Source organism: Ferruginibacter yonginensis (assembly GCF_042651465.1).
Taxonomy (GTDB): Bacteria; Bacteroidota; Bacteroidia; order Chitinophagales; family Chitinophagaceae; genus Ferruginibacter; species Ferruginibacter yonginensis.
On the sequence record NZ_JBHSCZ010000001.1, the window covers coordinates 1313569 to 1371239 of the forward strand.

The window sequence follows — 57671 nt, forward strand, 5'->3', positions numbered from 1 at the left end:
TAAACCATAATTTTCTGTTAAGCACAATTCAGGGTTTAACACATGCCATTCAAATTCATCTCTAAAATGCCTAATAGCTGCTGCAACAGGCCAAGCAGCTGCATCACCTAACGGACAAATTGTATTACCTTCAATTTTACGTTGAATATCCCACAACAAATCAATATCCTTCATTTCGCCTTTACCTGTATCAATTTTTTTCAAAATCTTTTCCATCCAACCTGTACCTTCTCGGCACGGACTGCATTGACCACAGCTTTCATGGCGATAAAAACGAGCTAATGTGTAGGTGTTTTTTACAATACACTGGTCTTCATCTAACACAATAAAACCGCCACTACCCAACATTGAACCTGTTGCAAAACCACCATCGCTCAAGCTTTCATAGTTCATTAATCGCTTTTCGCCTTTAGCAGTAGTTAATAATAAATTTGCAGGTAAAATAGGTACAGATGAGCCACCTGGTATACAAGCTTTCAAACGCTTACCGTTGGGTATACCGCCACAGTATTCGTCGCTGTAAATAAATTCTTCAACAGAAATGGTCATATCAATTTCATAAATACCCGGTTTATTGATGTTACCGCAAGCAGAAATTAATTTTGTACCTGTACTTCTGCCCACACCAATACTTGCATATGCTTCGCCACCTTCATTAATAATTGGCACAACCGCAGCAATGGTTTCAACATTGTTCACCACCGTTGGTCGTTCCCATAAACCTTTTACCGCAGGAAAAGGAGGTTTAATACGAGGGTTCCCTCTTTTACCTTCTAAACTTTCAATCAATGCTGTTTCTTCACCACAGATGTAAGCACCTGCACCACGTTGTACATATATTTCACAGTCGTAACCACTTCCTTGTATATTTTTACCTAGCCAACCATTTTGTTTGGCTTCATCAATAGCTGTTTCTAATATATTAGTGATCCATGCATATTCGCCTCTGATGTAGATGTAACTTACATTACTACCTAAAGCAAATGAAGACACAATCATTCCTTCAATTAAAATATGCGGAATAAATTCCATCAAATAGCGATCTTTAAAAGTACCTGGTTCGCTTTCATCAGCATTTACTACTAAGTGACGAGGCACCCCTTCTGGCTTCGCAATAAAGCTCCACTTCATACCGGTTGGGAAACCAGCACCGCCTCTACCTCTTAGGCCACTTTTTTTTACCTCTTCCACAATATCTTCTGGCTTCATTTTAAGTGCTTTCTCCACACTTGCATAACCGCCTTCTCTTCTGTACACGTCGAAATGACGAATACCTGGCACCTGCGCTTTTGCTAATAATAATTTTTTACTCATATGCTCAAATTCGCCGCAGCGAACGTTTTATTTTGAAAGTTATAAAAAACTATAGTTCTTTTTTATAATCGTGGTTAAACATCCAATGTACCCCAAACTGATCTTTTAACATACCAAACTTAGCACCCCAAAAAGTGTCTTGCAATGGCATGGTGATGGTTGCATTTTCTGATAAACGTTGAAATGTAGCATCAATATTTTCAACCTCATCAAAATTTAGCGACAAACTAACTTGATCACCTGAGTGTACTGTTACACCAGGCGGACAATCACTTACCATTATTTTTAAAGCACCTGCTTCTAAAACGGCATGTAAAATTTTATCTTTCATGTCATCATTATCAGCCATACCAGCACCACCAAAAGTTTGCGATGAGGTAATGGTACCGTTCAATGCTTTTTCATAGAAGGCTAATGCAGCAGCGGCATTGCCATTAAAATTTAAATATGGTATAATTGCTTCCATAATTTTTAAACTGCTACAGTTCCGTTTCTACATTCTTGAATTAAAGCATCAACCTTTTCTTTGGTTAAATGTTCTTTATAATAATCACCCAACTGTAACATAGGTGCATAACCACAAGCGCCTAAACATTCTACCGTTTTAAGGGTAAACATGTTGTCGGCTGTAGTTGCACCAACACCAATGTTTAATTTCTCTTTAATATAATCGATAATATCATCGCACCCATTGAGCATGCAAGGGCCCGTTTGGCATACTTCTAATAAATATTTACCAACAGGTTTTAAATTAAACATGCTATAAAAACTAGCTACTTCGTATACTTCAATAGGTTCTATATGTAACAACGAGGCTACATAATCCATCACTGGCACATCTAACCAACCACCAAAAGTTTTTTGAGCCAAATGCAATACTGGCAACAAAGCACTTTTTTGTTTCCCTTCTGGATAACGATCAACCAAACGTTTTACTTCGGCTAGTTGTTCAGTAGAAAATTTTATTTCCATTCTTTATTATTTATACAGCTATTGCTGTGGTATTATTATGCGTCTAATTCTCCTGCAATTAAGTTTAAGCTACTCATGGTGATGATGGCATCGCTCAACATACTGCCTTTTATTATTTCTGGATAAGCTTGGTAGTAAATAAAACATGGTCTGCGGAAATGCAAACGGTAAGGTGTTCTACCACCATCGCTTATTAAATAGAATCCTAATTCGCCATTACCACCTTCAACAGAATGGTATACTTCACCCACGGGCATTTCAGTTTCGCCCATGATGATTTTAAAATGGTAAATTAACGCTTCCATTTTTGTGTAAACATCAGCCTTTTTAGGAAGATAATATGCTGGTACATCTGCATGGTACACTTCTGCCTCAGCACCTTTAAATTCCTGCACTTTTTGGTAGGCTTGTTTAATGATTTCGATACTTTGCCACATTTCTTGGTTACGTACTAAGAAACGATCGTAACAATCGCCAGTAGTACCAACGGGAATGGTAAAATCAAAATCTTCGTAACTGCTGTAAGGGCTATGAATACGTACATCATAATCAACTCCCGATGCCCTTAAGTTAGGACCCGTAAAACCGTAATTCAAAGCTCTTTCGGCACTTATTGGTCCGCACCCAATGGTACGTTCCATAAAAATGCGGTTACGGGTTAAAAGGTTTTCAAACTCTTTTAATGTTTTTGGATATTCAGCTAAAAACTTTTCTAATTTTTCGAAAGCAGTATTGGTAAAATTTCTTTCGAAGCCACCAATACGACCAATGTTAGTGGTTAAACGAGAGCCACAAACTTCTTCATAAATTTCATAAATAAGCTCACGGTATTGCATTACATATAAAAACCCAGTAAAAGCGCCTGTATCAACACCTACAATTGAGTTACAAATGAGGTGATCGCTAATACGAGCCAACTCCATTATGATGATACGTAAATAATCAACCCTTTTAGGTGTTTGTACCCCCAATAATTTTTCGCAGGTTAAATGCCAACCCATGTTATTGATAGGGCTTGAGCAATAATTTAAACGATCTGTTAATGGGGTAATTTGGTATAATGGTCTACGTTCTGCAATTTTTTCAAATGCACGGTGAATGTAACCTACAGTTGAGGTTGCCTTCATGACACGTTCACCATCCATCTCCAAAATATTTTGGAAAACCCCGTGTGTAGCTGGGTGCGTAGGACCTAAGTTTAAGGTAGTGGTTTGCTTTTCTAAACTACCTTCTGGTAAAATGATATGTTCACTCATAAAATTTCCGCTCTGCGGAGCTTTTAGATGTTATTGATCAATACTGTTATTGTTATGATGCGTTCTTACAAAAAAATATACATCAAACATTTTTACGATACTAAAGCCTGATAAAATCAAAGCAAAAAAATAATCTTTTTTTAATGTGGATGTTATGGCCTTTTCCCACAAAAAAACTGTAAATATGATCCAAAATATGGCTCCCATAATTTTAATGGTAACGATATTATTTTGGATAAACTGTTTCATACTTACCTACCAAACATTTCATCATCTTTATCAATACGTGTTTGATCTTCTAAAGGAAACTCTTTACGTAAAGGGAAATAATCCATCTCATCTACATTCAAAATTCTGATGAGGTTTGGGTGCCCTACAAAGTTTACCCCGTAAAAATCAAAGGTTTCTCTTTCCATGAAATTTGCCGCTTCAAAAATAGCTGTTGCGGTAAAAACATCAGGTTGATTAATATCAGTAAACACTTTAAAACGCAAGCGTATATTATCTTTTAAGTTATGAAGATGGTATACAACTGCTAATTCAGCCCCTTTATTATCAGGATAATGTACGGCTTGCAAATCAGTTAAAAACCTAAATTGCAATGTATCATCATCATACAAAAAACGCATTATTTTTAAGTTCAACTCCTTAGGTGCTACAAATGTGAGCATACCGTAGGGCTGATCCCAATGGGTGAGCACATCACCAAATTTTTCTATAAGTTTTTGTTGTACTATTTCGTTTGTTAAAGCCATTATGCTAAAAATGTAATGTTGTGTTTATTGAATTCCATAACTACCTAATAACTCTTTGTATTGATCGCTTTGACGACGACGTAAGCTTTCATTATGTACAAGCTCTTGTATTTTTAATACGCCATCAATAATAGCTTCGGGCCTTGGTGGGCAACCTGGCACATATACATCTACCGGAATAACTTGGTCAATACCCTGTAATACACTGTAAGTATCAAACACACCACCGCTACTAGCACAAGCACCTACGGCCATAACCCAACGTGGTTCTGCCATTTGTAAATACACTTGGCGTAAAATAGGGCCCATTTTTTTAGAGATGGTACCCATTACCATTAACAAATCGCACTGACGAGGTGAAAAACTCATACGCTCAGAACCAAAACGTGCAATATCGTAATGACTAGCAGCTGTAGCCATAAACTCAATACCACAACAACTTGTAGCAAACGGTAATGGCCAAATAGAATTTTTACGAGCCAACCCTACCACTTTTTCAAAACTTGTAGCCATAAAACCTTCGCCCATGTACCCTTCAGGAATACCGGCGAATTTTTGGGTGTTATTAAATTGAACTGGACGAGACATATTTTTTTATTTAACAGCAACAAGGTTGCTTACGTTATACAGTTTTCAAATCAACACAAACCTTAATCTTCCCACTTTAAAGCACCTTTTTTAAAGATGTAAATAAAGCCAGCTAAAAAAGAACCTACAAACATTATAACAGCTAAAAAGGTGTGCCAACCCATTGCAGGGTCCTTAGCAAACTCCCTAAAATTAACTGCATAAGGGTAAAAGAAAATAACTTCTACATCAAACAACACAAACAAAATAGCAATTAAGAAGTACTTAATAGCCATTGGTTGACGGGCATTTCCTTTGATTTCAATTCCACTTTCAAAATTGACAAGCTTATCATCAGTTTTACGCTTTGGACCAAACCTGCTTGAAGCGATGATCATTGTAGCTACAAAACCAATTGCAAAAACAATTTGCAACAGAATTGGCAAGTAGTTAATTGTACCATTTTCAATAACCTTCAAAAAGAAAAAATGCATAAGTTACCCTTTAATGTCACAAAAATAAGTCAACTAAAACAATATACAATCGAACCAAATAATATAATCTAAAAAAAAGCTAATAATTGTTAGTTAACGACCAAAATAAATGCTATTTCATTGAGTATGAATGTAAAAAAAGGTTCCAACAAATGATGTTGGAACCTTAAATTTTATGGTTTCTTTTTAGAAATTACTTTTTTTTTGGCGTTGCAGGCTTAGCCGGTGTTGCCGGTTTAGCAGGCGTAGCAGGTTTTGTAGTTGCCGGCTTCGTTGTTGGTTTTGTAGCTGGCTTAGCGTTAGGGTCATTTGCTGTAACGAACTCCTTATTTTTTATTGATTGAGCATCGGTTGGGTCAACAGCTAAAGCTTTATCAGCATACTCAATAGCGGCTTTTTGATCTCTCTTAATATTATATGAATATTGCATCATAAAAGTATAAGCACCAACCAATTGATCTTTAATTTTTGATTTATCAGCAGCTTTTTCACCTATTTCAATTGCTTTTAGGTAAGATGATGCCGCTAAACCTGTTGTCATGGTTGAATCAATACCTGTATTAGCTTTTGCAATCATATAATAACCAAAAATTTCATCAGGATATTTTGCAGTGTATTTATTGAATACCGCAACAGATGAATCGAATTTGCCTGCACGGAAATAATCGTACCCAGCATTATACAAATCAACATTGCTGTAATTCTTTTTTACAGATAAAACTTGGTTGAACCATTTAGCTGACTCTCCAAAGTTTTTTTGTGCACGATAAGCATTGGCTAATAATTTCAAATAATTAACCTTGTTTGCTTCAATACTATCTAAAGCTACTGCCTTTTCAATGTAGCCAGCAGCTTGTGCTTCATTACCTGGGAACTTTAGTAACACCAATGCATAAGATGAATAGTCACCGCCAACAATTTTATCAGGCGCTTGTTTTGTAAAATACTCTTCATAACTAGCTTTTGCATTAATTGAATCGCCCAAACGGTTATACGCCAATGCTTTTACACCATACAAATTAGGGTAAACATTAGTACCTCCTGCGCTTATACATTCGTTTGCTTTTGCGATAGCATCAGCAAATTTACCTTGTGCATAAATTAAACTTGTTCTAAAATAACATGCTTTAGGGTCATCGTCAGAAGCTGCTAACCATTTATCTAAATACTCAGCACTTTTTGAAACGTTGGTTTCGTAATAGTAGTTAAACAATGTTTTATAAACTGGTGCATAATTAGCATCAGCAGCAATAGCATCATTAAAATACTTTGTGTATAAAGCTTCTTGAGCAACCCCTTGTGATTGGTATAAACGACCTGTACGATAAATAGCACGTGCATATTTTGGGTTAATATCTAACGCAGCTTGGTAGGCTTGTACAGCATTACCACCATCACCAATTTTTCTGTAAGCATCACCTAAATTAGCCCATACTTCAGGGTCTTTAAAACCTTTTAAGGTAGTAGCTTGTTTTAATTTATCGATTGCATAAGCAGCATCACCATTTTTAATTTCAGGATCGCTGTTAGGTGCACCTACTGCATTTAATACATCAATACGCTTGCCACCACTAAGTGAAATAGCTGTTTCAAAACGATTTTTTGCATCGGCAGTTTTGCCTTCTAATAGCTCAACATTACCCATACCTGCCAATAATAAAGGACTATTAGGTGTTGCTGCTAATTTTTGTTGGTACAAGGCTTTAGCTCCTGCAACATCTTCTAAACCTATCATGGCTTGTCCTAAATAATAGGCAGCTGTTTCATCATTAGCATTTGCTGCTGATAATTTTTGAAAAACATCTTTAGCACTTTTATACCTTTCATAATATAAAAATCGTTTACCATCATCAATACTTTGTGCCATGGCAGCGCCTGCAAAAAGTACGGTTACCATAACCATTACAATTGATTTCATCTTTGTCATTGTCTCAATTTTAATTTAGAACTACAATTTTAAATAAATACTTGCAATAAATACGAAAGAACTAATCTTTAGGCAATTCATTGTTTAATTTAATGTTACGTACTTCAAAGTCCATCATCGGACCAAGGTAACTTCTTCTAAAAATCAACTGCCCTCTTTCATATTTTAAAAATGATACAAAGCCTGCGCCCAAGCCTGTATAATTTTCTTTAATGATATAATACAAACCACGTACCAAAGGATACCTTCTATTTAAGATGGTTTCTTGTGATGGCATTACGTAAGGTTTATCATCGCAAACCTCACATTTAACGTAAGCAATTTTTACTTTTTTTAACATGGCTACTTGGTTTGGCTCCTCGGGATTACCTATTCTGTTAACACCAATAAAACCAATAGCATTTTCATGTGTAGCAACATATTCAACAACATCGTCACTGGTTTTAACAGCCCTCACTACGCTGGTATCAAAAGCTTTACCTTTTAATACAGAATCTTCAATAAAGCGAACCGTACTTGTTTTATTTAAACCATCAAATACCAACGTTTGTGCCTTGTTGAAGTTGCCAGTTAGTTGTTGTTGTAAACGCTCTAAAGTGAACAATGTATCGCTGCTGTTTTTATTAACTATTATAGCCACAGCATCGGCTGCTACTTGGTTCCAACCTGGGTTAAAACCAAGAGAGTCCATCATGTAACGTTCTTCTTTTGGCAACAAACCACGAGTAACAATTACCAACCGTGTAGCACTGTCTTTAAAAAAATCTTTTAAACAATCTGCCTCAGATTTAAAATGAGCAATAATTTTTGTACCTGGGTTTGAAGCTTGGTACATATCAATTTGTGCTTGCAAAACTGGCGCAAATGATTCATCAACACTAACATGTATGGTACCTAAAGTAGGCGTATCAGTTATTTTTTCAACCTGTTTTTTTTCGGCACAAGCAACCAACAACACTAAACATGTTATTGTAACAAAAACCAATTTATTTTTTATTAAAATATGCATGTTAATACTCCCTAAAATAATTTTTTTTATACCCTCTAAATATTCTGAATAAACCATAAATACAACAAACAACTCCAAAAACGGTAATCATGGTAGGGTCGTACTGGTTTATAAATTTTTCAGTACTTTTTATAGGAAAAAGAAAGAAACACCCTGCCCCAATAAGCAAAATCCCCATAACGTAGTTGGTTAAACTACGCATGCGAACTATTGCTTTTTCTCTATCTGATAATTCATTTGGTTCAAATTCTTCCAAAGCCATATATTTATTTTAAAGTTGGCAATTTAATAATAAAAATGCTACCATATTAATCTGTTGTACTAAACTTAACAGGTATGGTAAAATAAACAGATACATTTTCGCCTTTTGTTTTACCAGGTATCCATTGTGGCATTTTCTTTAAAACCCTTATTACTTCTTCGTTAAATGCTGCACCACCATCTTGCACCGTTTCAAATGATTTTAGAGCTCCATCATAACCTACAACAAACCTAATTTTAACGAAAACACTGCCACCTTCTTCAATATCTTGAGGATTTTTAAGATTTCTCTCTAAAAATTTCCGCAAAGCGTCATTACCACCAGGGTAAGTAGGCATAACTTCTGCGAAACTGCTCGGCGTAACCTTATCTACTTTTGTTGTTATTGTAACATCACCGTCTCCAGTTTTTACATCAGTAGGTGTAACAAACACATGTGTAGGTCCTTTTACAGTATTTGTTTTATCATCAATAGCGACAGAATCAACTAAATTGGCAATTTTATCTGCCTTATCATCTTTTGTAATGACAACATTATTTACAAATTTTTGTGACGGTTTTGCTGGTGATGTTGCTAATTTTTTATTTACAGTAGTTTGCTTTGGTGGTTTTGGCTCCAAAGGTTTATCAACTGGTGGTTTTGGTGCTGGTTTAATGATATATGGATCCGTTATAATTGATGGCAGCTTCACTTTATCTTTTTTTATGAGGGTAAATGAATACAACACAGCAACCATCATTAACATGCTCACCATGGCTATGCCTAAACGGTTGTTGTAAAACTTACGAAGTGCATAAGCGCCATAGGTTTTGTTTCTATTTTCAAAAATAATATCTAATACATCGGCTTGTAAAATTGTTTCGCTTTTCATTGTTTGTTTTTTTTAAAAGTTATTAAATGCAAGCGGCCGCTTTAGTAGTAAGATGCTGCTGATACAATAATTCCATAACAGCTGCCAATTATATAATGGTGGCACCAATCATAAAAACATCATATAGGCTTCATACATCCTAATTATATTTGCAATATGAAAGTGTTAATGGTATGCTTGGGTAATATTTGTAGAAGCCCATTGGCCGAAGGTGTTTTAAAAGACAAAGCAAAAAAACACCAACTAAATTGGGTGATTGAAAGTGCCGGTACTAATGGATTACACAATGGTGAAGCGCCGCACCCATTAAGCCAAAAAGTTGCCCTGCAACATGGCATTGATATTAGGGATCAAGTTAGTAGAAGATGTACTGCTACTGATTTTGATGTGTACGACAAAATTTATGTAATGGCTGATGATGTGATGCACCAGCTAAAACAAATTGCAGGAAAAAAATTTGATGTTAACAAGGTTGATTATTTTTTAAATGAATTACAGCCCAATAGCAATGCAGCAGTGCCCGACCCTTGGTATGGTAATGAAGATGGTTACATAAAAGTGTACGACATAATCAATAAAACCTGCGATGCCATCATCGAAAAATATAAATAAAATTAAAATCGTTTTAAATAGTACTGTATAATGACAAAGCCCAGTTTACCGCAAGGCACAAGAGATTTTGGAGCTGCCATTGTTTATAAAAGAAATTATATTTTAAATACCATACGTTCGGTATTTGAATTATATGGGTTTGAACCGCTAGAAACCCCTGCAATGGAAAACCTTGAAACACTAATGGGTAAATATGGTGAAGAAGGTGATAAACTCATTTTTAAAATACTTAACAATGGCTTAAGTGACCCTAAAAATATTGCCAAAGCACAAGATGGTTTTGAAAAATTATTAGAAGGTAAAAATACAGCCGCTCTTACGGAGAGGGCTTTAAAATACGACTTAACCATACCTTTTGCAAGATATGTAGCCATGAATGCTGGCTCACTTACGTTCCCTTTTAAACGTTACCAAATGCAACAAGTATGGCGTGCCGATAGGCCTCAAAAAGGCCGCTACCGTGAGTTTACACAATGCGATGCTGATGTAGTAGGAAGCCAATCATTAATAAACGAAGTGGATCTTTGCCATATTTACCACCATGTATTTAATAAACTAGGTTTAGTAAACTATACTTTAAAGGTTAATAGCAGAAAAGTTTTGGCAGCATTGGCCACCATTGCTGGTGGTGCTGATAAAATGATTGATATTACCACGGCTATTGACAAACTTGATAAAATAGGCATCGAAAAAGTAAAAATAGAATTACAAGAGAGGGGATTGAATGCAGCTGAAATTCAAACTATTGAAACGTATTTGAATATTGGAGGTAGTAATGAAGCCAAACTAGCAGCTATTTCAAAATTATTTGCAGATAATGAAATAGGGCAACAAGGTATTGCCGAACTTAATTATGTAATGCAACATTGTAAAGATGTACATATCAACATCGACCTTACCCTTGCCCGTGGCTTAAACTATTATACTGGTATTATATTAGAAGCCAAAGCCCCAGAAACTGTAAAAATGGGCAGTATCGGTGGTGGTGGTCGCTATGATGATTTAACGGGCTTGTTTGGCGTACCTAATATACCGGGTGTGGGTGTAAGCTTTGGTATTGATAGAATTTATGATGTTTTGGATGAACTACAACTTTTTCCTGCTACCATTGGTAATACCACCAAAGCTTTATTTTTTAACCTTGGCGATGCTGAAGCAAATGCAGCCCTAGGTTTAATGCAACAATTGCGAAACCAACATATTGCTTGTGAGCTATACCCAGAAAAAGTGAAACTTGATAAGCAGTTCAAATATGCTGATAAAAAGCAAATACCTTTTGCCATCATTATAGGTTCGCATGAACTAGAAAACCAAACATGCATGGTAAAAAACTTACAAAAAGGCGAACAAGTTGCAGTACCTTTTACAGCATTAACAAAATATTTCGAAACTAATATATAACCAAAAGGTTACTTCCGCTCAAAAAAAAGTATAAACAACAAAACTAAAAACTATGCACAAACGTATGCGCTCCTTTTCTATAATGGCTTTATTGGCTGTTGTAGTATTTTCATCTTGCTCAAAAACAAACAAACAAGGAAGGTATATTCCTAAAAATGCTGGTATTGTAATGCATATAGATGGTGCATCGCTCAATAGCAAATTACCTTGGGAAGAAATTAAAAAGAATGAAGGCTTTCAAAAAATGATTGCAGATTCAAACATTTCTGCTTTTTCAAAATCAATTTTAGATAATCCAGAAAACAGTGGTGTTAACACAAAAACTGATATCATCGCTTTTGTAGTAAAAGATTCTGTTGGCGGTTATGTTGCTTTTGAAGGTAGCATTACAGACGAAGTTAAGTTTAAAAAAATGCTGACTGAAGCTGCTAAAGATGCAAAAGAAAGTACTAAAGATGGTTTTACTTTTTCATCAACAGATAAAGGTGTAATTGCTTACAATAAAGAAAAATTTATTGCTACTATTAACACTCCAGAAATCAGTGCTATGGATGGTTATAAAGAAAAACCTACTGATAGCTTAGGTAACCCATTACCATCTACAACACCAACAAGAGATATGGCTGCGGCAACCACAGCTTTAATTAATTTAAAAGAAGATAATAGTTTGGCCGTTGATGAAAAGTTTACTGAACTTGTAAAAACAACTGGCGATATTCATTTTTGGTTGAATGCTGAACATTTTAACTCAGCTGGTGCTTTAGGTGCTGCAGCAACAATGATTAACCTAACCAAATTATATAAAGGTGCAATTACTGCTGCTACTTTAAATTTTGACAATGGTAAAATTGTAATTGATTCAAAATCGTACGGTGGTAAAGAATTAACTGACTTATATAAAAAATACAGCGGATCTGGTATTGATAAAAAAATGATCACCAGCATTCCATCACAAAACGTAGCAGGTTTATTTGCATTAAACTTTAAACCTGAAGGTGTAAAAGAATTTTTAAAATTACTCAACTTAGATGGTTTCTTAAACATTGGTTTAGCCCAAGCAGGATTAAACCTCGATGATTTTATTAAAGCCAATAAAGGTGATATTTTATTTGCAGTAACTGATTTAAAGCAAGACACTATTGGCAGACCAGATGCACAAGTATTATTTGCAGCATCAATTGGCGATAAAGCATCATTTAAAAAATTAATTGATGCAGGTAATAAATTAGGTGGTAGTATGTTAGGCGGCAGCGAATCAGAAAAAATTGTTTTTAATACTAATGACAATTACTTCGCAATATCTAACAGCAAAACCACTACAGATAGTTATTTAGCTGGTAAAGCATCATCAAACTTTAGTTTTTTTGATAAAATAAGTGAAGGCCCTATTGCTGGCTATGTAAATATTCAATACATATTAACCAGCATGAAACCATCAGCTACTTCTGACAGTTTAACTAAGGTAACCTATGATGAAAATGTAAAAATGTGGGATAATGTTATTATTAGCGGTGGTAATTTTAAAAGTGGCGGTTTAACCCAACACATTGAAATTAACTTACTCGATAAAAATACCAATAGCTTGAAACAATTAAATGGATATGCAAGCAAAATGTATGTTATAGAAGAAAAAAAGAAAGCACAATATGCAACCATGTGGAATGATAATGACGTTATAATGGATGCACCTGCTACAGATACAACTGTAACAACTATTAAATAACCATACTAATTTTTTATAAAGCCGTCATTTATGTGACGGCTTTTTTATTTTTGTTTATGCTTTTATCGTTAAAAAATATAGTACCACACCATCTTGAAAAAGAAAAGGTTGCAAATTCTGCAGTATGGAACAAAACCATTGATATTACAAAAGGCAACCGCATTCAATTGGTAGCACCTAGTGGTAGCGGCAAAACATCGTTAATGCATTTTATATACGGCCTACGTAGCGATTATGATGGTGATGTTTTATTTGAAAACGAATCGCTCAAAAATATACACCCTACAAAATTAGCAGCTATAAGAGCCAACAAAATGAGTGTTATTTTTCAAGATTTACGGCTGTTTAATGAATTTACGGTGTACGAAAACATTGCCATAAAAAAACAACTATCACCCTTTGCTGAAGCAATGCCTATTGAGGCTATGGCTGCAGCATTAGGTATTCAAAATAAACTATCACAAAAAGCCGGCACTTGTAGTTATGGCGAACAACAACGGGTTGCCATTATTAGAGCCTTGCAGCAACCTTTTGATATGATAATAATGGATGAACCTTTTAGTCATTTAGATGAAGCCAATAGCATAAAAGCAATGCAACTTATTGAGCATGCTGCTGAACAAAGAGGCGCTACAATTATTTTAGCAGACCTTGAACCTATTTCATTTTTTAAGGCCCATCAACAAATTCATCTTTAGTAATAAAGCAACCAACAAATGAGCAACAGTACTTCCACCATAAACTACAAAACCATTGCGCCTTATTTAAATACAGGCAGTAAAACATCCAAAATATTAAGTTATACAGGTCTTGCAGTAGGTGTGTTGTTGTTATTGTGTTGCGTTCAAATGTTTATCAACATTAATCAATTACTAAGAGATAAAAATCCTCGTAAAAATGGGTACGACTATATTTCTGTAACCAAAACTATTACCAACGAAAATATGGGTAAGGAAAATAGGTTTACAAAAGAGGACATCAACAACATCAAAAAACAACCGTTTATTGAAGATGCAGCACCATTACTCAGTAACCAATTTAGAGCCAAAGCTAGTGCTGGTGATATCATCCCGTTTAGTACTGATTTGTTTATTGAAGCTATTCAAGATGATTTTATAGATACCGTTCCACCTTCGTTTACTTGGCAACCAGGTCAAGTTGATGTACCCATTATTTTTTCAGCAGATTTTTTAGAGATGTACAATGTGTTTGCACCGGCGCAAGACTTACCACAATTATCATCTGGCAGTATTGGCGCTATCAATATTTTTTTAGAGTGCACAGCACCCGATGGTACCAAGCAAACTTTTAAAGGACATATAGTTGCAGTAAGTGATAGAATTAACTCTTTTTTAGTGCCACAAAGTTTTTTAAACTGGGGCAATAAAATGTTTAGCACAGTGCCAGAGCAGCCGGCAGCAAGGGTATACATAAAAACGACCGATGCCAATAGTGCTGAGTTATTGAACTTTCTTGCACAAAATAACTACCATGTAAATAAGGATAAAACAAAATTTGGGCGCATTAAAACCACCTTACAAGCCATTGTAGCTGGCCTTGGAGGGTTAGCGGTGTTGGTGGTGTTATTATCAATATTGTTGTTTTCATTTTACTTACAATTAATGATCAGTAAAAGCAAACAAAACTTGCAACTATTGCTGCAGCTAGGGTATGCACCTATATGGCTGAGTAAAACTGTTGCTAAAAAATGGATACCCGTTTTCGCATTTATTATTGGCAGTGCATTCATAGCAACGAGTATTTTTCAATATTTATTTCAACAAAACTTTGCAGCAGGCAAAGAAGTGTTAAGTGCTTTTGTACACCCTTATGTGATAGTGTTAACCATACTTTTATACGCTGTTAGTATTTGGGCCAACTTTAGCTTAATCAAAAAACAATTGTACCAATTATAAATTTATACAATGTTTTCATAAATGATGGCAGCACCTTGTCCTACACCAATACACATGGTAGCTAACCCATATTTACTTTTTCGCTTTTGCATTTCGTGTAATAAGGTGGTACTAATGCGAACGCCACTACAGCCTAATGGGTGCCCAATAGCAATTGCACCACCATTCACATTTACTTTAGCAGCATCAATACCTAACTCTTTTATACAAGCTAAGCTTTGAGATGCGAATGCTTCGTTTAATTCAGCAATATCAATATCCGCAATAGTGAGCCCTGCTCTTGACAAAGCTTTTTGTGTAGCAGGCACCGGGCCAATACCCATTACAGAGGGTTCAACACCTGCTACAGCCATGCTTACAATTTTAGCTATTGGCTTTAATTGGTATTGCTCCACAGCTGCGGCAGATGCTAATAACATAGCTGCAGCACCATCGTTAATACCACTACTATTACCTGCTGTTACGGTACCATCTTTAATAAAAGCAGGTTTTAAAGTGGCTAATTTTTCTGCTGATGATAAACGTGGGTGTTCATCTTTATCAAACACAACGGTCGATTTACCTTGTACAACATTTACAGGTATTATTTCATTTGCAAAAGCACCAGCTTGGTGTGCTGCCTCATACTTAGCTTGACTTTCAACCGCAAATTGATCTTGTGCAGTCCTACTAATATTCCATTGTTTGGCAACATTTTCAGCGGTTTCACCCATAGTGTAGGGGTAATATAAATCGCTTAGTTGGCTGTTTATAAAACGCCAGCCCATGGTGGTATCAAAAATCTGTGCATTTCTATCAAAGGCGCTGGTGCTTTTTGGCATTACAAACGGAGCCCTACTCATACTCTCCACACCACCTGCAATCATTAATTCGGCATCGCCACATGCAATGGCACGAGCACTATCCATTATTGCTTGTAAACCACTAGCACATAACCTATTAACCGTGTTACCTGCAACTGTTACCGGCAAACCAGCCAATAATGCCGCCATACGAGCCACATTCCTATTATCTTCACCAGCTTGGTTGGCAGCGCCTGCAATAACATCTTCAATAGCGTTTACATCAATGGCTTCATTACGTTTTACCAATGCTTCAATTACTAAAGCCAGCATATCATCTGGCCTAACAGTGGCTAATGTGCCACCATATTTTCCTATAGGTGTTCGTACAGCATCAATAATATATACTGGTTGCATAGTCGTAATAATTTTAAAGTGTATCGCTTTTTTAAGAAATGCAAAGAAACAAATAAATTTTGGCAGCAGGTAATATTACAACCAAGCACTTGCAAAAGCTTGTAAAATGTTTGAATTATCTTTGCAATATGGCAGAAAAAGTAAACATACGTGATTTTGATTTAGCAGGCTTAAAAGCATATTTCGAAAAAATTGGCGATAAAAAATTTAGGGCTATTCAAACTTATGAGTGGTTATGGAAAAAAAATGCCCGAAGTTTTGATGAAATGAGCAACCTTTCAATAGAGTTGCGTAATAAATTAAAAGAAGAATTTAGTTTACCTGCCGTAAGTATTGATGCTACTCAACATAGTATGGATGGTACTTTAAAGTCACGTTTTAAAACACACGATGGGCATTTAATTGAAGGCGTTGTAATACCAACAGAAAAAAGAAATACGGCTTGTGTGTCATCGCAAATAGGTTGTAGTTTGGCTTGTGCCTTTTGTGCCACTGGCAAAATGGATCGTAAACGCAATTTAACGTTTGATGAAATTTACGATCAAGTAGCGTTGCTAAATGAGCAAAGCGAAAAAATGTACGGTACCAAACTTTCAAACATAGTTTACATGGGTATGGGTGAGCCGCTATTAAACTATAAAAACGTTTTAAAGTCAATAGAAAAAATAACTGCAAGCGACAGCATGGGTATGAGCCCTAAACGTATTACTGTATCAACTGCAGGTGTAGCAAAAATGATTAAACAATTGGGCGACGATAATGTACGTTTTAATTTAGCCGTATCGTTACATGCGGCTACTGATGAAAAACGTGATAAAATTATGGCCATCAATGAAAGCAACAATATTGCTGCATTGGTGGAAGCGCTGAACTATTTTTATGATAAAACTAAAAATGATATTACCCTCGAATATGTTTTATTGAAAGGAGAAAATGATACATTAGAAGATGCGGCTGAACTAGTAAAAATTTATAGAAAAATACCTACGCACCTCATTAATGTTATTGAGTACAACAGTGTATTAGGTATTGATTTTGAAAAATCTGATGAGGATAGTACACAAATTTTTACTGACTATTTAGTACAACATAAAGTAAATGTAAGAATACGCCGTAGCAGGGGTAAAGATATTGATGCTGCTTGCGGACAATTGGCCAATAAAGATAAATAGTTACTTATTATGAAACAATTGATTGCATTATTAATCATAAGTTGTATTTATGGCAAAACAATAGCGCAGGTTGATCGTACACCCACACCATCTAACAAAAATGAAAATAATAAAAATGATGGCATTATAGCCGTATTGAAAAACCTCAACCTCAGCAAAGAACAAGCTGCTCAATTAAAATTATTAAGAGAAAACATGTTAGATAGTATAGATGCTATTAACAACAACGCTACTTTAACTGCTCAACAAAAAAGAAGAAATATTTTACAAGCAAGGCTAGCTCAAAAAAAAGCAATTGATACTATTTTAACGCCTGATCAGTTGCTTATTTTCAACAAATCAATACAACAGCAACTAAAAGCTAGCAATAAATCAACACCAGGTATTAATGAATAAAATGCTTTAACGTTTTGTTGATTAAACTTTGTTTTCCGCTAATGGTCTATGATGCATAACAATAAAAAATAAAGACCATGAAAAAATTATTAGCATTATCATTTGTAGCATCTATATTTTGTTTCGCTGCAAACGCCCAAACAGAAAGAGCAGCAACACCTTCGCAAACTACTGAACGCCAAAAGGGCAAAAGAGAGAAAGGTAAAATGATGAAAGAATTAAATCTTTCCAAAGAACAACAAGCAAAAATGAAAACCAACAGACAAGAAATGAAGGCGAAAAAAGATGCTTTAAAAGCGCAGGATAATATTACAGTGAAAGAAATGAGGGAAAAACAAGCAGCTATTCGTGAAGAAGAAAAAGCAAAAATGGATGCTGTTTTAAATGCTGACCAAAAAGCGAAAATGGAAGAATTTAAGAAAAATCGTAAAGAAGGTAGAAAGGGTAGAAAAGCCATCAAAAAATAGTTTTTTTTAGTTTTGGTTTAACTATAAAAGGGATGTATTCAGTAACATGAATGCATCCCTTTTGTGTTACAAAGGCCACCAAACGGCGTTTTATCAATAAAAAAAATTACTTTTGCAATTCATCTACTGTTGAAAAACAGCATTAAATACAAATAAAATGAGTCAGGACGCATTTCGCAAGTTCATTAATCCCAAAAAGAACAGCGTAGTAAAAGAAGAAATTAGGCAAGAAAAAAAATTAGCCCGTCAAGAAAAAAGAGCCTTCTTCGAAAAAAAGAAAGAAGAAGAATACAAAGCTCGTCAAATTAAAAAAGGCATCATCGTAAAAGAAAAAGCACCAACGACCAAAGCTGGCAAAGAGGCCGCTAAAGTTGCTGCAAGCAAGCAAATTACCACTGATGTTGCCATGCCCTTAAACAAGTTTTTAGCACACTGTGGCATTTGTTCACGTAGAGATGCTATTGCTATTATTGCTGAAAATAATGTGAAGGTTAATGGCGTAATTGTAACAGAGCCGGGGTATAAAGTACAACCAACCGATGAAGTTATTTACAATGGTAAAAAATTATTCATCACTAAAAACTTGGTATACATTTTACTCAACAAGCCCAAAGATTATATTACTACTACTGATGACCCACAAGGCAGAAAAACAGTATTAGAACTCATAAAACAGGCCACCAATGAAAGGGTGTACCCTATTGGTCGTTTAGATAGAAATACATCAGGTGTTTTGTTATTAACCAACGATGGTGATTTAACACAAAAACTATCGCACCCAAGCTACCAAATCACTAAAATTTACGAAGTAAAATTAGACAAGCCTTTAACCAAAACTGATTTTGATAAAGTTGTAAACGGGTTAATTTTAGAAGATGGACCTGTAGTGGTAGATAGTTTGGCTTACGCTGATGCAAAAGACAAATCAATTATTGGTATAGAAATACATAGTGGTCGCAACCGTATTGTACGCCGCATTTTTGAAAGTATGGGTTACGATGTAAAAGCCTTAGACAGGGTAATGTATGCAGGCTTAACCAAAAAAAATGTAGAAAGAAGTAAATGGCGTTATTTGAGTGATAAAGAAATTAGATTGCTTAAATACATGAACGAATCTAAAGGTAAGGCTGCAAAAAATAAAACCAATACAACACCAGCTGCAACAACAGTTGTTAAAAAAACACCAGTTAAAAAAGGCAGCGATTATACCGAAGCTGAAATTGCAGAAGCTTTAGGAGCGCCTATTACACCTGCTCCCAAAAAACATCATTTTGTTAAGGTAGAAGGCCCTAAAAAACCACGTAAGTTTAAAACACACTCAGAAAAAAAAGCAAGTAAAAAGTAAAATTTTGGCAAAAAGTAAATTTGAAATCATTTTTGAGAATGATGATTTTGTTGCTGTGAATAAACCAGGAGGTATGCTAACTATACCTGATAGGGAACAAACTGAAAAATCATTAAAAGAATATTTAACTGATAAGTACCAACAAATATTTACCGTACACAGGTTAGATAAAGATACTAGCGGACTCATTTTATTTGCTAAAACAGATGTTGTCCATAAATACTTGTGTAAAATTTTTGAAGATAGACAAGTAGAAAAATACTACTTAGGTGTAGTGATGGGCGCCCCAATTGACGATGAAGGAATAATTGATGCTCCCATAACGGAGCATCTTACCAAAAAAGGCAGTATGACGGTACACCGCAGTGGTAAAGCCTCACAAACAGGCTATAGCGTTATGGAGCGAAATCAACATTTTTCATTAGTATCGTTTAGGTTATTTACAGGTCGTACACACCAAATTAGGGTGCATTGCAAACATATTGGTCACCCTTTAGCATGCGACCCTTTGTATGGTGATGGTAAACAAGTTTTGCTATCAAGTGTAAAGAAAAAATTTAAACTTAGTAAGCATGATGAGGAAGAAAGGCCCATCATTAACAGACTAGCATTGCACTCATATAAACTTGTATTTACTGATTTACATGGTCAATTGCACACATTAGAAGCACCAGCACCAAAAGAGTTTAGGGCATTAATGCAACAATTAAAAAAAGGATAATACTAAAAAGCGCCCATTTTACTGGGCGCTTTTTTTTAAAATAAACCATCAACAGATAAATAACGTTCACCAGTATCATAATTAAACGTAAGTATAGTTGCACCTTTAGGTATATCTATCAACTTTTTTGCAACGGCTGCCAACGAAGCACCTGATGATACACCCATAAAAATACCTTCTTCTTTAGCTGCACGTAAAGCGTAAGCGTAGGCTTCATCTTTCTCAACTGTAATAACACCATCTAAAATAGCTCTATTTAACACTGATGGTATAAAGTTAGCCCCCAAACCCTGTAGTGGGTGAGGCCCCGGAGCACCACCACTCAATAAGGGCGATAAGGCTGGCTCAACTGCAAATACTTTTAATTGAGGAAAATGTTGTTTCAATACTTCGGCAACGCCAGTTATATGTCCGCCAGTACCTACACCTGTAATTATATAATCGAGCCCATCTTTAAAATCGTTTAATATTTCAATAGCGGTGGTTTTACGGTGTATATCACTATTGGCTGGGTTATCAAATTGCTTCGGTATCCAAGCATGCGGTGTTGTAGCAGCAAGTTCATTGGCAGCATCTACTGCACCCTTCATACCTTTTTCTCTTGGCGTTAATACAAAAGTAGCACCATAGGCTTGCATAATTTTTCTACGTTCAATACTCATACTTTCGGGCATCACTAAAATCAATTTATACCCTTTTACAGCAGCCACTAAAGCCAAGCCAATACCGGTATTACCACTCGTAGGTTCAATAATTACACTTTCTTTATGCAATAATCCTTTTGCTTCTGCATCTTCAATCATAGCTAATGCAATTCTATCTTTTATACTAGCGCCAGGGTTTTGTTTTTCTAATTTTATATAAACGTTATAATCATCACCAAAAATTTTATTAATTTTTACGTGGGGCGTATGGCCAATGGTAGCTAAAATATTATTTACTTTCATGGTTGTTATTTTAAATTACAAAATTGAATGTTTCTGTTATGGGGCGATTATCTCTTACTTTAATTTCATTTTTTTGATAAACAACTGAATATGGGGGAACGCTATAAGTAAGCCACACGTTGCCGCCAATTACACTATTGTTACCTATTACAGTTTCGCCACCTAAAATGGTTGCTCCTGCATAAATAATCACATCATCTTCAATAGTAGGATGCCTTTTTATACTTGCCATTGCTTTTGATACATTAATAGCCCCTAGTGTTACCCCTTGATAAATTTTTACATTATTACCTATAACCGTGGTGGCTCCAATTACAATACCCGTACCATGGTCAATAAAAAAAGATTGACCAATACTTGCTGCTGGGTGAATATCAATACCCGTTTTACTATGTGCATGTGTTGACCATAACCGTGGTAAAATTGGTACACCTTGCAGTTGTAATTGGTGCGCAAACCTATAAATAGCTACAGCATAAAAACCAGGGTAAGCCAATAATACCTCTTTCAACGAAATTGCAGCTGGGTCAAAATTTAGAACAGATTCAGCATCTTGCAACAGGGCCTCGTAAATATTGGGAATACTATTAAAAAATGTAGTCTGTTGTTGATGAATGGTTGCTTCATCAGTTAATACTGATTGTAATAATGGTAAAAAATCAGCTTGAAGGGCTGTATAGGTTTCATGTATTGTTGCGGTGGAGTGTACGTTATAAATCTGTGGAGTGAATAGCCAATTGTACAATGCATCAATAAAAATTGCTGCATTTATTTTATTAGGGTAATTGGTTTCTGCACTTGTATGTTGCATCATTAACTTTTGTAAAAATTCAATTTCATTTAAAGGCATACCCTATTTTTATATTGTTCAATTAACTGCTGTTTACTAGTAAACTAATTTGGTATAGTTTAAAAATCTTTATTATTTTAGAGCAACAATCAAACCTAAAAAAAGCCCTCACCTTTTGGCAGGACTTTTTTTACAACTAACATTAAAACCAAAACATTCATTCAATTTTGATAGTGCCACATTACACCTCAAAATGGTATTTGTTTCAAAACTATAGCACAAATATACATACTCTACAATTTTAATAGACTAATATTTTGTGAAAATTAAGTTTAATTTTATTTTATGTTATCGAAGAAAACGCAATACGGTTTAAAAGCACTTGGTTATTTAGCAGAAAAACATGGTGAAGGCCCCATTTTAATTGCAGATATAGCTGCCCATAAAAACATACCCATCAAATTTTTAGAAAGTATTTTATTACTTCTCAAACAACATCAAATTTTAAATAGTAAAAAGGGCAAAGGAGGAGGTTATTTTTTAGCAGAACATCCTAAAAAAACAACCATCGCAAAAGCTATTAGAATTGTGGATGGGCCAATAGCTATGTTGCCTTGTGTAAGCTTAAACTTTTACGAAAAATGTAGCGATTGCGATGAAACACATTGCGGTTTAAGACGCACCATGGCCATGGTGAGAGATGCAACTTTAAAAGTATTAGAAAAGAAAACCTTGGTTGATTTAATTGATGGCGATTTAGTTGGATGACGCTCTTTTCAGCGTATTTTTTCCAAACTTATTTTTAAGGGCATCCATGGCTTTGTACAAATCTGTTTTCTTTTCGTTATTACCAAATAAACTGCCTTGTACAACATCACTTGTTAATTCGCTCAAACGTACGCCCAATAAGCGTATGGGGGCACCCTTTTTATGTAACTTATTAAATAATTCTTTTACAATAGGTAATATTTCATCATCTGCATCAGTATAATCAATGGTGGTTTGTTTTGATGTAGTTTCAAAATTAGGATACCTAATTTTCACTGCAACACACCCAGTTAGTTTACCATCTTTACGTAATTCAAAACAAATTTTTTCAGTGTATTTTACTAACTCACTGTGCAGAAAAGGTATATCGGCTATTGGCTCATCAAAAGTATTTTCTGTTGATATTGATTTTGATTCATGATAAGGAGCTACTTCACTCAAATGAATGCCATTACTTTTTGCTAATAAATCACCACCCCATTTGCCCAATCGCTCTTCTAAAACTGTTTGTGGTGTTTGGCTAAGTTGTTCAATGGTTTTAATACCCATAAAAGCCAATACCTTTTGTGTATGTTCACCAACACCTGGTATTTCTCCTACTTTTAAGGGCGCCAAAAATTGCTTTTCCATACCAAAAGGTATTTGCAAATAACCATTAGGTTTTGCTTGGTTAGTGGCAATTTTGGCCATCATTTTATTGCTCGATAAACCAAACGAAATAGGCAAGCCCGTTTCGTCCATAATTTGTTTACGCAAATCAATCGTCCATTGTGCAGGGTTAAAAAAAGTATCCATCCCAGTTAAATCAATATAAAACTCATCGATAGATGCTTTTTCAAAAAGTGGTGCTTTTGCAGCAATAATTTGTGTAACCCAACGAGAGTATCGGCTATACTCACCCCTACTACCTTTTAAAAAAATGGCTTGCGGACAAAGTTGTTTTACCTTACTCGATGGCATTGCTGAATGTACACCAAACTTACGGGCCTCATAGCTACAAGCCGCTACCACCCCACGTTCACGACCACCAACAATAACAGGTTTCCCTTTAAGTGATGGGTCGTTCAATATTTCTACCGACACAAAAAAGGAATCTAAATCAAAATGTGCTATAATACGTTGCTTGCTCAAATACTTTATTTAACCATATATTTCTAATAAACCCACTGGCACTTCTACATATACTTTTCTTGCCTTATTATCCATTCGTAATAAATTAGCTTCGTGTATGGGTATTAGTGCCTCATTATTATTATATAAAACAGTTACTAATATTTGGTGCGGCTGCTCAATTACTTCAATAATATTTCCTAAACTTTTATCAACATCTATTAACTCATAACCTAGTAAAGCAATTGGAGCTGCCTTAGCTGCAAATTTTTTAAAATCAACTTCTTGTAACCAAACATTTTTGGGTGTTAGTTTTCTTGCAACCTCTTTACTATCTACCCCTTCTAATTTAATATAAATTTCATCATCACTCTTAATAGAAGTAGCCTCAATAAAATGAGGTAAAAAATTGTTGGGCGTTTGTTCAATAAAAATAGCTTCTAAACCTTTTAAACTTGTTTTTTTACCAAGGCTATGTTGCAACACTAACTCACCCGTAAGGCCATGACTGGCAGCTAGTTTACCTATTTTAAAATATTCCATTGTTATCATTAAAGTGTAAAAGTAAGTTTGTTTTGCTTAAAAAATGGGGGCTATGTACAAAGGCAATATGGCAACAGTTGTTCTGGCTTTTCGCTGTACCTACACCGCCTTGGCGGCGGCTACGGTGCCGCTACAATCCAGCAGCCCATCAGCATTGGTACTATTTTCAACTATGCTGTACATAAAAAAGTCTCACAAAAATTGTGAGACTTCAATGCATTCGTATAAGTGGAACGGATCTACTTATTCTGCAGTGGGTGTTGTTTCTTCTGTCGCAGTGGTTGCATCAGCAGGAGCAGCTTCAATAGGTGTTGCAACAGCTTCTACTTTTTTAACTACTGGCACGTTGCGTTTGTCAATACGAGCTTTTTTATCAGCACCTTGACGTTTAGCAACATGAGCGTCATGCTCAGCACTCCACTTAGTAAATTTTTCCATTGCAGCAGCTTCGTCGAATAAGCCTAAGCCTACACCACGTAACAAGTGCTTAAGGTACAATACACCTTTAAACGAAAGAATACGGCGTACAGTATCGGTAGGTTGAGCACCTTTCTGTAACCAATCCAACGCTTTTTGACGGTCAATCTGAATAGTAGCAGGAACCGTTAAAGGGTTGTAAGAACCTAATTTTTGAATAAATTTACCATCACGTGGGCTACGGGCATCCGCAATAACGATGAAGTAAAAAGGTCTTTTTTTAGACCCATGTCTTTGTAATCTCATTTTAACAGCCATAAAATAGAAATTTTTTGGTTGTGAACAAATATGGTTAATCTCTTCCTTTGAAAAGGATGGCAAATATAACAACAGCTACAAACATATCCAAAACAAAAAATTTTATAAAACCTAAGCCTTGTGCTAAACACCCTATAAAATGATGTGTTTAAAAAAACATCTTTTTAAAATGATAACTATTAAAATATTAATGACCTTTGCGAAAATTTTTTAAATGCAAATACAGATTTTAAAATCAAAAGTGCACAGGGCTGTCATTACTGAGGCCAACTTAAATTATGTAGGCAGCTTAACGTTAGATGAAGATTTAATGGATGCAGCCAATATGATTGAGCATGAGAAAATACAAGTGGTTAATGTAAACAATGGCGAACGCATTGAAACATACTTAATAAAAGGTAAAAGAGGTAGTGGTGTTGTGTGTTTAAATGGCCCTGCTGCCCGTAAAGGTGCCGAAGGCGATGTGGTCATCATCATATCATACGCACTCATGGATTTTGAAGCAGCTAAGGCTTATAAACCGGTTGTTGTATTTCCAAAAGATGGCAATACTTTGTAGGTTGGCTATATTTTTTAAAAAAGTTTAAAAAATATTTAAAATCATTTGATTATTACAAAATAGGTTTGTATTTTTGCAGCCCTTAATCAAAGGAGAGATGCCTGAGAGGCCGAAAGGAACGGTTTGCTAAATCGTCGTACGGGTTACACTGTACCGTGGGTTCGAATCCCACTCTCTCCGCAAATCTTAAGGAAGTAGCTACGACAACAATAAGTTCGGGATGTAGCGTAGCCCGGTTATCGCGCCTGGTTTGGGACCAGGAGGTCGCAAGTTCGAATCTTGCCATCCCGACTAAAAACCTTCAATTTATTTTGAAGGTTTTTTTGTGCCCTGTAATCTAATTCAGATTTTTTAATCAGGAATGTGTCAAATTTAAACTTTGTATTTAGAAATTTCAACAGACTTTTAATTATTCTTTAAATAAAAAGAAGAAGCCTCATTATTAAAAGTTAGCACGGACATTAGCTTAAATTACTTCCATTTATCAATATAGACCTTAATGAAAAGAGGCTGACTCAATCTGAAAAGGCAGCCTCTATATATTATTCTTTAACTAAAAAACGGCAACATAAATTATGTGCAGGTAATTTTATATTAGGGCCTTTATTTGGTAAGAATCATCTTTTTAGAATCAATCAAAATTCCATCTACAAATAAGGTGTATATGTAAGATCCTGCACTTAGCTGTCCTCCAGTAATCTCAATTTTTTCTCCACTTTTATTATTCAATTCAAATGATTTTAGTTTTCTTCCATCTAAAGTAGTTATAATGATAATTGCTTTTTTTGAAATAGGTACACTATAACGTATAGTGGTTGTATTGTTAAAAGGGTTAGGTGTATTTTGATAAAGTTTTGCTTCCCTTCCATCTTGTGTTATGTATATTGAGCCTTCCATATTTTTATTTTTTAGAGAAGAAACTAATTCACGCAACTCATCCAAATCTTTTCTTAAAGATTTGTTTATTTCTTTTTGCTCATCGATATTTTGTTTTAAAGATTCGTTTTGAGCACTTAATTCTTGCACCGATTTTACAAGAGGTACTACAAATTGTGAGTAGGCAAGCCCATAATTATCTTCTTTCGTTTCAGGTTTATGAATTCCACTAAAATCATAGCCTACAGCATTAGCAGCTTTTTCAACCTCTTGTGCTATAAAACCACTTTGGCGAATTTTTGTAGATTTTTCAAAGTCTTTATTCAAGTAAAAAGCACGAATACTATCTGGCATATTTTGAGTTAGAAATTCTTGGTATTTTTTTGAATCAAAATTGTACACTACAGGGCGAAGTTGGTTAATAAATTCTAACCCTTTGACATCGAATGAATTAATATTCGATTTAAAACGTCCGTCAGAGGTGGTTATATACATTGGGCCTTCCACGAGTGTTACATTAGCATCTCCTAGACGAATTTTGTTGGAAATATTTACAATTGCTGAAGCTCCAATAGCTGAGGCATTATTTAAATTTGCAGTTGACACATTAGCATAAAAACCAAAAGCTGCATTAAGATTACCAACAGTATTTGTAATCAAAGACATCGAGCCACATCCTACATTATCCTCACCATCTGAATTTTTCAGAAGTGAGCGAAAACCTATACCAGTATTTAAATTTCCTATGTTATTATTCTGTAGAGTTTGCGACCCAACCGCAATATTTTGTTTACCAGTACTGTTAAAACCTAGTGCGGTATTGCCCAACGCTATGTTATCATTCCCTGACCTATTATTTGATAGTGCTGCAGATCCAATGCCTATGTTATAACTTCCACTAGTATTCAAAGATAAAGCATTAGAACCTAGCCCTGTATTCCCATCTCCTGTGTTTGATAAAAGAACAGCATAACCTATGGCAGTATTTCCCCCTCCTGTAGTGTTTGCATTAAGAGCCATAAAACCAACGGCAACATTTCCTTCACCAGTTTTATTATATTGCATTGCCGAGAAGCCATTGGCAGTATTGTATCTTCCAAATACGTTGTCGTTATTGATACCAGATTCTTGACCATAAAAAGTATTTGCTGTTAATGGATCGAATCGACCCGCTTATAAATTATTTACTCTAAAATTCAAAGCCTTATTATCAGTAGTACCAATAAAATTTGTGCCATCAATAGTTCCCGCATTACCTGTTAAAGCCCAGCCTAGACTACTGCCGCCGCCAATAGGTGTTTGCCATATAGCATTACCGAAACCATCTGACGTTAATACATTTCCTGCGGTTAGTATACCTCCGGTTATCTGCAATCCTCCGGAAATAACTTTGGTATTTGTTCCCGTACCTGCATAGACTGTAGTTACATTAGCATCGCCTAATTGAATTGAATTACTTGCATTCACAATTGCGTTACTACCTATTGCTGTGGCGTTGGTAAGTGCATCAGATACAACATTTGCAAAATATCCTATCGCTGTGTTATTTTTTCCTCCCCTATTAAATATTAGACTATTCATACCAACTGCGGTATTATTAGAACCAGTGGTATAATTTAATGAGCCATTCCCAATACCTGTATTGGCTTCACCAACTGTGTTAAATGAGATACTTCCGGAACCAATACCTACATTGAAATTACCTGAAATGTTTCCAGACAATGCACTCGAACCAATTTCAATATTAACTAGCCCTGTTTTATTATATTCTAGAGTCCTTTCTCCTATACCAACATTGTAAGAACCTGAAGTATTTTGTTTTAAAGTATATAAACCAATACCTACGTTACCATATCCAGAAATGTTAGAACTTAAAGGTAAAATACCAATAGCAATATTTGCATTTCCTCCATTCACTGGTATAGAATTTGAATTGTAAGATATATTTTGCTAATAGCCTTTACTTAACATTATTGATAAAACAATAAAAAGTTGTAGAAATGATTTTAACTGGGTTGTTTTAAATAAATGAAAAACGGTTAAATTAATTTTGATATAAAATAAGAGTTTAGATTAATAAGTTTTTTTTAATAGATATAAATCAAATAATTTGTTGAAATATTAAAAAAAAATATATAATAATTTTTTAACTCAACTAATTTTTTAAAAAAAGCGGCTACAAAATGTAGCCGCTTTATAAAAGGAAATGAGTATTATTATTGTAGTGGTAAATTAAAAGCCCCATTTGTAATTTGCAGGGTAGCCCCTGCCGTATTTTTTACAGCACCTGTAAATGTACCTGTTACATTGGTTGCTGTAATTGTATTTATCGTAACACTAAATGGCATTGTTTGAATAGAGCCATCAGTAGTAGCTGTATAATCAATACCTGTATTATCTGTATAAGCCACATCAAGTAGTATGAATTGTGCAAATTGATTCACATTATATGTGGATCCATTGATAAAATATGGTGCTTGTTTGGCAATATCTATATAAAACGATTCTTGAGAACCTGCTGCTGCATCACCATTAATTGATAGTAGAAAAAAGTTTCCAGGAGGTAATGGTGGAGGAGCTGCCACAACTGAGGTATCTGCACTGTTAATAAAATTAAATGTTTTGGTTACAGAGCCAATATTAAAACTTAATGTACCATTTGTAGATGGTGCAGAAGAATAAGTCTGATTCAAACTGCACGTTCCTGTACCACCCGTACCTGTTATGGTATATGTAAAAGTTCCCGCTGCACTAGCAGGACCGGCAGAAGCATACAAAGTAACATTTTGTGGCGTAGGAGAAGCTGCTAGGACCCCACTACCTGAAAATGTAACGTTATTCTGAGTGTTTGACGAAATAGAATAGGAACCTCCTGCGGTAGATGTTATGCTAATTATAACAGAATCACCTGCTGTGGAAGAACCCGCTTGATACGTTCCAAAAAACTGTGGTGTAGAACAATCGAAACTATAAGTAGCTGGTGTAGGTGCTGCTTGTACAGTTAAAGAAAACCCACAATTACTTGCCGGGGTTGTTGTATTTAAAGCATATTGAAAAGGACCTGCCGCAGTCGGTGTGCCACTAGCAAGCAATCGAATCGTTTGATTGGTTCCAACTGACAAATTCCCTGTTGATGAAAAAGAAACTCCATTAACCGTAGAAGATGTAATAGTGTAAGTTCCCGCAGTTGTAACATCCACTTTTACATCAACAAAATTAGCTGGGGTAGTCTGAATAGTAGCATAAAAATTATTGGACTGCGTTGCACCTGTACAGGTGGTTGGTGTACCAACAAGTGTATATACCGCTGTTGTAGAACCGCCACCTGTACCAGTAACGATTACATTTATTTGGCATGAACTTGTATCAAACTTTACTGTAAAAACATCTAAAGATGGCGCTACTGGTCTACCTGAACCTAATAGTCGAATAGTGTTTAAGCCAGCAACAGCAACTGAGCCTGAAGCACTGAATGAATAACCATTGATGGTATCGGTTTTTATTACATAAGCACCTGTATTAACTATATTAACTTGTACATCAACATAGTTGGTTGCATTAAGTAAAGTATCTTTTTGATAGGTACCATTAATTAGTACTGGTAAACAGTCACCATTTGTGTCTGACTTTAAAGAACCTGTTGCTAGACCAAGCTCTAAACTCAATTCTTTTTGACATGCAGTAAATACCATTGTGGCACTTAAGAAAAGGACAAGAAAACGTAGATATTTCATTTGTGCGTTTTTATTATTGTTTTTATGAAACCTGTGATTGATCGTCAGTTAAAGATGTTGTTTCAACTGTATGATGCTCATTTTGATTATTATGTTGCTTAAAAAACCTTTTTTGAAATATGAATATACTAATAATACCAATACTTATAGCTGCATCTGCAATGTTAAAAATTGGCCTAAAAAACTCAAATTGTTGTCCTCCCCAATAAGGCACCCAATTTGGAAAAGTACCGTGTATTAGAGGAAAATACAACATATCCACCACGTTACCATGCAAGAAACTGCTATAACCATTTTTTGAAAACTCAGCTAAACCACTATAATTGATATAATCATTTATTTCGCTGTTATATAACATTCCTTTATCAAAAATAATTCCATAAAAACAGCTGTCAATTAAATTACCAATTGCCCCTGCATAAATTAATGTTGCACAAATAACAAAGCCTTTGTGGTGTCTTTTTTTTAAAATTGAACCTAAGTACCAAGTACCAAAGCCTACAGCTATCAATCTAAATAAGGTTAATGCCATTTTACCCCAATTACCTCCAAACTTCCATCCGTAAGCCATGCCAGGGTTTTCTACAAAATACAATTGAAACCAGTTACCTGCAACTGGCTGGGATGTTCCAATAGTAAAATTAGTTTTAATATAAATTTTTAATGCCTGATCAACAAGCAATACAAACAGAACGATTATTACAATATGTATTTTTTTCATATAGAAGTAGCGCAAATATAGAAATTAGCTTTGAGTTTTTTTAAGATGTTTATAATATTAAGCACCTATTAATCTTCAAAATAAACCCTTTTAACCCTTTGAGAAATATTGGTAAGTATTTCATAAGGTATTGTGGTTGCCCATGTAGCCATATTGTTTACTGTAGGTTGCTCACCAAATACAATAATTTCATCACCTTCATTAGCATCTATACCAGTGATATCTAACATAGTCATATCCATACAGATATTGCCAATAACTGGCGCCAACATATCATTGACCAACATTTTTCCGTTACCATTTCCTAATAAACGAGGGTATCCATCAGCATAACCTATACGTACGGTTGCCACTTTTGTATTTTGCTGCACCATAGCGTTGCGATTGTAGCCAACACTTTCACCAGGCTTTACCCATTTAATTTGAGAGATGGTTGTTTTTAATGTTGCAACAGGCGCTAATTGTTGTTGTATAAATGGTGTTGCATCAACTCCGTATAAACCAATACCAAGTCGCACCATATCATATTGTAGCGTAGGATGCCTATAAATAGCCGAAGAATTAGCAATGTGTTTAATAAAAGTGTACCCAAGTGCTTGCTCCAATAAAGCTGCCATTTTTAAGAATAATGTTGCTTGATGTGCAGTAAAATCATCATGCTGAGCTGCATCGCTTGCTACTAAATGAGAAAATGCTGAAACTACTTTAACTGAATTTGTTTTCTTTAAAATATTACAAAGTGTTGGAATATCAGATTCATCGAAACCCAAGCGATGCATACCCGTATCTAACTTAATAAAAATTGGGTAATGCTTTATTTGTTTTTCATTTAAAAAAGCGATGAACTTTTGTAAAATATTAATAGAATAAATTTCTGGCTCAAGATGGTATTGTACAATTTTAGAAAAACCAGCTACTTCAGTATTCATAATCATGATAGGTAATTGAATACTAGCATTGCGAAGCTCAATAGCTTCATCTGCGTATGCTACCGCTAAATAATCAACACCGGCATGTTGTAATACATTTGCAATTTCAAAACCACCTGTACCGTAACTAAATGCCTTTACCATCACCATCGTTTTTACACCAGGCGCCTGCAATTTTCTGTATACGTTTAAATTATGTCGAATACTATTTAAATTAATTTCTAGTTGGGTTTCGTGTACTTTTTCTTCTAGCAAGGAGCTAATTCTTTCAAACTGAAATTTTCTAGCACCTTTTAATAATATTACTTCGTTTTGTAATTGCAGCTCTTGATAATTTGAAATAAAATCATTGGTTGTTGCATAAAAATGAATGTGATCAATTTGCTTAAAAAATGAAGCATTTTCACTTATTTGAGTACCAATACCAATAAACCTATAGAGATGTTTGTTTTGAAGAATCGATGCAATTTGTTGGTACAATAATGATGCTTCAACCCCTGTTTGTAATAAATCACTTAAAATAACAGTATGTTTTGCTTGTTGATTTTGTTGAGCTAAAAAATCAAGCGAAATAGCAAATGATTCAATATCTGCACTGTAACTATCGTTTATAATAGAACAATTGTGTAACCCTTTTTTAAGTTGCAAACGCATTTCTATGGGCCTAAGTTGCTCCATCAAAGGTGCCACTGAAGCAGCATCTACCTTTAAAATAACCAATACACAAAAACATGAAATGGCATTTGCAACAGAAGCATTATCAGTAAAAGGAATAATAAAGTTTACGTTGTTATTATAATATGTTAACTCAATAGAGGTTACGTCATTTTTCTTTTCAGTATTAATAAGTTTTATGGTAGCATTTTCATTTACACCCCAAGTAATGGTTTTTAAATCTTTATTTTTTTCCTCTTTAAACTTATTTACTTCATCATGCAACAAAACATCATCAATGTTATATACCAAAAATTTGGCTTGTGTAAATAATAATAATTTCTCATTTATTTTTTGTTGCATTGATGTAAACCCCTCGTTATGGGCGCTACCCATTGAGGTTACAATACCGATACTTGGATTAATTATAGGCTGCAGCAATGCCATTTCGTTAGGTTGTGAAATACCTGATTCAAAAATAGCTAACTCATCAGCAGCATTCATTTTCCAAACACTTAATGGTACGCCAATTTGTGAGTTATAACTTTTAGGACTTCGTACAATTTTGTATTGATAATGTAGTAATTGGTATAACCACTCTTTTACAATTGTTTTACCGTTGCTACCTGTTATACCTATCACTGGTATGTTAAATTGGTTACGATGATGCGTTACCAGTTGCTGAAGGGCATGCAACACATTATTAACTATTACAAAATTTGCTTGGGGCAAATCATCAAAAAAATGGCTATTTATATTTTGAGGCACTACAAAACAACGTACACCTTTATGATATAAAGTTGTTACAAAAGAAATGCCTTGCCTGTTATTACCTTCTAAAGCAAAAAAAATGGTAGATGATGGTATTAATAATTTTCTGCTATCGGTTAATAAATAATCAACGAGTACATCATTTACTTGATGAAATGATGTATTTGTAATAACATTTGTAATTTTTGAAAAAGTGATAGCCACTTAAAATTTAATTTTTATTATGAATCTATTACATCATCTGGCGTACCAGCTTTTTTGTGATACATTGAGTATACAATGCTTCCGCTAATACAAACTACAATAACGGCTAATGAGGCCCACTCTGGTAAGTGCAAATAATGCGCTGGCACTCCTGCATAACTTAACATGGGTAGCAACATTTTTACACCAATAAAAAGTAACACAATGGCAATACCTTCTTGCAAATAATCGAACTTGCTTGCAGCGCCTCTCAATAAAAAAAACAAACTACGTAAACCAAGCACTGCAAAAATATTGGATGAATAAATCAACATTTTTTTTGAAGGATCAGGTATTACTGAAAAAACGGCTGGTATAGAATCTACAGCAAAAACAATGTCAATTAAACCTAACATTACCACTACCATTGCAAGTGTGGTGAAATATGTTTTACCATCTTTTTTAATCATGAATTGTCCGTTCGCTTCATCAGTAGTTGTTCGCATTAATTTTTTAAGGAAGATGTAGGCCCAGTTTTTTTGAGGATCAAATTCATCATCTTCATCGCTTGCAAACATTTTAATACCGGTAAATATGAGAAAGATGCCAAACAAATACATGATCCACCCGAACCTTGCCACCAACTCACTACCTAATGCAATAAATAATATTCTAAAAACTATGGCCATAAGTATACCCAAAAGTAATACCCTCGAATAGTTAACTTCTTTAACCTTAAAAAATGAAAAGATGATGATAAAAACGAAGATATTATCAATAGACAACGACCATTCTAACAAGTAAGCTGATATGTAAGAGATTGCATCTTTTTTACCATTACCCTCAGCATTTTCCCACCAAATAAAAGCACAAAATGCAAATGACAAAGCCACCCAAAATAAGGTTTGAATAATGGCTGTTTTTAAAGAAATTTTTTGATTTTTTTTACTGAGTAAACCCAAATCAAAAACAAGTGCCAATATAACCACCACACCAAAAACCAAGTATATTATTTGTTGTTTATCCATTATGAAAGAGTGTATTTTCTTTTACGCAACCACTGAAAAATTAGGGCGAAAAGCATTACCGTAACAATTGGTATTACGATATTGATGGTTTGCCAAAATAGTTTTTGATCGGCTGTTTTTTTTGTATCTAATAATTTTACAGTGTAATCTTTTGCTTTTGCTTCAGATAAACCATCGTCGCCCACCAAATAGTTTAATGCGTTTTGTAAAAAAGCCTTGTTAGCGAAAGGAAACTCTCTTTGTGTATCAAATGTATACACATTCATTCCCATTGGTATTGGGTTACCCTTTACTACAGCGTTTAAAACCATATCACCATCTGCCACTATGATAATTTTACCCTCCGTTAACGACTGTGGCATAAAACCAATGTTATATTTTGCCAAAGTATCGCTCATTGCAGTTGATAACCTATTGGCAAACATCGATTTAAATTTACCTTCTAACAACACTGCAATAGGCAGGTTCGCTTTTTTAAACTTAGCATCATCAGGTGCATTTACATTTTCGGTTACACTAATTATAGCTGGGGAGCCAATGGTACGGGCATTTGCAGATGAGCTTAATAAAATGGTTTTTTTAATACCCTCTGCTTCAACTGTATCAATAGTATTGGCAAATTTTGCTGCAACATAACCAATACCCTTGTTTATTGGATGGTTTGATTTGCTATCAATTACAGGAAAATAATTCCAAGGTAGCAATTCAAATTGACCATTACCGCTAACATCGAAAGGTAAAAAATCGCATTGTAAATCCATCAACAAATCAGCATTTACTCTTGCACCATAATTAAAAAACAAATCATTTAATTTTAAATCTCTATCAAAAGCGGTAACCTGTCCTTTTTTTGATTGAAGACTATCTAACTCAGCATTCAGCCGATCAACAAACACCAATAACTTACCACCATTCATAACATATTGATCAAGCTTTAACTTTGCTTCATCAGAAAAACCGATGGTTGGTTTTACAATAACCAAAGCTTGTATTGCGGTTGGAATAAACTTTGGAGAATTTAAATCGAATGTAAATAATTGATAATCGGGTTTCAATACATTTTCTACTAAATCGTAGGTATTTAACCTACCCAAATCAGCTTCTCCATTACCAACAGCATAACCAATTATTGGTTTTTGTGTTTGTGTTATTTTACTAATAGCTTCAGCAAATTTATACTCTAACAAAGCTTCGGCACTGCTCAGTTCAGCAAAGTTGATGATGGGTGTTTTGCCCTTATACAATTCAACAGGAAAAGTTTTATCTTGATAATGTACCAATGCAAAAGGAAATACATATTGTTGCTGTTGCCCCTCTTTTACTTGGCTTGTTAGGTTTATAGGCAGTAACCCCAACGCTGTTAAGGTATCTGCATAAGTAACTTCAGTTGAAGGCACAACATCAGCAGGATCTAAAAAATTAAATTGTATTTTATTACCAGCTACTTCTTTAAACTCTTGCAATATATCATTACTAGCATTTCCTAATTGTTTAAAACCTGCATTGGAAGTACCTTTTAAAAATACATCTATTGATATATTACCTTCTATTGGCTTACGTAATAGTTTTTTGGTTGCCGCACTTAAAGTAAACCGCTTTTCGCTGGTTAAATCAATACGGGTATGAAATAATGCGGCCACATAATTTAACAGAAGCATTAAAACGATTACAATTGCCCACCAAAATTTAGATTGAATAATTTTCTTGAACATGCTTATTTTTTGCTAATCGTTTTAACAGTAATAAAAAGTGACGCCAATATAACCGATACAAAATAGATGATATCTCTTGTATCCACTACACCTCTACTAATACTTTTGTAATGAAAATCTATACCTAACATTTGAATATAATAGTCTAAATAGCCTGTAAATACTGGTATTTTGCTTATAGCATTAAACCCAATATATAGTATTAAACATGTAAATCCACTTATTAAAAACGATACTACTGCATTGTTTGTAAAGGCACTACAACAAATACTAATAGCTGCAAAAACAGCTGCCAATAAATATAGCCCAATATAACTACCGATGATGCCGCCTGTATCAATAACACCTTGAGCACTCAATGCTTTAATGGTAATACTGTATAAAATAGTGGGTGTTAATAATATCAATAACACTAATAAAACACCAGCATATTTACCCCATACTATTTGCCAAGCTGTTAATGGCTTTGTTTTTAAAATTTCAAAAGTGCCCACTTTAAATTCATCTGCAAAACTGTGCATAGTAATGGCAGGAACAATAAATATAAACACCCATGGTGCTAATTCAAAAAAGCGATCAAGTGTGGCATAATTATTATCTAAAAGGCTACTTTCTGGCAATAAAAATAAAAATACCCCACACACTAATAAAAATAATACCAAAGCAATATAGCCTGTTAGGCTACTGAAAAACCTATTAAATTCTTTTTTGCAAATACTATACATCATTAATAAAATATGTGCAATTTAAGATTTATCAACTGAAACGATTGCTAATAAAATAACAGTACTTTATTTACCGAAAAATGAACACCGTCTTTCAAACTACTACTATTTGACGAACATAATTATGTGAATTTAAACTTTAAAAAAAGCAACAATGTTGCAATAATAATTATCGAAAATTTAACAATTAGTTAAAGAAATCAATAAATTCATATCCAGATTATTAAAACTAAAATCAAATTAAAATGAAAAAACTAGTAGGACTGATTTGCTACTGTGCATTGTTCACAGTAGGTTGTACAAAATCATCTATTGATGAAACAACAGATGTTACCAATGGATTGGCTGCAAACGAAGCACCCATTACCGCAAGACATTGTGCCTCTCAAGATGTGTTAGAAGCTCAATTAAAAGCTGACCCAACTTTAGCAAGCAGAATGCAAGCCATTGAAGAAGCAAGTTTAAGATTTCAACAAAACCCTGAACAATTTAGATTATTAGCAAATGGTATTATTGAAATACCAGTTGTTGTAAACGTTTTATACCGTACAGCAGCTGAAAATATTTCATTGGCACAAATACAATCACAAATTGATGTTTTGAATGCTGATTATAGTGGTACCAACCCTGATGCTGCAAATGTGCCAACTATTTTTCAAGGTGTTAAAGCAGGTGATGTAGGAATTCGTTTTGTATTAGACCAAGTAATAAGAAAAGCTACCAATAAAACAAGTTGGACTACCAACGATGCTATGAAAAAAACATCAGGAGGCGGTTTAAACCCTACTAGCCCTACTACTAAATTAAATATGTGGTGCTGTAATTTAAGTGGTGGTATTTTAGGCTATGCTCAATTCCCTGGCGGTAGCAGCGCAACTGATGGTGTTGTTATGGATAACAACGCTTTTGGTGTTACCACAACAGGCGCACCATATAATAAAGGTCGTACCGCTACACATGAAGTTGGCCACTGGTTAAACTTACGTCATATTTGGGGTGATGCTCAATGCGGTAATGATTTAGTAAGTGATACGCCTTTACATACGGGTGCAAACTATGGTTGCCCTGCTGCTGGTGTAAGAAGCACATGTAGTGGTACACCTGTAATGATGACGATGAACTATATGGATTATACTGATGACTTATGTATGTATATGTTTAGCGCAGGCCAAAAAGCTAGAATGAAAGCAACATTTGCAACAGGCGGTGGTAGAACAGGTTTTGCTCAACCATAATTATATCTAAAACTTTAAGTTTACCAAAACTAAAAAAGCGAAAACATATTGTTTTCGCTTTTTTTATTAATCAATCATACATCCTCAACAAACTTTACACGGCAAAACTTTCACCGCAACCGCAGCTTCTGCTAGCGTTGGGGTTATTGAAAAAGAAACCTTTTCCATTTAAACCGTCACTAAATTCTAATTCAGTATTTACTAAATATAAAAAACTCTTTAAATCGGTAACTATTTTTACGCCTTTATCTTCAAACACTTGATCCATTGGTTTTACCTCGTTATCAAAATCCATTTTATAACTCAAACCACTGCACCCACCACCTACTACACCTACTCTTAAAAAATAAGACGCATCATCAGCAACACCAGATTCTTCCATTAAGCTCAACACTTTCTGTTTTGCTTTATCTGAAATATAAATTGCATTTTCTAAAGTTGCTGTTGAGGCAACTGCTGTTTGCGTTTCCATAACCATCCAATTTTTTCTTTTAACAAACTAAAACGTTCAATACTAGTGTACTACACTTTCTTCAAACTTAATTTGCTCTAAACCATTTTTTGCACGGTAATCGTTAATAGCCGCTTTAATAGCATCTTCTGCTAATACTGAACAGTGAATTTTTACCGGAGGTAAATTTAACTCCTCCACAAAATCCATGTTATCAACCTTTAAAGCTTCGTCAACACTTTTACCTTTTAACCACTCTGTAGCTAATGATGATGATGCAATGGCTGAACCACAACCAAACGTTTTAAATTTTGCATCAGTAATAATACCCGTAGCATCATCAACCTGAATTTGCAAACGCATAACATCGCCACACTCTGGCGCTCCTACTAAACCTGTTCCTACTGACTTATCTGATTTATCAAGTGTTCCTACATTTTTAGGATTTTGATAATGATCTATTAATTTTTCTGAGTATGCCATATCCTTAATTTTTAAAAACCTGTTTATAATTAATACAAAGCTATCGATAATCTTTACAAGCTGTACATTTTAGTGTGCCGCCCATTCAATACTGTTCAAATCAATACCTTCTTTATACATTTCCCAAAGTGGGCTCATTTCTCTTAGTTTGATTACTGTTTCGCTAATTGCTTTTACCGTGTAATCAATTTGTTCTTCAGTTGTAAACCTACCCAAGCCAAAACGTAGCGAACTGTGTGCCAAATCGTCGCCCAAGCCCAATGCTTTTAATACATACGAAGGCTCTAACGATGCTGAAGTACATGCTGAACCTGAGCTTAAAGCAATATTTTTATTAAAACCCATCAACAAGCCTTCGCCTTCAACATGTTTAAATGAAATATTAGCCACATGTGGTAAACGATGCTCTCTGCTACCATTTACATATGCTTCTTCCAATAACAACAAGGCATTTTCCAACTTATCCCTTAGTTTACTAATACGTTTTGCATCAGCATCCATCTCTAACATACACAATTCACATGCTTTACCAAAGCCTACTATACCTGGCACATTCAAAGTACCACTACGCATACCTCTTTCGTGGCCACCGCCATCCATTTGAGCCGTAACTTTAACACGAGGGTTTTTACGGCGAACATACAATGCACCCACACCTTTTGGTCCGTACATTTTATGTGCTGTAAACGCCATTAAATCAATACCATCTTTATTAACATCAACCGGTATTTTACCTACTGCTTGTGTTCCATCAGTAAATACCAAAACGCCGTGTTTACGAGCAATAGCACTAATTTCTTTCATAGGCATTACGGTACCAATTTCGTTATTGGCATACATAATCGAAATCAAAATAGTGTTAGGCTTTATAGCAGCTTCTAACTCAGCTAAATCAATTAAACCATCAGGTTTTACTTGTAAATATGTTACTTCAGCACCCAATTTTTCAAGGTGTTTACAAGTATCTAAAACGGCTTTATGCTCAGTGGTAGCTGTAATAATGTGGTTACCTTTTTGGGCGTACATTTCAAAAACCCCTTTAATACCTAAGTTATCTGCCTCAGTAGCACCACTAGTAAAAATAATTTCTTTAGGGTCAGCGCCAATTAACTTAGCCACTTGCTCCCTAGCATAATCAACCGCTTCTTCAGCTTTCCAGCCAAAAGGGTGGTTTCTACTTGCCGCATTTCCAAAATCCTCTAAAAAATAGGGTGTCATAGCTTCCAAAACCCTCGGATCCATTGGGGTTGTGGCATTATTATCCAAATAAATGGGCAATTTCAACATAATATCTTTCTTTAATTAGTGTAAAATTACTACAAAGGTTCTACTTTAGCGTTTCGAAATAAAGAATTTTAAAGAATGCTACAGCCTGAACACATTGGTATTGCAGTTAAAAATTTAGCAACATCTGTTCCGTTATTTGAAAAACTGCTGAATAGTCAGTGCTACAAAACTGAAACTGTTGAAAGTGAACAAGTAAATACAGCCTTTTTTAAAACTGGCGAAACCAAAATAGAGCTGCTAGAAAGTGCTACGACCGATGGTGTAATTGCCAAATTTATCGAAAAAAAAGGCGAAGGCATACACCATATTGCCTTTGAAGTAACTGATATTGAGGCAGAAATGCAGCGTTTGCAAAACGAGGGCTTTACCTTACTTAACGCAACCCCCAAAAAAGGAGCCGATAATAAATTAGTGTGTTTTTTACACCCAAAAGGTACCAATGGTGTGTTGGTAGAGTTGTGTATGACCCTTCCTTAGTTTTTTGGGGCTGTCAACTTTTCCTATAAATCGGCATTGGTTCGCTGCCCACCTACAATCTTTTGTTCGTTCCTCACAAAAGTATTTTCGGCTAAGCAGCGCAGCCATTCAACTTTTTTAGCTTTAAGGAGCAACTGCAAATGTGTTAAACGGTTATTGAATATTATTGCAGCCTGCTATATTTGACCATTCAAAAATTAAGATAGATGCTGTATTTTTTTATTTTGCTAGCCATTGTCATAATTGCTACTGTAGTTTTTTTGCAATCGCCAAAATTTGGCTCCTTACCAAAAGGTAAACGCTTAGCAACCTTACAGCAATTGCCCAACTATAAAAACAAACAATTTCAAAATATACACCCAACACCCGATTTGGCAGAAGATGTAACGTATTGGAAAGTACTCAAAGATTTTATTTTTAATAAAAACAAACACCTAAAACCAACACAGCCCATACCCTCAAAAAAAACAAACTTACATGCGTTGCCCATTAATGATGATGTATTGGTTTGGTTTGGGCATTCATCGTACTTTTTTCAAACTGATGGCATTAAATTTTTAGTTGACCCTGTATTGAGTGGTGCAGCATCGCCCCTGCCCTTATCGGTTCAAAGCTTCGCCGGTACTGATGTGTATGGCGTTCATGATATTCCCAATATTGATTATTTAATTATTAGCCACGACCATTGGGATCACCTCGATTATAAAACCATTAAAGCATTACAGCCCAACATAAACAAAGTAATTTGTGGTTGGGGCGTTGGTGCACATTTTGAAAAATGGGGGTATACTGCTGAACAAATCATTGAAAAAAACTGGAACGAACAATTTACCCTTCATCAGGGTTTTACTATCAACACTGTACCTGCTAGGCATTTCTCTGGCAGGGGTTTACAACGCAACACATCATTATGGCAATCGTATGCATTAAAAACACCTACAAAAAATATTTTTATTGGTGGCGATAGTGGTTACGATACACATTTTAAAACTGCTGGAGAGGCTTTAGGCCCCTTTGATTGGGCTATTTTAGAGTGCGGCCAATACGATTATAGTTGGAAATATATTCACATGATGCCGCATGAGGTGTTACAAGCTGCGGCTGATTTAAAAGCAACCCAATTATTACCGTTGCATTGGGGTAAATTTAAATTAGCCAACCATAATTGGTACGACCCTATTGTAACACTTACGCAGCTTTCTAATAACACCATACCCATTGCTACACCAATGATTGGCGAAACTTTACAACTACAGCAAACCCCTACCGTTCAAAAATGGTGGGAGCCATTATTATAAAAATGTGTTGGTAAATAATTGATTCATAGGCGGCATTTGTTGTTCAATTTGCTGTGTTTGCATCCATTGCAAATAAGCGGTTACTTTGTCAGGTTCCATAATACCCCAATTTTGTTCGTTGCCATAATATTTATTGGAGTATTGCTGGCTTGCCCTTAAAAAGTCTTCAGCATTATAAGGCGGCGGTACATGTTTTTTTAAAATAGCAACAGCTTCATCAATATGATTAGCTGCATATAAGTAACCCTTTTTGGTGGCTTGTAAAAAATTTTTATACGTATGTTCATTTGCAAATGCTACATGTTCATTTACTAACAATACGGGTGAGTATCCATAAGGGATACCATAATCACTCAATTTAAAATGGGTGGTAGCAATGCCTTCTGTTGCTGCGGCTACACCTTCCCAGTTATCAAAAATCCAAGTAGCAGCTGCTTTATGAGCTAGCAACGTATCCCAAATACCTAATTTATCAGGATAAATAATTTCTACAGCACCTTCACCGCCATCATTATTTACCATTTGCTGCACAATCAAATCTTCATACTTGGCTTTGTATGATGCATATTTTTTACCCACCAATTGTTTAGGTGAGGTAATGCCACTGTCTTTTAAAACTACCACACTACTAACATCTTCTTTAAAAATGGTAGCAATTGCAATCGCATTAAAAGGTTGCTTTTTGGTACGGTAACTAATTACACTTTCAAACGGACATAAAGCCACATCAGCTAGTTGTAATTCCACTTTTTTTGCTGGTGTAATAGCATAATTATCATCACTAGGTAATTGAAAAGAAACATCGATAGCCACATCTTTATAAAAACCCAACGCTGCTGCTATAATAAAACCAGTGTGGTTCGTATTTATCGTCCAATCAAGTGCTACTTTTAATTGCTGCATGGTGCTTCATTAATTTTTAGTGCTGTTTTTCAGTATTTCATCTAACGCCAACCGCTTTTTTGTTTTCAGCGCTTTAAAAAAACTAGGTGTTAAACCGGTTACTTTTTTAAACTGGTTTGAAAAATGACCTAAACTACTATAGTGCAATTTAGTGGCGATTGCTGATAATGATAGCTCATTGTAGGTAATTAATTCTTTGGCTCGTTCAATTTTTTGTACGATGATAAATTGTTGTATGGTATAACCAGTGGTTTCGCTAAACAAATTCGCCATGTAAGGATAATCACCTTCCAATTTTTCGCTAATGTAGGCAGAGTATGTTTTTTCAGGCGCCTCGTTAGAGTAATGCACCATATCAATGATAGCAGTTTTAATTCGCTCAATTTGAATCAATTTATTATCAATCATTAACTCCAAGCCCATTTTATGCAATGTTTTTTGTATAACACTTAACTGAGTAACATCTACATCGCCATCAATGTCCACTTCTCCTAAACCAACATTTTTGATTGTTAATCCTAACGCTGATAATTTTTCTTTTACCATCAACTTGCAACAATTACTCACCATGTATTTGATGTATAATTTCATAAATCTTTTTTGAGGTATATTGAAAAAACAATGCCACTCAATAGTGGCACTCAAAAAATTTAACGATTGCAAGTAATAAAACAGTTAATTAGGAAAGCGCTGCTGTTGTAAAGCATCAAAATCTTTAACATAATTAGGATGCTCTGTTTTTAACAAACGATCCCAAAATCGAAAATAAAGCCCATAATTACCTTTAAAATGATGATGGTGCATATTGTGGTATACAGAAGTGTTGAGCACTTTAAATAACACAGAATTTCTAAACCACTTGGGCGTTATTTCAAACCCTAAATGGCCATAAACATTTATGATAAATGATGATAAGGTGAACAAGAAAATGCTAAGTATATGCATAGGCATGGTGAACAATAAAATTGGCAAAATCAATGCTTCAGTAAAAGCCTCCAATATGTGAAAAGAATATGAAGCCCAAGGAGAAGGATTGGTTGATTGATGGTGCACCAAGTGAGTATATTTAAATATTTTTTTATGATGTAATAAGCGGTGCATCCAATAAAAATAGGTATCGTGTATAATGAGGGCCAACAATACATTTAAAGGAACCCACCATAACGGATAATCATGTAAATTTTTATACATTAATGTGTACTTATTTAAAGGCGAATAAACAAATAACATACCCACCAAAGCTATAACCACACTTGATTGTAGCGAATGTATAATTTCATTTACATATTGCTTTTTATTGTGTAATCGTTGCTGAATTTGACTACGATTGAATGATTGTTTAAAAAAGTGATAACATAAAAAAAAGGGTACTCCTGCAAAAACTACATACCTCAAAATAGTTATGCCATATATCTTCAAAAAACCAAAAACAAGCTCCATAAAAATATTTTTATAAAAGTACCTATTAGTAGAAAATATAAGATGTTATAAATGCAATAAAGTTTAAAACAAACAGATTTTAGTTTCAAAATAGATGAACGGTATAACAAAACACTTTTTACAATGTATATTCACTTTACAAAACTATTATACATGAAATTATTTTTTTGCGCTTTAGCATGTATTGCGTTACAATTTAATAGCAACGCTCAAAACAACGAAGCCTATTTTTTAAGTAGCCCAACCTTAACACCTGATGCACAAACCGTTATTTTTAGCTTTGAAGGCGATTTGTGGAAAGCATCTATTAAAAATGGAGAAGCAACAAGGCTTACAGCTATGCAAGGCTACGAAACAAATGCAAGGGTTTCGCCAGACGGTAAATTGGTTGCATTTACGGGACGTCAATTTGGTAATAATGATGTATTTGTTATGCCAATTGATGGTGGCAATATTCAGCAAATTACTTTTCACAGCGGTAATGATGAGGTAAGTAGTTGGAGTTGGGATAGTAAAGAGATATATTTTAACAGCAACCGTATGGGGCAAATTGCTGGTTATAAAGTAAATGCAAAAGGCGGTACACCAACCCGAATTTTTGGCGATTACTTTTTTCAGTATGATCATAATTTGGCAGCACACCCAACATCGGGAGAAATATTTTTTAATGATACTTGGGAAAGCAGCAACCAAGTTCAACGCAAGCGCTATAAAGGTGCATTTAATCCTGATATTCAGTCTTATAACATAAACACAAAACAGTATAAAAAGTACACCACTTGGGAAGGAAAAGATTTTGGAATTACGATTGATAAAAACGGTCGCTGTTATTTTATTTCTGATGAAACCAATGGCGAATACAATTTATATAGTTTAGATAATGGTAAAAAAACAGCCCTCACCCAGTTTAAAACATCGATAAAATCGCCACAAGTAAATGCAAATGGTGGTACTGTTGTTTTTGAAAAAAATTATCAATTATGGGTGTATGATGTAGCATCAAAAAATGAAAAAAAATTAAACATCACCCTTAACCGCAATAGCATTTTAGGTAAAGAGAAAGACTTTGAAGTAAGGGGTAGAATCTCCAATTTTGATATATCACCCGACGGTAAAAAAATGGCTTTTACTAGCCGAGGAGAATTGTTTGTAAGTGATGTAGAAGGAAAATTTACCCAACAAATAAATAAAGGCAATACTGAAAGAGCCATTGAAGTAAAATGGTTGAGCGATAATAAAACACTCTTATTTAACCAAACCATTAATGGTTACCTAAATTGGTATACTATTGGGGCCGATGGTAAAACTGCATTAAAACAAATTACTAACGAAAATAAAGACGGTCGCAATATTGCCCTCAATAAAGAACGTACCCAAGCTGTTTATTTATGTGGTAGAGATGAAGTGCGATTGCTTGATTTAAAAACGTTGCAAAACAGCACTTTGGTGAAAGAAGAAATTTGGGGCTTCCAAAATTCAGCACCAAGTTTTTCACCGGGTGACCAATATGTAATGTTTACAGCATTCCATGCATTTGAGCAAGATATAATGGTTCATAATTTACAATCACACAAAACCATTAACCTCACCAATACAGGCATTACAGAGGCAAGCCCTATGTGGTCGCCAGATGGCCAATACATTTATTTTGAAAGTGCTCGTTTAAAACCTGCCTATCCGCTAGGTCAGGATAATCCTCACATATACAGCCTAGCTTTAGAAAAAATAGATGAGCCTTTTAAATCAGACAAGTACAATGATTTGTTTAAAGATGAAAAGAAAGATACCACCAAAAAAACACCCACTGATGTAACGGTTTCTATTGATGCTGATAATATTATGAACCGCATTAATTTGGTGAGCCCAGCTTTTGGTTCACAAGAACTAATTGCCGTTTTACAAAAGGGCGATAAAACATATGTTTTATATAACAGCGACCACAGCGAAGGCCGTAACAGTTTATGGAAAACTGTAATTGAACCATTTGAAGAAAACAAAACTGAAAAAATAATTGGGGCTGATAGAACCTCAGATATTGTTGCCATAAGTGACAAATATTTTGTACTAGCTGGAGGAGCTATCAACAAATTAAATTTAGATGGCAATAAGGCTGACATCATCAACATCAGCAATACTTTCAGAAGAAATTTACAAGCCGAGTTTGCACAAATTTTCGAAGAAGCTTGGGCCAAAATGGAAATTAATTACTACGATGAAAATTTCCATGGGGTTGATTGGAAAAAAACAAAAGCAACCTACGCAACTTATTTGCCATACCTTAATACCCGAGCCGACCTTAGGGTATTGCTGAACGATATGTTAGGCGAACTCAACTCATCGCACCAAGGTTTTAATACATCGGGTGATGACGAAACCATTAGTTTACAAAATCGTACTATGGAAACTGGTATTATTTTCGAAAATAATAACCCTTATAAAGTAAAGTATGTTGTTAAACGAAGTAATGCGGATAAAAAAAATGTTGATGTATTACCTGGCGACGTATTGGTGAAAGTAAATAATGAAAGTGTTGATGAAAACATTGATAGAAATTATTATTTCAGCAAACCATCAATAGACAAAGAAATTACACTCACTTTTAAAAGAGGTATACAAGAGATAGTTACTAAAATACACCCTCAAGTAAACCTCTTTAATAATTTGTACGACGAGTGGATTCAAAACAACCAAAAACGTGTTGATGAAAAAAGTAACAATCGTATTGCATACAGCTGCATGAAAAATATGAGTACAAGTGAGTTAGAAAACTTTATAATTGATATGACGCAAGAACTCAATAATAAAGCAGCTTTAATACTTGATTTACGTTACAACACAGGTGGTAATGTTCATGATGAAGTATTGAAATTTTTAGCCCAAAAATCATATTTAAAATGGAAATACCGTGAAGGAAGTTTAGCCAACCAAAGCAACTTTGCACCAAGTGATAAACCAATTGTTTTATTGATTAATGAACAATCGTTAAGCGATGCCGAAATGACCGCCAATGGTTTTAAAGCACTAAAGCTAGGTACCATAATTGGTAACGAAACCTACCGTTGGATCATTTTTACAACTAGCGCAGGTTTGGTTGATGGATCATCCGTTCGGTTACCAAGTTGGGGCTGTTACACTTTAGATGGTAAAGATTTGGAAATAAATGGCGTACAGCCAGATATTAAAGTGCTCAATACATTTGAAGATAAACTACAAAATAAAGACCCTCAACTCGATAGGGCCATCAATGAAATCTTAAAACAATTAAAATAATATTATGAAAAAAATAGCTGTATTGTATATTCTTTCAAACGGACGAGTGGCTGCTATTAATAAAAAAGATGGTAGCATTGTATGGGAAATAAAACTAAAAACCTACGTAGGTAAAAGTTTAAATTACAGTATTGGTCAAATTACTGTTGAAGATGATAAACTTTACATTGGTGTTACTGGCATTTTAATATGCCTTAATACTAAAGATGGTTCTCTAGTTTGGTTAAATGAGTTAAAGGGTTGGGGTTATGGTTTTGTAAGTATAGGTAATGCTGGCAACGAAAGTAATGGTGCCCAAAGCATGCAAAATGCACAAGCTGCTGCAGTAGTTGCAACAACAGTTGCAACTACTGGCTAAATAGCTTTTAAGCCGCCAAAGCTAATTGCTTTGGCGGCTTTTTTTCAATTTTTTACTGCAAAAAAGGATTATTCAAACGCTCAGCACCAATGGTTGTTACTGGGCCATGTCCGCTGTACACCTTTGTATCATTAGGCAATACCATTAATTGTGTTTGTATACTTTGTATGAGCTGCTCATAGTTGCCACCAGGTAAATCCGTACGGCCAATACTATTTTTAAAAAGCACATCGCCTCCAATCACAAAACCTCCAGCTTCATTATAAAAACTTACACTCCCTGGGCTATGGCCGGGTGTAAAAAATATTTTCAAAACATCATCACCAATTGATAATGTATCATTTTCAGTAATATAAATAAAAGCTCCGCTATAATTATCAAACGGCATATTGTACATTAAACCGCTGGCAGGGGCAAAGTCTAATACTTGCTTTTCTAACGTATGTATATGTAAAATAAGCTGGTATTGCTCCGCAACGTATTTATTACCAAAAACATGGTCAAGGTGGCAATGGGTATTCACCAAAAGCTTTGGAGTTAGTTGTTTTTGCGTAATAAACTGCGACAATGCCTCTTTTTCACTGTCAAAATAACAACCCGGATCAATGATAATACACTCGTTAAATTCGTTATAAAGTACGTAAGTATTTTCTTGAATAGGGCTAAATTCGAATGATTTTACAGTGAGCATTTTGCTTATTTTAAAATGATTTTAATGGTAATATTTAATAAACTAATTTTAAGACTCAATATAATAGATAAGTATGGCAAAGTTCAGTAGAATATTTTTTATTTCATTGTTTTTCATATTAACCCAATTAGCCAGTAAAGCACAGGTAAATGCAGTTACTTTTGGTAAAAACAGGGTACAGTATAAAAAACTGAAATGGCAATATTACCAATCCCAAAACTTCAATGTATACTTTTACGAAGGTGGACAAGAGCTAGCAAAATTTGTAGTACAAGCAGCAGAAAAAGAGTTGCCTCAATTAGAAGCTGCTGCTGAGTATAGCTTACAACGCCGTGCCAATATTATATTGTACAATGATTATGCTGATAGAAAGCAAACCAACATCGGACTCGAAACAGATATCATCAGTGCAGGCAATGTAACCACTTTAGTTAACAACAAAATGGTGGTTTATTACGATGCCAATCACTACAACCTAAAGCGCCAAATACGCCAAGGCATTGCTGATATTATTACAAAAAATGTATTGTTTGGCGACGATTTAGGCGAAGTAGCTAGTAACCAAACTTTGCTTGATTTACCAAAATGGCTTACAGATGGCTATGTACGTTACTTAGGCGAAAACTGGAGTACTGATTTGGATGATGAACTAAAAAGTGAAATTTTAAGCGGTAACTACACAAAATTTTCATCGTTCGCATTTGATAAACCCGATATTGCTGGCCATGCATTTTGGTATTTTATTGAAGAGAAATATAAAAAAGAGAACGTAACGTACTTTTTATATTTAGCCCGTATCTACAAAAACTTAAACAAAGCTAGTAGGCAAATTACCAAACTCAGTTTTAAAGAATTACAGCAGCAATTTATGGAGTACCAAGATGATAAGTATTCTAAAGATGTAATAAAGCGTAGGGCTTACCCTAAAGGCAATTATATTGATGGTTTCGATATCAGTAAACGCCTTAATTATTATCGTTTCAATGTAAATCCTAACAAAAAAAATAACGATTACGTTGTTACGCAATTCAAAAAAGGTAAAGTTCGTTTGATTTTAAATAGTGGTTACGAAAACAAAACCTTATTAAAATACGGTACTCGTTCATACGAAGCAGAAATTAACCCTAGCTACCCTATTGTAGCATGGGACCCCAAAGGCACTCGTATTTCTGTAATTTATAAAACAGAAGGCAAGCTTAAATTATTTGTGTATGATGTATTGAGCAATTTTAAAACATACAACTACGATTTAACAGAAGAGTTTGACCAAGTACAAGATGTAAAATATATGCTTGATAGCCGTACGCTATTATTATCTGCTGTAAAAAATGGCCATGCAGATATTTATACGTTTGCTATTGAAAAAGATAAAGTAACCAAAATCACTAATGATGTTTATGATAATTTAGATGCATCGTTTGTGGCATTTCCAAACAAAACGGGCATTATTTTCAGTAGTAACCGCCCAAGCCCAGCTGCTAAAACAGGCGATACAGTGTTACCAAGCAACAACCGTTTCAACATATTTTTAATTACCGATTTTGGCGATAAACCTGAGCTTAATCAAATAACGCAGTTAACCAATTTAAAGTATGGTAATGCCCGTTACCCTGCTCAATACAATAATAATCACTTTACTTTTGTAAGTGATGAAAATGGTATCAAAAACCGTTACGCAGGTTTCTTTACCACAAAATCAGAAGGGCTTGACACATTGGTCATTATAAATGATGAAATTTTACGTAACCCAACTGAAAAGCAGGTTGATAGTACGCTTAAAGTGTTTAAGAAAACGGATGTGGATTCTGTTGCCATAGTTGCAGTAACGTCAGATTCAACATATACCTTCCCTCTAACTAATTACCCAAGTTCATTAGCAGAAACAAGAATTGCCGGTGATAATAATCAAGTAAGTGAAGTAACCAGACAAAGTGATGAAAAGATATTGTACAAACTTAAAATTGATGACAATACTTTAAGGCGCCGTAATGTAACTGCTCAACCTACTGAATATGCTAAAAAGTTAATGAGAGAAAGTAGGTTAACAACTACCAAAGCTGATATTCAAAGTAAAGATGCCACACCCCCAAGTGCTGAAACTATTAAAAAGTTAGAACAGCAAGATGTTTTTCAAAACGAGTTCAGCAAGCCGGATACGGATAGTTCAAAAACCAATAATACTCAGCCAGCGCCAACCCAAGTTTTAAAAGATGATGATAAGGTTTTAGAAAGAGTAAAACTGTATCCTTATAAACCTAAAAAGTTTTCAGTTGATTATGGTTCTGTTGCATTGAACAGCAGCATCTTACTCAATCGTTATTCACCTTACCTTGGAGGTTCAGGCCCAATTATGTTGAACAGTGGCTCACCGCTGAACGGCTTGTTTAGATTAGGCACATCTGATTTAATGGAAGATATTAAAATAAATGGTGGCTTTAAAATAGGCACTAATTTAAAAGATAATGAGTGGTTGCTTAACTATCAAAATTTAAAAAGAAGAATTGATTGGGGTTTAACCTATTACCGTAATGTACAGTCAATAGGGTTTCAAGTAACAACCGGCTCTAGTTCGCCTATATTTTTAGATGGTAAACAATATACCAACTTATACCAAGCCAATATTTCATACCCATTTGATGAAACTAAAAGCATACGTTTTAGTACTGGTATACGGTCAGATAATCAGTTTGTACAGGCCAATCAATTATTACCGATTTCATTAACCTTCGATAATAATAAAACCTTGTACCAAACATCGCATTTAGAATTTGTGTATGATAATAGCATCAATACAGCTATGAATATTTACCATGGTGAAAGGGCAAAAGTATATGCTGATTTTAATAGGCAAATTAGCAAAGTAAAATTTTCTGATGGACCAAACACATACAATATTGGTTTTGATGCTAGGGTGTACTATCCTATTTATAAAAACTTTATTTGGGCTGGTAGAGCAGCAGGTGATTTTAGTTTTGGTAACCAAAAACTCATTTACTATTTAGGTGGTGTTGATGGTTGGTTAATGTTTGGTAACAATGTAAAGAAAGATGGTAGCGACCGTTATTTTATTACCAACAATCCGCCAGCTACTGATCAAAACTATGCATTCCAAAGTTTGGCAGTTAACATGAGAGGCTTTATACAAAATATTGCTAGTGGAAACAATGCGGTGGTCATAAATAGTGAATTTAGGTTACCTGTGTTTACCACCTTATTTGATAAAACCATCAACAATGCCTTTATCAGAAACTTTCAATTAACACAGTTCATTGATTTAGGTACGGCATGGAACGGAACATACCAAGGCATTAAACGCCCTAACATTGTTTACTCAAACGGCGGCCCTGTTACTGTTAATGTAAAAGCAGGTGGTGTTGGTCCGTTTGCTGGTGGTTATGGGTTTGGTGCACGTAGCACTTTGCTTGGCTACTTTATTAAGTTTGATGCTGGCTGGCAAATGAACGGTTTCTTTAAAGGCAAACCAGTTACTTATTTATCACTAGGGTTAGATTTTTAATACAATTTTATATAGCATAAAAAAGTGGTCAACATTAAAAGTTGGCCACTTATTATTTTACAGTAGGTTGAGAACGATGTTTGAAATTTTTAAAAATTAACCAACAACAAGCGGTAAAAAATGTAAATACAATGGCTACACTCCAAGTACGTAAATGTTGCAAAGGATTAACACATCTGTCATAAATTTCTATTACTAAAACCGATGGTTGCTGCAATACATCCCAACTATTAAAACGCAAAAACCTGCCTAAATAAACACCAAAACCACTTAAAAATAAACAACCAATTATAATGATGTAACTCATTTGCTTTGTAACTATTTTTTGTAAATACATTTCAACATTTATCAATGATGATAAGCCCAACAATAAACTGGTAAAAGTGGCTGTAAAAAGTAACATAGCATCATACCAAATAGGTATTACAACCCGTTCTTTTAAATGAACAAAATCTGTAATTACATAAAACGAGTTGGGTAAAAACAATAGCCATGCAATAAAAAGTAGGGTTGTTTTAAATGAAATTTTTGGAAGAGCTTGCACGAAAAAATTACTTAAATAATACGGTACGAAAGCCAAAAAAACATTCCATATTAAAAATACATAAGTGACGGTTTCACTTAAAGCCACCCTTACCCCTAATAATACCAACATACAAGCTAGCAAAAGTATTAATGATGTATATTTCATTTAATTAAATTTATACGGTTTGAAATAAGATGATAATATGCTTACCAAAAATGAGTACGCCACAAATAGCAGCAATGATGCCTGTTACTAACACAGCGCCAGCTGCGGTATCTTTTATAATTTTTATAAGAGGGTGCAGGCTATCCGCTACAAAATCACAAGCTTTTTCAATAGCTGTATTAAAAATTTCAGCTGATAAAACAGCGCCAATATTAAGTAAAACAATAAGCCATTCTGCGTAGGAAAATGATAATAGCAACCCCATACAAATCACTATCAATGCTACACTTAATTCTATTTTAAAATTTTTTTCTGATGTAAATGCGTAGCGTAATCCATCAATAGCGAATAAAATGGATACAAATAATTTTTTCATGATGCGTTATTTGTTGAATATTAAATGTTGTAAATGTTCGGTAGGTTGCGGTACAATAGCAAACCAATCCCATGTACTTAAATCACTGGCCTGTTTACCGCTTCGATAGGCAATTCTAAACTGCCGCCAATACTCAGGCATGGTAATAAACCCATATAACACCGTAGCTATAACAGGAAAAGATACATGGCCATTACCCAGCATAAATGTTTGTAAGCACACTTCTCCTTCATCAGTAGTATCGTATTGTAATAAGATATGCTTTATATCATGTTTGGCATAATAAGGCAACAACTGTAAATTTCGTTGTACTAAAAACTGTTGTAACGCAAAGCCCAAGCTACCTTGTGGCATGGCTGAAAGTTGTTGCATACTGTAAGGAAAAGGCTTCGGCTTACGCACTATTTTTAAAAATGGTAAAGCCAAATGATGGGTTAAAAACACCAATAATGCAGATCGAATTTGTTTTAAAAAATGATACATGTTTTATTTAATTAAAAGTGCTTTGTATTTCAAAGTATTAATACAAAAAAAATTACTTAGTGGCTTTAATCATCGCTTCAAGGGCAGCAATATGCGCTTTAAATTGTTTTTCACCTAGTTTGGTTAATGTATAGGTAGTATTTGTTTTTTTACCTATAAAGCCTTTTTCAACTTTAATAATTTGGTGCTCTTCCAACGCTTTTAAATGACTGGCTAAATTACCATCTGTAATATCTAACAACTCTTTAAGGCTATTAAAATTTACATGGCTATTTACCATGAGGGCACTCATTATACCAAGGCGTACCCTACTATCAAATAATTTATTTAAAGCTTGTATAGGATTGTTCATAACGATTACGATGCTGAAGTATTTTTTTCATAAGTAGCCCACATATAAATACCATAAGCAATATGCATGATACCGAAACCCAATGCCCAAAAATATAAACCATACCCTTCAAACCAACAATTTACAATACCTAAAATAATTTGTGCATAACCTAAATAACGAATTTCATGCAAAGTATATTTACTAGCATTTACCAATGCCAATCCGTAAAAAATTAAACAACCCGGTGCTACTAAACCCAACGTGCCATGCCCTACCATATGCATTAAAAAAATAGCACCCACCAATAATGGTACGCTTACGTTGATCATTAAACGCTTAGCGGTACTGCCCCATAATGGCACACCCTGTTGCTTACTTTTACGCCATGTAAATATAAATGCTGTTGCAAAAGCCATTACAAATGTGCCCAATGCAATATAAAATAACCAAGTGTTTAACAAAACGGCATAACTATTGGCCATTAACTGCTCTGTTGCTAAACGTTCATTAATAAATAATGATTTTTGCAATGTAGTATAGGGATAGGCTAACCAAGCCCCTACCAATGCACAAATACCTGCACTAATGCCGCTCCAACCACTCAAACTAATAAAACGACTGCTGCGTTCCATCATGGTATTTATATGCTCAATAGCTGCTGCTGCTTGTTGTTGTTCATTCATAAAAAGCACTTTGAATAACAAAGTAAAAGAAAATTTCAATACAATTAAACCCACAGCTTAAAAAAAATAAAATGAAGTAAGTTTTAACAAAGTATATGACGTTGCATCATTTTACAAAATGCACACATAAACTTGCGAATAAAGGAGCCCATAACATAATGGCCAAAGTAATAATAAAAGTAAATAGTGTATCAGTAATTTTATAAGGTTTACCTGTAATACCATATAAAACTTGGTGCTTTCTATTGGTGGCGCCCCTATAGTGTAATCGCAATGTTTCTTTGTGTAGAAGTAGTGAAAGCCAATCAAAGAAGTGAAATAGTAAAAAAACAAGTATGGGCGTTGTTAAAAACCCAACACTTAGGTAAAAAAAATCACCATCTACTTTTAATAAAATATAAACCAACGTCGCTACTAAGCTAATACCTGGTATTATTAATTGTAAGGGTAATTTTATCCCAAAAAAATCAACTAATTGCAAAAAAGTAAATGATAAGAAAATGCCACTAAATAGTATGATTATTTCAAGAGTGGTCATTACTTATAATACATTACAAATTAAAAATTATCTAAATCAATTACTGTTTAATATATGCTGCATAATACTACAAGCCGCTTCAATAGTAGCATCGGGTATGTTTAAAGGCGGACAAACCCTAAAGGCATTACTGGCAAATAAAAACCAGTCGGTAAATACACCTGCTTCTATAAAAGCATCAATTAATTTTTTATTAGTGGCAAAATCTTTCGTAAATACGGCCATCATTAAACCTGCACTGTTAATATGCGTTATACTTGGGTGTTGTAGCAATTGCCTAAACTTAGCTTCTTTGGCTGCTACACCTGCTATCATATTTTCGTTGATTAAAGCATTAAAAGCCGCCAACCCTGCAGCACAACTTAATGGGTGACCACCGAAAGTATTAATATGACCTAACACTGGGTTATAAGATAAAGTATCCATCAATTTTTTATCAGCTACAAAGGCACCTAAGGGCAAACCACCGCCTAATGCTTTGCCCAGCAACAATACATCTGGCACTACATTAAACTGCTCAAAAGCCCATAACGTGCCGTTACGGCCAAAGCCACACTGAATTTCATCTAACACCAACAACGCACCAACTTCAGTACAACGATTACGCAATGCCGAAAGCCACCCATTGGTGGGTTTTAATATACCTGCTTCTGCTTGTATGGTTTCAGCAATTACACAGGCTGTACGTTCCGTAATATGTTGTAAATCATCAAAATTATTATAACGCAGTTGCAACACATCTGGCAACAAAGGCCTAAAAGCTTGTTGCCAATACTCACTACCCATTACACTTAATGCCCCTTGTGTACTACCATGGTAGCTATTTTTAAAAGATATGATTTGTGTACGGTTGGTAAAACGTTTTGCTAACTTCATAGCACCTTCGGTAGCTTCACTACCGCTAGCTGTATAAAAAACGGCATTTAAACTTGCAGGCAAATGTGTTGTTAAAGCCTTTGCATAAGCCACTTGTGGGTTTTCGACCAACTCACCGTACACCATAATATGTAAATAATCATCTGCTTGTTGCTTAATAGCATCTACCACTTTGGGGTGCCTATGCCCTACGTTACAAACACTGATACCTGCAATTAAATCAATATAAGCTTTTCCATCTGCATCCCACATATAACTACCCTCAGCTTTTACAATATTGAGGCATAGTGGCGCTTCAGAAGTTTGTCCTACGTGGTTTAAAAATAACTGTCTGTTGGTCATGCTGCAAAGTTATTGAATTGCCCTTGTTGCAAAAAGCAAAAAAGCCGAAGGGCTGCGCCGGGAGCCGAAAATCGTTTGGTGAGGCACGAGCCAAACATTGTAGGCGTAGGGCGAACCGCTGTTGCCATATTACCTAACTCCCAAAGCCCCTAACAATAAACATAAAGTAGTACTTTTGAAATAAAAAACATGGCACTTATATTACCGGTAAAAGGCGTATCACCCACTATAGGTGATGATTGTTTTGTAGCACCCAACGCTACTATTGTTGGCGATGTAGTAATGGGTAGCCAATGCAGTGTATGGTTTAATGCTGTTGTAAGAGGCGATGTAAACAGCATTGTGATGGGTAATAAAGTAAATGTGCAAGATGGTGCGGTTATACATTGCACATACGAAAAAACAAAAACCATTATTGGTAATAATGTTAGCATTGGGCATAATGCTTTGGTGCACGGCTGCACCATTGATGATAATGTGTTGATTGGTATGGGCAGTATTGTGATGGATAATGTAAAAGTGGGCAGTAACAGTATTATAGCTGCAGGTGCAGTAGTGCTTGAAGGAACGGTGATAGAAAAGGGTAGTATTTGGGCTGGTGTACCTGCAAAAAAAGTAAAAATGGTAAGTGAAGATTTGGTACGTGGCGAAATAAACCGCATTGCTGATAACTACATTATGTATAGCAATTGGTTTAAATAAAGGATGTATATTTAATAATGTAAATTTGAATTATGAAAAAAATTATACTTGCTGTTACGGTAATTACTTTAA

The 57671-nt window shown here is 34.8% G+C and carries 60 protein-coding genes and 2 tRNA genes (2 of these 62 only partly in view); 22 read left to right on the plus strand and 40 right to left on the minus strand.

Annotated features, from left to right (window positions below):
• The 12 genes from nuoF to ACFOWM_RS05765 form a co-directional block, all read right to left on the minus strand.
• A protein-coding gene (gene nuoF, locus ACFOWM_RS05710; protein WP_379707721.1) for an NADH-quinone oxidoreductase subunit NuoF crosses the window boundary here: on the minus strand, nucleotides 1-1314 show its 5' portion. It extends 42 nt beyond the left edge of the window; only the first 1314 of its 1356 coding nucleotides appear in the window; it begins with the start codon at nucleotides 1312-1314; its stop codon lies off the left edge, out of view.
• A 49-nt stretch (nucleotides 1315-1363) separates the two neighbouring features.
• Nucleotides 1364-1780, minus strand: coding sequence for a VOC family protein (locus tag ACFOWM_RS05715; RefSeq protein WP_379707722.1), 417 nt, complete (start codon nucleotides 1778-1780; stop codon nucleotides 1364-1366).
• A 5-nt stretch (nucleotides 1781-1785) separates the two neighbouring features.
• On the minus strand, nucleotides 1786-2286 hold the full coding sequence (locus ACFOWM_RS05720) for an NADH-quinone oxidoreductase subunit NuoE family protein (protein WP_379707723.1): 501 nt from the start codon (nucleotides 2284-2286) through the stop codon (nucleotides 1786-1788).
• 35 nt (nucleotides 2287-2321) lie between these two features.
• Entirely contained in the window at nucleotides 2322-3542 is a 1221-nt protein-coding gene (locus tag ACFOWM_RS05725) for an NADH-quinone oxidoreductase subunit D (protein WP_379707724.1), read from the minus strand.
• Nucleotides 3543-3572: 30 nt separating this feature from the next.
• A complete protein-coding gene (locus ACFOWM_RS05730; RefSeq protein ID WP_379707725.1) occupies nucleotides 3573-3791 on the minus strand; it encodes a hypothetical protein in 219 nt (72 codons plus the stop codon).
• A 2-nt stretch (nucleotides 3792-3793) separates the two neighbouring features.
• On the minus strand, nucleotides 3794-4297 hold the full coding sequence (locus ACFOWM_RS05735) for an NADH-quinone oxidoreductase subunit C (protein ID WP_379707726.1): 504 nt from the start codon (nucleotides 4295-4297) through the stop codon (nucleotides 3794-3796).
• Between the two features lie 24 nt (nucleotides 4298-4321).
• Nucleotides 4322-4885: an NADH-quinone oxidoreductase subunit B gene (locus ACFOWM_RS05740; protein WP_449267374.1), complete on the minus strand. Its 564-nt coding sequence runs from the start codon at nucleotides 4883-4885 to the stop codon at nucleotides 4322-4324.
• A 62-nt stretch (nucleotides 4886-4947) separates the two neighbouring features.
• Complete coding sequence (locus tag ACFOWM_RS05745; protein ID WP_379707727.1) at nucleotides 4948-5358, minus strand: NADH-quinone oxidoreductase subunit A; 411 nt, start codon at nucleotides 5356-5358, stop codon at nucleotides 4948-4950.
• Between the two features lie 193 nt (nucleotides 5359-5551).
• A complete protein-coding gene (locus ACFOWM_RS05750; protein WP_379707729.1) occupies nucleotides 5552-7285 on the minus strand; it encodes a tetratricopeptide repeat protein in 1734 nt (577 codons plus the stop codon).
• Between the two features lie 61 nt (nucleotides 7286-7346).
• Nucleotides 7347-8294: a PstS family phosphate ABC transporter substrate-binding protein gene (locus tag ACFOWM_RS05755; RefSeq protein WP_379707730.1), complete on the minus strand. Its 948-nt coding sequence runs from the start codon at nucleotides 8292-8294 to the stop codon at nucleotides 7347-7349.
• 1 nt (nucleotide 8295) lies between these two features.
• Nucleotides 8296-8556, minus strand: coding sequence for a hypothetical protein (locus ACFOWM_RS05760; RefSeq protein ID WP_379707731.1), 261 nt, complete (start codon nucleotides 8554-8556; stop codon nucleotides 8296-8298).
• Nucleotides 8557-8602: 46 nt separating this feature from the next.
• On the minus strand, nucleotides 8603-9427 hold the full coding sequence (locus ACFOWM_RS05765; RefSeq protein WP_379707732.1) for an energy transducer TonB: 825 nt from the start codon (nucleotides 9425-9427) through the stop codon (nucleotides 8603-8605).
• Between the two features lie 156 nt (nucleotides 9428-9583).
• On the opposite strand from ACFOWM_RS05765, the gene ACFOWM_RS05770 reads away from it, so the two are divergent.
• Genes ACFOWM_RS05770 through ACFOWM_RS05790 form a run of 5 tightly spaced genes read left to right on the plus strand, consistent with a single transcriptional unit; the run spans nucleotide 9584 to nucleotide 15079 of the window.
• Nucleotides 9584-10039 carry a low molecular weight protein-tyrosine-phosphatase gene (locus ACFOWM_RS05770; protein WP_379707733.1) on the plus strand — a complete coding sequence of 152 codons (456 nt, stop codon included), beginning with the start codon at nucleotides 9584-9586 and terminating at the stop codon, nucleotides 10037-10039.
• 30 nt (nucleotides 10040-10069) lie between these two features.
• Nucleotides 10070-11440, plus strand: coding sequence for a histidine--tRNA ligase (gene hisS / locus ACFOWM_RS05775; RefSeq protein ID WP_379707735.1), 1371 nt, complete (start codon nucleotides 10070-10072; stop codon nucleotides 11438-11440).
• A 52-nt stretch (nucleotides 11441-11492) separates the two neighbouring features.
• Entirely contained in the window at nucleotides 11493-13163 is a 1671-nt protein-coding gene (locus ACFOWM_RS05780; RefSeq protein ID WP_379707736.1) for a DUF4836 family protein, read from the plus strand.
• Nucleotides 13164-13219: 56 nt separating this feature from the next.
• Nucleotides 13220-13861, plus strand: coding sequence for an ATP-binding cassette domain-containing protein (locus ACFOWM_RS05785; RefSeq protein WP_379707737.1), 642 nt, complete (start codon nucleotides 13220-13222; stop codon nucleotides 13859-13861).
• A gap of 18 nt (nucleotides 13862-13879) precedes the next feature.
• A complete protein-coding gene (locus tag ACFOWM_RS05790; protein ID WP_379707738.1) occupies nucleotides 13880-15079 on the plus strand; it encodes a hypothetical protein in 1200 nt (399 codons plus the stop codon).
• Nucleotides 15080-15081: 2 nt separating this feature from the next.
• Here ACFOWM_RS05790 and ACFOWM_RS05795 read toward each other — a convergent pair whose 3' ends face one another.
• Nucleotides 15082-16278, minus strand: a complete 1197-nt coding sequence (locus tag ACFOWM_RS05795; RefSeq protein WP_379707739.1) for an acetyl-CoA C-acyltransferase — start codon at nucleotides 16276-16278, stop codon at nucleotides 15082-15084.
• Between the two features lie 128 nt (nucleotides 16279-16406).
• Here ACFOWM_RS05795 and rlmN point away from each other — a divergent pair, with 128 nt between their 5' ends.
• From rlmN to ACFOWM_RS05820, 5 genes are all read left to right on the plus strand, one after another.
• Nucleotides 16407-17450 carry a 23S rRNA (adenine(2503)-C(2))-methyltransferase RlmN gene (gene rlmN / locus ACFOWM_RS05800; protein WP_379707740.1) on the plus strand — a complete coding sequence of 348 codons (1044 nt, stop codon included), beginning with the start codon at nucleotides 16407-16409 and terminating at the stop codon, nucleotides 17448-17450.
• A gap of 9 nt (nucleotides 17451-17459) precedes the next feature.
• A complete protein-coding gene (locus ACFOWM_RS05805) occupies nucleotides 17460-17846 on the plus strand; it encodes a hypothetical protein (RefSeq protein ID WP_379707741.1) in 387 nt (128 codons plus the stop codon).
• A gap of 77 nt (nucleotides 17847-17923) precedes the next feature.
• On the plus strand, nucleotides 17924-18313 hold the full coding sequence (locus tag ACFOWM_RS05810) for a hypothetical protein (RefSeq protein WP_379707743.1): 390 nt from the start codon (nucleotides 17924-17926) through the stop codon (nucleotides 18311-18313).
• A gap of 157 nt (nucleotides 18314-18470) precedes the next feature.
• The gene (locus tag ACFOWM_RS05815) at nucleotides 18471-19658 is read left to right on the plus strand and encodes a pseudouridine synthase (RefSeq protein ID WP_379707744.1); all 1188 of its coding nucleotides are present in this window, start codon (nucleotides 18471-18473) and stop codon (nucleotides 19656-19658) included.
• Nucleotides 19659-19662: 4 nt separating this feature from the next.
• On the plus strand, nucleotides 19663-20379 hold the full coding sequence (locus ACFOWM_RS05820; protein WP_379707745.1) for an RluA family pseudouridine synthase: 717 nt from the start codon (nucleotides 19663-19665) through the stop codon (nucleotides 20377-20379).
• 35 nt (nucleotides 20380-20414) lie between these two features.
• Here the strand turns inward: ACFOWM_RS05820 and cysK are convergent, their stop codons facing one another.
• Together cysK and ACFOWM_RS05830 are read right to left on the minus strand one after the other, a co-directional pair.
• Nucleotides 20415-21326, minus strand: a complete 912-nt coding sequence (cysK, locus tag ACFOWM_RS05825) for a cysteine synthase A (RefSeq protein WP_379707746.1) — start codon at nucleotides 21324-21326, stop codon at nucleotides 20415-20417.
• 10 nt (nucleotides 21327-21336) lie between these two features.
• Entirely contained in the window at nucleotides 21337-22176 is an 840-nt protein-coding gene (locus ACFOWM_RS05830; protein ID WP_379707747.1) for a serine O-acetyltransferase, read from the minus strand.
• Nucleotides 22177-22461: 285 nt separating this feature from the next.
• Between ACFOWM_RS05830 and ACFOWM_RS05835 the strand changes: the two genes are divergently transcribed.
• The gene (locus tag ACFOWM_RS05835; protein ID WP_379707749.1) at nucleotides 22462-22884 is read left to right on the plus strand and encodes an RrF2 family transcriptional regulator; all 423 of its coding nucleotides are present in this window, start codon (nucleotides 22462-22464) and stop codon (nucleotides 22882-22884) included.
• Here the strand turns inward: ACFOWM_RS05835 and dinB are convergent.
• The 3 genes from dinB to rpsP all read right to left on the minus strand — a co-directional run bounded on the left by dinB (nucleotide 22873) and on the right by rpsP (nucleotide 25272).
• Nucleotides 22873-24015, minus strand: coding sequence for a DNA polymerase IV (dinB, locus tag ACFOWM_RS05840; protein ID WP_379707750.1), 1143 nt, complete (start codon nucleotides 24013-24015; stop codon nucleotides 22873-22875). The genes ACFOWM_RS05835 and dinB overlap by 12 nt on opposite strands.
• A gap of 9 nt (nucleotides 24016-24024) precedes the next feature.
• Complete coding sequence (locus ACFOWM_RS05845; protein WP_379707752.1) at nucleotides 24025-24537, minus strand: ribosome maturation factor RimM; 513 nt, start codon at nucleotides 24535-24537, stop codon at nucleotides 24025-24027.
• Between the two features lie 243 nt (nucleotides 24538-24780).
• Nucleotides 24781-25272 (minus strand): 30S ribosomal protein S16, encoded by a 492-nt coding sequence (gene rpsP, locus ACFOWM_RS05850; RefSeq protein ID WP_379707754.1) that lies wholly within the window; start codon nucleotides 25270-25272, stop codon nucleotides 24781-24783.
• Between the two features lie 214 nt (nucleotides 25273-25486).
• Between rpsP and panD the strand changes: the two genes are divergently transcribed.
• From panD to ACFOWM_RS05865, 3 genes are all read left to right on the plus strand, one after another.
• A complete protein-coding gene (panD, locus tag ACFOWM_RS05855; protein ID WP_379707756.1) occupies nucleotides 25487-25831 on the plus strand; it encodes an aspartate 1-decarboxylase in 345 nt (114 codons plus the stop codon).
• A 91-nt stretch (nucleotides 25832-25922) separates the two neighbouring features.
• A tRNA-Ser gene (locus tag ACFOWM_RS05860) sits at nucleotides 25923-26011 on the plus strand.
• A gap of 36 nt (nucleotides 26012-26047) precedes the next feature.
• Nucleotides 26048-26122: transfer RNA gene (locus ACFOWM_RS05865), tRNA-Pro, on the plus strand.
• 312 nt (nucleotides 26123-26434) lie between these two features.
• Here the strand turns inward: ACFOWM_RS05865 and ACFOWM_RS05870 are convergent.
• The 8 genes from ACFOWM_RS05870 to ACFOWM_RS05905 form a co-directional block, all read right to left on the minus strand.
• On the minus strand, nucleotides 26435-27772 hold the full coding sequence (locus ACFOWM_RS05870; RefSeq protein WP_379707758.1) for a tail fiber domain-containing protein: 1338 nt from the start codon (nucleotides 27770-27772) through the stop codon (nucleotides 26435-26437).
• Nucleotides 27773-27880: 108 nt separating this feature from the next.
• Nucleotides 27881-28624, minus strand: a complete 744-nt coding sequence (locus ACFOWM_RS05875; RefSeq protein WP_379707760.1) for a hypothetical protein — start codon at nucleotides 28622-28624, stop codon at nucleotides 27881-27883.
• A 299-nt stretch (nucleotides 28625-28923) separates the two neighbouring features.
• The gene (locus ACFOWM_RS05880) at nucleotides 28924-30441 is read right to left on the minus strand and encodes a hypothetical protein (RefSeq protein WP_379707762.1); all 1518 of its coding nucleotides are present in this window, start codon (nucleotides 30439-30441) and stop codon (nucleotides 28924-28926) included.
• A gap of 22 nt (nucleotides 30442-30463) precedes the next feature.
• Entirely contained in the window at nucleotides 30464-31162 is a 699-nt protein-coding gene (locus ACFOWM_RS05885; RefSeq protein WP_379707764.1) for a lipoprotein signal peptidase, read from the minus strand.
• Between the two features lie 68 nt (nucleotides 31163-31230).
• Nucleotides 31231-33720: a bifunctional UDP-N-acetylmuramoyl-tripeptide:D-alanyl-D-alanine ligase/alanine racemase gene (locus ACFOWM_RS05890; RefSeq protein ID WP_379707766.1), complete on the minus strand. Its 2490-nt coding sequence runs from the start codon at nucleotides 33718-33720 to the stop codon at nucleotides 31231-31233.
• A 17-nt stretch (nucleotides 33721-33737) separates the two neighbouring features.
• Nucleotides 33738-34727, minus strand: a complete 990-nt coding sequence (locus ACFOWM_RS05895) for a TerC/Alx family metal homeostasis membrane protein (RefSeq protein WP_379707768.1) — start codon at nucleotides 34725-34727, stop codon at nucleotides 33738-33740.
• Nucleotides 34727-36439, minus strand: coding sequence for a gliding motility-associated ABC transporter substrate-binding protein GldG (gene gldG, locus ACFOWM_RS05900; RefSeq protein ID WP_379707770.1), 1713 nt, complete (start codon nucleotides 36437-36439; stop codon nucleotides 34727-34729). Before gldG ends, ACFOWM_RS05895 begins: the two co-directional genes overlap by 1 nt.
• Nucleotides 36440-36441: 2 nt before the next feature.
• The gene (locus ACFOWM_RS05905; RefSeq protein WP_379707772.1) at nucleotides 36442-37167 is read right to left on the minus strand and encodes an ABC transporter permease subunit; all 726 of its coding nucleotides are present in this window, start codon (nucleotides 37165-37167) and stop codon (nucleotides 36442-36444) included.
• A 242-nt stretch (nucleotides 37168-37409) separates the two neighbouring features.
• On the opposite strand from ACFOWM_RS05905, the gene ACFOWM_RS05910 reads away from it, so the two are divergent.
• Nucleotides 37410-38399, plus strand: a complete 990-nt coding sequence (locus ACFOWM_RS05910) for a zinc metalloprotease (protein ID WP_379707774.1) — start codon at nucleotides 37410-37412, stop codon at nucleotides 38397-38399.
• 94 nt (nucleotides 38400-38493) lie between these two features.
• Here the strand turns inward: ACFOWM_RS05910 and ACFOWM_RS05915 are convergent, their stop codons facing one another.
• The 3 genes from ACFOWM_RS05915 to ACFOWM_RS05925 all read right to left on the minus strand — a co-directional run bounded on the left by ACFOWM_RS05915 (nucleotide 38494) and on the right by ACFOWM_RS05925 (nucleotide 40620).
• Entirely contained in the window at nucleotides 38494-38871 is a 378-nt protein-coding gene (locus tag ACFOWM_RS05915) for a HesB/IscA family protein (protein WP_379707776.1), read from the minus strand.
• Between the two features lie 42 nt (nucleotides 38872-38913).
• The gene (gene iscU, locus ACFOWM_RS05920) at nucleotides 38914-39333 is read right to left on the minus strand and encodes a Fe-S cluster assembly scaffold IscU (RefSeq protein ID WP_379707778.1); all 420 of its coding nucleotides are present in this window, start codon (nucleotides 39331-39333) and stop codon (nucleotides 38914-38916) included.
• Nucleotides 39334-39402: 69 nt separating this feature from the next.
• Nucleotides 39403-40620, minus strand: a complete 1218-nt coding sequence (locus ACFOWM_RS05925) for an IscS subfamily cysteine desulfurase (protein ID WP_449267375.1) — start codon at nucleotides 40618-40620, stop codon at nucleotides 39403-39405.
• A gap of 75 nt (nucleotides 40621-40695) precedes the next feature.
• On the opposite strand from ACFOWM_RS05925, the gene mce reads away from it, so the two are divergent.
• Nucleotides 40696-41097: a methylmalonyl-CoA epimerase gene (mce, locus tag ACFOWM_RS05930; RefSeq protein ID WP_379707780.1), complete on the plus strand. Its 402-nt coding sequence runs from the start codon at nucleotides 40696-40698 to the stop codon at nucleotides 41095-41097.
• A 206-nt stretch (nucleotides 41098-41303) separates the two neighbouring features.
• Complete coding sequence (locus tag ACFOWM_RS05935; RefSeq protein ID WP_379707782.1) at nucleotides 41304-42395, plus strand: MBL fold metallo-hydrolase; 1092 nt, start codon at nucleotides 41304-41306, stop codon at nucleotides 42393-42395.
• Here ACFOWM_RS05935 and ACFOWM_RS05940 read toward each other — a convergent pair.
• From ACFOWM_RS05940 to ACFOWM_RS05950, 3 genes are all read right to left on the minus strand, one after another.
• Complete coding sequence (locus tag ACFOWM_RS05940) at nucleotides 42390-43298, minus strand: ABC transporter substrate-binding protein (RefSeq protein WP_379707784.1); 909 nt, start codon at nucleotides 43296-43298, stop codon at nucleotides 42390-42392. The genes ACFOWM_RS05935 and ACFOWM_RS05940 overlap by 6 nt on opposite strands.
• 9 nt (nucleotides 43299-43307) lie before the next feature.
• Nucleotides 43308-43889 (minus strand): helix-turn-helix domain-containing protein, encoded by a 582-nt coding sequence (locus ACFOWM_RS05945; protein ID WP_379707786.1) that lies wholly within the window; start codon nucleotides 43887-43889, stop codon nucleotides 43308-43310.
• A gap of 84 nt (nucleotides 43890-43973) precedes the next feature.
• On the minus strand, nucleotides 43974-44738 hold the full coding sequence (locus ACFOWM_RS05950) for a sterol desaturase family protein (protein WP_379707788.1): 765 nt from the start codon (nucleotides 44736-44738) through the stop codon (nucleotides 43974-43976).
• A 153-nt stretch (nucleotides 44739-44891) separates the two neighbouring features.
• On the opposite strand from ACFOWM_RS05950, the gene ACFOWM_RS05955 reads away from it, so the two are divergent.
• Together ACFOWM_RS05955 and ACFOWM_RS05960 are read left to right on the plus strand one after the other, a co-directional pair.
• Entirely contained in the window at nucleotides 44892-48008 is a 3117-nt protein-coding gene (locus tag ACFOWM_RS05955; protein WP_379707790.1) for a S41 family peptidase, read from the plus strand.
• Between the two features lie 4 nt (nucleotides 48009-48012).
• Nucleotides 48013-48366: an outer membrane protein assembly factor BamB family protein gene (locus ACFOWM_RS05960; RefSeq protein WP_379707792.1), complete on the plus strand. Its 354-nt coding sequence runs from the start codon at nucleotides 48013-48015 to the stop codon at nucleotides 48364-48366.
• A gap of 52 nt (nucleotides 48367-48418) precedes the next feature.
• Here ACFOWM_RS05960 and ACFOWM_RS05965 read toward each other — a convergent pair whose 3' ends face one another.
• On the minus strand, nucleotides 48419-49057 hold the full coding sequence (locus ACFOWM_RS05965) for an MBL fold metallo-hydrolase (RefSeq protein WP_379707794.1): 639 nt from the start codon (nucleotides 49055-49057) through the stop codon (nucleotides 48419-48421).
• Between the two features lie 73 nt (nucleotides 49058-49130).
• On the opposite strand from ACFOWM_RS05965, the gene ACFOWM_RS05970 reads away from it, so the two are divergent.
• The gene (locus tag ACFOWM_RS05970) at nucleotides 49131-52574 is read left to right on the plus strand and encodes a hypothetical protein (protein ID WP_379707796.1); all 3444 of its coding nucleotides are present in this window, start codon (nucleotides 49131-49133) and stop codon (nucleotides 52572-52574) included.
• Between the two features lie 52 nt (nucleotides 52575-52626).
• On the opposite strand, the gene ACFOWM_RS05975 is transcribed toward ACFOWM_RS05970, so the two are convergent.
• The 7 genes from ACFOWM_RS05975 to ACFOWM_RS06005 form a co-directional block, all read right to left on the minus strand.
• Complete coding sequence (locus tag ACFOWM_RS05975; protein ID WP_379707798.1) at nucleotides 52627-53265, minus strand: DUF1361 domain-containing protein; 639 nt, start codon at nucleotides 53263-53265, stop codon at nucleotides 52627-52629.
• Between the two features lie 10 nt (nucleotides 53266-53275).
• The gene (locus tag ACFOWM_RS05980; RefSeq protein ID WP_379707800.1) at nucleotides 53276-53641 is read right to left on the minus strand and encodes a diacylglycerol kinase family protein; all 366 of its coding nucleotides are present in this window, start codon (nucleotides 53639-53641) and stop codon (nucleotides 53276-53278) included.
• Between the two features lie 6 nt (nucleotides 53642-53647).
• Entirely contained in the window at nucleotides 53648-54124 is a 477-nt protein-coding gene (locus tag ACFOWM_RS05985) for a hypothetical protein (RefSeq protein ID WP_379707802.1), read from the minus strand.
• 52 nt (nucleotides 54125-54176) lie between these two features.
• Entirely contained in the window at nucleotides 54177-54476 is a 300-nt protein-coding gene (locus ACFOWM_RS05990; protein WP_379707804.1) for a winged helix-turn-helix domain-containing protein, read from the minus strand.
• A 5-nt stretch (nucleotides 54477-54481) separates the two neighbouring features.
• The gene (locus tag ACFOWM_RS05995) at nucleotides 54482-55141 is read right to left on the minus strand and encodes a hypothetical protein (RefSeq protein ID WP_379707806.1); all 660 of its coding nucleotides are present in this window, start codon (nucleotides 55139-55141) and stop codon (nucleotides 54482-54484) included.
• Nucleotides 55142-55247: 106 nt separating this feature from the next.
• Entirely contained in the window at nucleotides 55248-55679 is a 432-nt protein-coding gene (locus ACFOWM_RS06000) for a hypothetical protein (RefSeq protein WP_379707808.1), read from the minus strand.
• Between the two features lie 36 nt (nucleotides 55680-55715).
• Nucleotides 55716-56897 (minus strand): aspartate aminotransferase family protein, encoded by a 1182-nt coding sequence (locus tag ACFOWM_RS06005; RefSeq protein WP_379707810.1) that lies wholly within the window; start codon nucleotides 56895-56897, stop codon nucleotides 55716-55718.
• Between the two features lie 189 nt (nucleotides 56898-57086).
• On the opposite strand from ACFOWM_RS06005, the gene ACFOWM_RS06010 reads away from it, so the two are divergent.
• Both ACFOWM_RS06010 and ACFOWM_RS06015 read left to right on the plus strand, forming a co-directional pair.
• Nucleotides 57087-57599: a gamma carbonic anhydrase family protein gene (locus tag ACFOWM_RS06010; RefSeq protein ID WP_379707812.1), complete on the plus strand. Its 513-nt coding sequence runs from the start codon at nucleotides 57087-57089 to the stop codon at nucleotides 57597-57599.
• A 32-nt stretch (nucleotides 57600-57631) separates the two neighbouring features.
• On the plus strand, nucleotides 57632-57671 hold the beginning of the coding sequence (locus ACFOWM_RS06015; protein WP_379707814.1) for a hypothetical protein. 149 nt of this gene lie beyond the right edge of the window; 40 of the gene's 189 nt are visible here — the first part of the coding sequence; it begins with the start codon at nucleotides 57632-57634; its stop codon lies off the right edge, out of view.

Coding starts and splice junctions, on each gene's coding strand:
- ACFOWM_RS05810 (WP_379707743.1), top strand. CDS start 17,924: ATGAAAAAATTATTAGCATTATCATTTGTAGCATCTATATTTTGTTTC.
- ACFOWM_RS06000 (WP_379707808.1), bottom strand. CDS start 55,679: ATGACCACTCTTGAAATAATCATACTATTTAGTGGCATTTTCTTATCA.
- ACFOWM_RS05950 (WP_379707788.1), bottom strand. CDS start 44,738: ATGGAGCTTGTTTTTGGTTTTTTGAAGATATATGGCATAACTATTTTG.
- ACFOWM_RS05715 (WP_379707722.1), bottom strand. CDS start 1,780: ATGGAAGCAATTATACCATATTTAAATTTTAATGGCAATGCCGCTGCT.
- ACFOWM_RS05815 (WP_379707744.1), top strand. CDS start 18,471: ATGAGTCAGGACGCATTTCGCAAGTTCATTAATCCCAAAAAGAACAGC.
- ACFOWM_RS05795 (WP_379707739.1), bottom strand. CDS start 16,278: ATGCAACCAGTATATATTATTGATGCTGTACGAACACCTATAGGAAAA.
- rlmN (WP_379707740.1), top strand. CDS start 16,407: ATGGCAGAAAAAGTAAACATACGTGATTTTGATTTAGCAGGCTTAAAA.
- ACFOWM_RS05970 (WP_379707796.1), top strand. CDS start 49,131: ATGGCAAAGTTCAGTAGAATATTTTTTATTTCATTGTTTTTCATATTA.
- gldG (WP_379707770.1), bottom strand. CDS start 36,439: ATGTTCAAGAAAATTATTCAATCTAAATTTTGGTGGGCAATTGTAATC.
- ACFOWM_RS05985 (WP_379707802.1), bottom strand. CDS start 54,124: ATGTATCATTTTTTAAAACAAATTCGATCTGCATTATTGGTGTTTTTA.
- ACFOWM_RS05835 (WP_379707749.1), top strand. CDS start 22,462: ATGTTATCGAAGAAAACGCAATACGGTTTAAAAGCACTTGGTTATTTA.
- ACFOWM_RS05870 (WP_379707758.1), bottom strand. CDS start 27,772: ATGCAATATAATAAAACTGGTGAAGGAAATGTTGCCGTTGGTTTTATG.
- ACFOWM_RS05735 (WP_379707726.1), bottom strand. CDS start 4,297: ATGGCTTTAACAAACGAAATAGTACAACAAAAACTTATAGAAAAATTT.
- ACFOWM_RS05915 (WP_379707776.1), bottom strand. CDS start 38,871: ATGGAAACGCAAACAGCAGTTGCCTCAACAGCAACTTTAGAAAATGCA.
- ACFOWM_RS05955 (WP_379707790.1), top strand. CDS start 44,892: ATGAAATTATTTTTTTGCGCTTTAGCATGTATTGCGTTACAATTTAAT.
- ACFOWM_RS05730 (WP_379707725.1), bottom strand. CDS start 3,791: ATGAAACAGTTTATCCAAAATAATATCGTTACCATTAAAATTATGGGA.
- ACFOWM_RS05990 (WP_379707804.1), bottom strand. CDS start 54,476: ATGAACAATCCTATACAAGCTTTAAATAAATTATTTGATAGTAGGGTA.
- hisS (WP_379707735.1), top strand. CDS start 10,070: ATGACAAAGCCCAGTTTACCGCAAGGCACAAGAGATTTTGGAGCTGCC.
- ACFOWM_RS06005 (WP_379707810.1), bottom strand. CDS start 56,897: ATGACCAACAGACAGTTATTTTTAAACCACGTAGGACAAACTTCTGAA.
- ACFOWM_RS05780 (WP_379707736.1), top strand. CDS start 11,493: ATGCACAAACGTATGCGCTCCTTTTCTATAATGGCTTTATTGGCTGTT.
- ACFOWM_RS05885 (WP_379707764.1), bottom strand. CDS start 31,162: ATGAAAAAAATACATATTGTAATAATCGTTCTGTTTGTATTGCTTGTT.
- ACFOWM_RS06010 (WP_379707812.1), top strand. CDS start 57,087: ATGGCACTTATATTACCGGTAAAAGGCGTATCACCCACTATAGGTGAT.
- ACFOWM_RS05755 (WP_379707730.1), bottom strand. CDS start 8,294: ATGCATATTTTAATAAAAAATAAATTGGTTTTTGTTACAATAACATGT.
- ACFOWM_RS05975 (WP_379707798.1), bottom strand. CDS start 53,265: ATGAAATATACATCATTAATACTTTTGCTAGCTTGTATGTTGGTATTA.
- ACFOWM_RS05965 (WP_379707794.1), bottom strand. CDS start 49,057: ATGCTCACTGTAAAATCATTCGAATTTAGCCCTATTCAAGAAAATACT.
- ACFOWM_RS05830 (WP_379707747.1), bottom strand. CDS start 22,176: ATGCCTTTAAATGAAATTGAATTTTTACAAAAGTTAATGATGCAACAT.
- ACFOWM_RS05995 (WP_379707806.1), bottom strand. CDS start 55,141: ATGAATGAACAACAACAAGCAGCAGCAGCTATTGAGCATATAAATACC.
- ACFOWM_RS05805 (WP_379707741.1), top strand. CDS start 17,460: ATGAAACAATTGATTGCATTATTAATCATAAGTTGTATTTATGGCAAA.
- ACFOWM_RS05770 (WP_379707733.1), top strand. CDS start 9,584: ATGAAAGTGTTAATGGTATGCTTGGGTAATATTTGTAGAAGCCCATTG.
- ACFOWM_RS05790 (WP_379707738.1), top strand. CDS start 13,880: ATGAGCAACAGTACTTCCACCATAAACTACAAAACCATTGCGCCTTAT.
- panD (WP_379707756.1), top strand. CDS start 25,487: ATGCAAATACAGATTTTAAAATCAAAAGTGCACAGGGCTGTCATTACT.
- ACFOWM_RS05725 (WP_379707724.1), bottom strand. CDS start 3,542: ATGAGTGAACATATCATTTTACCAGAAGGTAGTTTAGAAAAGCAAACC.
- ACFOWM_RS05880 (WP_379707762.1), bottom strand. CDS start 30,441: ATGAAATATCTACGTTTTCTTGTCCTTTTCTTAAGTGCCACAATGGTA.
- mce (WP_379707780.1), top strand. CDS start 40,696: ATGCTACAGCCTGAACACATTGGTATTGCAGTTAAAAATTTAGCAACA.
- ACFOWM_RS05980 (WP_379707800.1), bottom strand. CDS start 53,641: ATGAAAAAATTATTTGTATCCATTTTATTCGCTATTGATGGATTACGC.
- ACFOWM_RS05845 (WP_379707752.1), bottom strand. CDS start 24,537: ATGGAATATTTTAAAATAGGTAAACTAGCTGCCAGTCATGGCCTTACG.
- ACFOWM_RS05945 (WP_379707786.1), bottom strand. CDS start 43,889: ATGAAATTATACATCAAATACATGGTGAGTAATTGTTGCAAGTTGATG.
- ACFOWM_RS05720 (WP_379707723.1), bottom strand. CDS start 2,286: ATGGAAATAAAATTTTCTACTGAACAACTAGCCGAAGTAAAACGTTTG.
- ACFOWM_RS05895 (WP_379707768.1), bottom strand. CDS start 34,727: ATGGATAAACAACAAATAATATACTTGGTTTTTGGTGTGGTGGTTATA.
- ACFOWM_RS05910 (WP_379707774.1), top strand. CDS start 37,410: ATGAAAAAACTAGTAGGACTGATTTGCTACTGTGCATTGTTCACAGTA.
- ACFOWM_RS05940 (WP_379707784.1), bottom strand. CDS start 43,298: ATGCAGCAATTAAAAGTAGCACTTGATTGGACGATAAATACGAACCAC.
- iscU (WP_379707778.1), bottom strand. CDS start 39,333: ATGGCATACTCAGAAAAATTAATAGATCATTATCAAAATCCTAAAAAT.
- ACFOWM_RS05760 (WP_379707731.1), bottom strand. CDS start 8,556: ATGGCTTTGGAAGAATTTGAACCAAATGAATTATCAGATAGAGAAAAA.
- ACFOWM_RS05750 (WP_379707729.1), bottom strand. CDS start 7,285: ATGACAAAGATGAAATCAATTGTAATGGTTATGGTAACCGTACTTTTT.
- cysK (WP_379707746.1), bottom strand. CDS start 21,326: ATGAAAGTAAATAATATTTTAGCTACCATTGGCCATACGCCCCACGTA.
- ACFOWM_RS05905 (WP_379707772.1), bottom strand. CDS start 37,167: ATGATGTATAGTATTTGCAAAAAAGAATTTAATAGGTTTTTCAGTAGC.
- ACFOWM_RS05785 (WP_379707737.1), top strand. CDS start 13,220: ATGCTTTTATCGTTAAAAAATATAGTACCACACCATCTTGAAAAAGAA.
- ACFOWM_RS05745 (WP_379707727.1), bottom strand. CDS start 5,358: ATGCATTTTTTCTTTTTGAAGGTTATTGAAAATGGTACAATTAACTAC.
- ACFOWM_RS05765 (WP_379707732.1), bottom strand. CDS start 9,427: ATGAAAAGCGAAACAATTTTACAAGCCGATGTATTAGATATTATTTTT.
- ACFOWM_RS05960 (WP_379707792.1), top strand. CDS start 48,013: ATGAAAAAAATAGCTGTATTGTATATTCTTTCAAACGGACGAGTGGCT.
- rpsP (WP_379707754.1), bottom strand. CDS start 25,272: ATGGCTGTTAAAATGAGATTACAAAGACATGGGTCTAAAAAAAGACCT.
- ACFOWM_RS05740 (WP_449267374.1), bottom strand. CDS start 4,885: ATGTCTCGTCCAGTTCAATTTAATAACACCCAAAAATTCGCCGGTATT.
- ACFOWM_RS05935 (WP_379707782.1), top strand. CDS start 41,304: ATGCTGTATTTTTTTATTTTGCTAGCCATTGTCATAATTGCTACTGTA.
- ACFOWM_RS05925 (WP_449267375.1), bottom strand. CDS start 40,620: ATGTTGAAATTGCCCATTTATTTGGATAATAATGCCACAACCCCAATG.